Source organism: Fictibacillus sp. BK138 (assembly GCF_004216955.1).
GTDB lineage: Bacteria > Bacillota > Bacilli > Bacillales > Fictibacillaceae > Fictibacillus.
The window spans coordinates 1-57,671 of record NZ_SGXL01000003.1 but is presented as its reverse complement, the minus strand read 5'-3'; the positions used below and the strand labels follow the sequence as shown (position 1 = coordinate 57,671).

Below are 57,671 nucleotides of genomic sequence, written 5' to 3'. Positions count from 1 at the left end.
GATAATTCGTTCGAGCAGCTGGAAGAAAAGGTTACATCTTACTGGGGGATCACATACTCTCGTTTTGAATGGCTGCTACAAATTCTCTCACATTTTTGTCATCACAGAGGACAGGTACACATATTGACGAGGGAACACATCAAATCAATCGATATCAAACTCTTTGAGTAGTTAACTATAAACAAAATTAAATACACAATTAGAGGAGAAAGAGTGACATGAATGGAGTAGATCTGCTAATCCTAAACTTTGAGGAAGTAAGAAGAAGGAGCATAAAGATATGGAACGCGATTCCTACCGAAAGGTTACGGTGGAAACCAGACTCGAACGCTCTTTCATTCATAGAGATGATCGAACACGTTCTAGCGGCCGAATATTTCTACCTTCAGATCATCCAGAACAGAGGTAGCATTCCCGACCCGATCCGACCTTACAAGGATATGGATTTTTCCAACGTCAAAGAGTTGCTTGCTTTTTCTGAACCTTATCGAGAACAATTTATTGTTTACATCCGTTCTTTAACTGCTGAAGAACTATTTGAGATCAAAATTGATCGTACGGATCTATACCAGTTAGGTCATACCGGTTATGTCCGTAGTCTTGGAGACATGCTCTTAAGGTATGGTTACCACGAAGCCGTACATGCAGGACAGATACTGGATTACATGAGAACGATCAATATCCCTAGACCAGATATATGGGATTAAAGGATTATGCTCTTGTCTGAAAAGTATGTAAAAAGGAACGGCAAGATCTGGAGTGATTGATAGGAACGGTCCTACAAATGAAAAAAAGGGGGGATAATCACTTGGGTGTTTTTAGAAACAGATGGTTCACATTATTCTTTGCTTCCTCTTCGTTATCTAAGATAGGCAGTCAGATTTATATGCTGGCAATACCTTGGTTAGTCTTAGAACTTACAGATTCCGTTGGTATGATGAGCATCATGTGGGTAGCTGAGATATTACCTTTTGTAGTCCTCGGTCCCTTTCTAGGAGTCTTTATCGATCGTTGGGAGAAACGAAAGGTTCTTCTATGGTCAGATCTTTGCAGGACGTTACTGGTCTTGTTCATCCCCTGTCTATCCTTTCTGCATGTGTTAGAAATTTGGATGTTACTCCTTATAGGGTTTAGTCTTTCCATCTGTACCTTATGTTTTGACCTGGTCTCTGACTTTGGTCTAATACCACGTCTTGTGAAGAAGGATCAGCTGGCGACCGCAAATTCGATGTATGTGGGTCTTGATAACCTAGCTAGAGTATTAGGTCCTGCGATCGCAGGGGTTCTAATCTCCTTGGTGGGTGCAATAAACGCACTGTTCATCGATGCCGTGTCCTACCTTTTCACCCTGATTATCATCTATTATATGCCCGTTAGGTTCAAGACCGGTGAAAAATCACAGGTCACCGTTTCTAAAGTTTTAAAGGAAGCTAAACAGGGCTTTCGCTTCATAAAAAACAGTAATATTCTTTTGAACCTGGGTATATGCGGTGGTTTATACAATCTGGGGCAAGGTGCACTATATACGGTACTCACTTTTCATTTAGTAAAGGAAATGAAACTAAGTTCATTCTTAGTCGGAAACTTTTATTCTCTCTCTGGTCTGTTAGCGTTGCTAGGGGCAATAGTTGCACCCTTCCTGATCAAGAAGATAATCATCGGACGGGCGATCACCTTAGGGTATATGGTTTCTCTGATCGGGATCTTGTTGATGATACTGAGTACCGGTGTAGGTCTTTTGGTAGCCGGCTATGGTCTCATCAGTGTCTCGAACGCATGGATAAACACTTATACATTCACCATCCGACAACTTGAAATCCCTGAAGAGTTCTTGGGAAGGATCAACGCTTCCTTCAGGATGATCCTGACCGCCTCTTTCCCATTATCAGCCGCTCTGTTAGGGTGGACGGCGGATTCGTACGGTTCTAAACCTGCTTTTTTGATCACCGGAATTTTCTTACTCCTGACCTTGGTCCTAACCATGGTCTCGATCACTGCAAACTATGATATAAGAAGAAGTATGATTAAGGAAGATGCATCTTAAGCAGTTTTTGATACAATCTTGAACAAGAAGTGTAATAAAAGTTCCTTTCTAGAAGCTTAACTATTACACTTCTTGAGCATTACTACCCGAATGGACTTTGGAGGCTACCTTTAAGGGAAAGAATCGGTCAATACAACTTATCAGAAAGTATAATTTTTCATTAATTTTTTCATCCAGCTCGGTATCTGAACATCCTCTCTTCTATCGAAGCTCGGGATATAAGGTTTAATATCTAGAACTGACGTTCCACTGTTTGCGTCTAACCCCTTCACATAAAGGGCATCTTCTGTTACTGAGATGATCTCAACCGCTGTTATTCCGATGGGGTTTGGCCGATGTTTAGTCCTCTGGGCAAAATATCCTTTATCCCGCAATGGGGTATCTCCATGCGGCGTTGAAACCTTCTTTCTTGTCGGATTTTCTCTACCACTCTCCACCATATAAAAGATCACAATTGCATGCGAATACTCATCAAGTCCTGCTAGCCCATCCAAATAAGCGGGATGGATTAGTATCTTTGAAACGAGATCTCTCCACTTGTTTTTCGTTCTTTCTTCAGTATTTGAGCAGACAGTACCTAACTCTTTCAATTCAATCGAGTCCAATCGTGCTACCTTCTTTCTATTTTGTTTAAAGTTGTTGAATCCGTTCCAAATATTTAATAAAATATAAAATGACTAGTTAGTTTTTATAATAACCTTTTTTCATCATAATTCAACAAATTAATGGAGAAGCGGGGAATAGAATTGGGTAAAACTAAAAAGCTCTTCATTGGAATTTCACTCTTTATTGGGTTTATCCTTTATACGAAATATGAGGAAACAATGGGATCAACAATGAGAATCGATCCAGAAATGTTTGAAGTCGTGGAGAGCTGGGATGACCTCGCTGAAGCAGAATCGTCGCTTTTTCCTGACTTAAAATTTCCGCTATCCTTTGATTTATTCGAAGACAGTAATATCACAATTCCTTTAGAAGGAAAACAACGGGTCTTAAAGATCGAAAAAAGATGGGGGGACGGCACACGGTTCTGTTTGATCTATAGCGTGGACATTAAAAGGCGTGACAAAGATGAACAAAGCGTGCCATCTCTTAGTGCAGATACGGTTAGACTGACACTAGACGATGGTCAAGAGATAGACATTCCTGCCGTTGTAGAGAACAGTCCTTCTGAGGGTTTCGTTTTAAAGAATCGCTTGTACCGTTCAATGATAATCACTCCTGAAATTGAAATCGAAAAGTTTGATGCCCAACCTCTTCTGGATAAGATCAAGGCAAGTTCTCGAATAGAGTTGAAGGGTGTCACTATGGCGTATGGGTCTGAGAACAAACATATACAGCAGCTCGCTTTCAAACTACATCCCAACAAACCGGGTTCTTTGCCAGACACGATAGGCAAATACAGTATGGATAAAGAGTTATCACTGCAGACAGGGAATCAAGTCAGGTTACAGCAGCTTGAGGTATTTGAGACAGGAGCAAGGATCAAAACAGACCAAAAACTCGATTCCGACATAATAGGATTCATCGGTGAGATCAACGAGAAGAATGTATCTACCCCTACGTACTATAGGGTCTTTGAAGATGAAAAGGGAACGACTTATCTAGAGAATAATTCCATCTTACATCATCTGTTGAACATCGAAGGTACGGAAGATAGAGTCAGCTTTACCTTTACACATGTAGTAAAAAAATCGAAAAACGCTTATTCTTTTTCTGTTTTGGGGGACGACATCGAGACGATGTACCAACAGAACAAAGATGTTCTTAAAGAAGAGTTGGTGACAAACGAACATGGAAATAGGTTGTTCTATAAGGGATTGGTCTCAGCTGATGGTGTAAAACAGGGGACTATAAAACTTCAACTTGAGAAAGAGGACGATCTATTGGGTTCATACTCGATGCTACAACCATCTTCGAATGAAGAAGGAACCAATCACATGAACGATAAAATTACAATCCAAGACCGCTCTGGAAAGTATATAGAGGATTTTATCATCGTGCATGACGTTGAGGAGGGGAAAGAAATGAAGACTATTCATTTTGCGAATGGTATCCCAGAAGGTGATCTCAAGATCACAGTATCAAATCTGACGTACATCGAGCCGTTGAAGATACCGGTCGAAAATCCTCTTGAGTGGAATATAACTCATCATTAATAACAGAGCTGTTAAAAGGTTCTCGCTCTTCGCTGTTAGATGAATCTATTATTAGCGAGCACATAATGGACTGAAATGGTACTCATTTTTTATGTTGAGAAGGGAACAGGAAAATGAAAAAAGTAGCGCTATTATATACAAAGGCATTTTCAGAGATGGGAACCATTATGGAGATGGTGGTAATGAACACCATTATCTATATGGAAACGGGAAGCGCTACATGGCTTGCGGCCTTATTTATTTTGAGGGTAGCGGGAGGGCTTATTTCAAGTTTATTTTCTGGAGTACTTGCTGACCGATTTGATAGAAGACTTTTAATGATCATTAGTGATCTTGCAAGGGTGATCTTTCTTCTCTTACTCATTGTATTACCGAATCCTCTCATGTTCTTAATTAGTGCGTTTGTATTAGGTTTCTTCAGCGGTTTCTTCAATGTAAGTTTCAATGCAGAAGTACCACAGATCTTCGGAGAAGATAAGGTTTTAATAACTAACGCCATGATCTCCCGCCTTAGTGCCATCAGTATGGTCGTAGGGTTTTTAGCATCTGCTATGTTATCAAGCTTTGTTGATTATCGTTTGATAATCGCTATTGATGCATTTACCTTCTTACTATCTGCACTCGTACTTTTTCTATATAAATGGAAAAGACATAGTGATAGAAAAATCAAATCAAATATGAGTTGGTCTTCTGATATCAAAGAAGTAACGGGATTTATCCGAGAGAATCCCGTATTAGGTATTCTGTTCGCTCTTTTTCTTGTTCAAACATTTGCAGCGAGCTCCCATAATCTAGGTATTCCACTATTAGCCGAGAAGATTAATCCAAATAATATCACTTATTATCAAGGGATTATCTGGGGAGTGTGGGGAGGAGGATGCATCCTTTCTACAATGATCATAAACAAAATCAGTTTCATTAAAAGAAACTATTTTCTAAGCTATATTGGGATCTCCATCATGATCTCGCTTTGCTTCATACTCGTTCTGTCGACAAATAATTTGTGGCTGATTTTACCTTCTGCTTTTGTGACAGGTGTATTTGATGCAGGAGCGAGTACAATCTTCACTACAATGGTCCAAAAGTCAGATAACGTTATCCGTGGAAGAGTATTTGGAGTAGTAAATCTTGTGAACAGGTTAGGATTCATGATGGGATTCATCATCGCTTCAATCATGATTAAGCTTATAACGATGCCTCAGTTGGTCTGGCTTTTCCATGGCATGGTTCTCGTTACATGTGTACTAATTATCATGTTGTGCAAGAAAAAGAAAACTTTAATGGTCGCGAGGGCAGGTTAATCTAGATGATATAAATTATTAATTGCACGACTAACAAAAGGAGAAACACATATGAAAAATCCAGTAAAAAAAATGATACTTTTCAAAGGTGAGAAGTATTTAGTCTGCACAGGTCTTCTAGGTGTACTCATGGGAATACTCTGTCTGGCACTCATAATGTTTCAGGGATCGATTGTTCGACCGCAGGGGGATTTGTTCAATGCAGTTTCATTCAATATAGCTTTAGGACTATTCATCCTTACAACAGCAGCATTCATACCTCTAGCTAATTTTGGGGTCCGTTCGGCATCCTGGTTCCGATGGATATTAATCATAGCTACTATCTATTGCTATGGGTTGGAGACGGTTCAAAACATAAGGGGGATAAATCCCCGTTTCGCACAAGAAGGTAATGCTCATGATCATATCTTTGGTGCTATCTTTGGTTTGTTTTCTATCTTAATCATTGTTTGTTATATTATTTTGGCAATTAAATTCTATCTTAACCGGAACGTCCACAAATACAACCTTCTCATGAAAGGAATCTGCTATGGTATGGTTTCCATTATGATAGGATTCGCTAGTGGAATCTGGATGATAATGGAACAGGGGAGATATTCAGGAGCGACTGGAGATATATTGTGGTTACATGGTCTAAGTTTTCATGGGCTGCAGGCAATACCTTTATTAGCATTGTTTATCATGAAGTCAAAGATTATTGTGAAAAACAAGATCCGTCTCATTCATATCGGAGGAATCTCATGGTGCCTAGCTCTCGTGATCTTAGGGAATCAGACATTTCTCGGCAAGTCTATATTCGAACCTTCAGTTCATTCTGTTGCTTTGACATTTATCTTATTCCTATGGGTAACAATTTTTTTGGGGATTATGTCCAATGTAATCAATCAAGAGTACAGAAAGATAAACTCTGAAATACAAGAATATAAAAAAGAAGGCTCGATTATCTTCCTAAATAATTATAAAAACAAAGATTAACTTATACTGTAACTTATTTTCCGATTAAATTCATTCTAAAGTAGCGAATTGAACCACGGTTAAATATTATAATTTCATTTACCGTAAGTTTAAAAATCGTTGTGAACGTGATTTAATTAGATATCATTTTGACTTACTTCAGTCTATATAATAAAATTAAACTATCTAGTCAGTTTATTGAAAATGAGGAGAATATAGAATGGAACATGCTAACAAATTATTAGAAGGAAACAAAATCTACTTAAGACCCCTCGAACAGTCCGATAAGGAGTCTATATATCTAGCACTTACGAATGAAGAAGTAAGAAAGATGACAGGAAGTAAAAAGGTATTTACTAGAGAACAAATCAATGGATATTATGACAGGATCTCTTCTGACGATAGCCGTGTTGATCTCACGATCTGTACCCAAGAAGATGATGAGGTGGTAGGAGACATCTCAATCTTAGAGATCAATCCATTGAATCGTAATGCATACATACGTGTGGCGTTAAATGAACCAAAGTATTTTGGTAGAGGGTATGGCAGCGAGGCAATGAAGTTAATGGTCAAATTTGGGTTTCAAACTCTCAATCTTCACCGGATCGAACTGAACGTTTACAGTTTTAATGAACGCGGGATCAAAACATATGAAAAGCTAGGCTTTAAAAAAGAAGGGGTCCAGCGTGAGGCGTTATTCTATGAAGGGCAGTACCATGACTCAATCATAATGGGCATCTTAGAAAGTGAGTTTATTGAATAGAAATATGATTCCAACAACCATCTAAAAATAGAAATGTGAGGCATATGATTATGAAACTTTTAAATGTGAACGACACGAACATTGCGGTGTATGAACAACCAGGTGAAGGGGAGCCATTACTTCTTCTTCATCCAGGTGGGTTCTTCGCTTCATTTGTATGGGATGAGTTTATTCAGCTCATCAACAAGAGTCATAGGGTAATAGCTATCGACATCCGAGGACATGGAAATTCTGCACACCCTGAATCTGGTTATGACGTATCCGTCCTGGCAAAGGATATCGCTCGTGTACTTCAGGAATTAAAGATAGACCATGTTCATTTGATCGGAAGTTCATTAGGTGCTGAACTCGGCGTTTACTTTGCGGCTACCTACCCAGAATTGATACAATCTTTAACTCTTATCGATGGTGGAATACTTAACATCGTGGGTCCTTATGGGGAGAGAGATGGGACAAAAGAAGATTTTATCAACGAGATATTGAACAGTCCGGTCCCTGAGTTTGAAAATAGAGAAGAGTTCGTCGACTTCATGAATGAGAACGCGAAAGATTTCGCAAGTGTTGCCGACAGGATTAAACTATACAAAACGTTAAACGGGAAGTATACATTCAAGAAGAGAGCGGATATCACAGCAGAAATTTTGAGTTCTCTCTGTGATTTAGATATGATTACACTCTATCAGAACATTACGTGCCCCGTCCTATTTTTACCAGCTGAACTCGAACCAAAACTTGAACTTAAGCTTCAAATGATTGAAAAGATAAAAGAGAAGATTACAGTTACAGATACAAAGGTCATACCTGAAAGCAAACACATCATGATGCTCAATCATAGTAACGAAATATATGAACATTTCCTGAAGTTCTTAGCACGATTAAAAGTGAGCAGTTAATCAAAAAGCACCTAAGGTGGTGCTTTTTTTATTGACTTCAAATGATGAAATGATTGAGACTCATCATAAAATAAAAAAAACTGCCTGATGATTCAGGCAGCTTGTAAAATAAAATTTAGTTGATCGTTTCTCCATCTTTGCTTCGAACGATAATTTCATCAAACGGTTTACTAATATATGGACCGATCTCCTTTGAGGAAAGTATCTCTTTAACTGTTCTTTTAATATTTTTTGCGACCTCAGGAGCACTTGGATCAGTACTGTTTATTGAAGTCTTTACGAACAATACGAGTTTTCCGGACTTCTCTGAATACCCTAATCCTGAATATTTAATCTCTTTGTTAACTGATAGAATCTCATCGATCCTTGAGTCAAAGGAGTCAGCATTAAATGTTGTTTGATCAACAATTATTTTGAAATCACTCTCGTCTTTATTCCTTAAGTACGAATGGACTGCGCTATTTATCTCATTTTCCCGATGTTCTGTTGTGGGTATAACAATCCTTAATAAATTGGAATCTTCCTCAGTCGTAATAAATGTACTCCATACTAGGTATCCCTTGTCCTTTAGCATGTCTTTTACATCATTTGCTAAATTTCGCTTTTCCTTTTGTTCCTTAGTATCAACATGTGCGGGATTTCTTGTATCATGAACTACTTTTAAGGAGTAGGAATCGTACCCCTTCATAGATAGGATTCTATTTCCTGTACGTATTACATCATCTTTTGTTTTTGAAAAAAAGTCTTCTGTTCCACCTATATAAACATCTATGGTTCTTTCAGATGTCCTTTTACCAATACTGTTCACCTGGAAATCGTTATCTAGAAATTCATCCCATAAGATATCTCCAATTCCTCTTGAATCAAATACCACCCCAAAGTAGGGAATATACGTTGCCATCTTGGCAACTGTAGGAAAGTAAAATGCAGATCCAACAAACATTGAGAAAGCAACCATCGCTGCAGAACTGTAAAGTAAAGCTGATTTCTTGATACTTCTCTTTTTACTGATTTCTCTGTTCGCTGTAAATCCACGTGCCCTTTCTTTTAAAAATTCAGATGTGCCATTCACAAACTCTGGTCTAGGATCCAAATTGTAAGATTCTTTTATCATAGCGATCATTTCCTTTTCAGTGTGCATTAGTAACCACTCCTTTAATATCATAGTTTAATTTTTTTTTCAGCTCTTTCAGAGCACGATGGTAGTCTACTTTAACTTTTGCCTCTGTGCAGTTAAGTATCTGTGCTGTTTCCCTTACAGAGAACTCATTGATCCCCCGTAATATGACGACCGTTCTATGGATTGGCTTCAATCTACTTACGGCCTTGTAAACTATCGTTTTCATCTCATCATCTTCCACTAAATCTGTGGGACCTTTCTCTACTGAAGGCAAGCTGTTAAGACCACGCTCGTTGAAAAAAATAGAAGTAATCTTCTTCTTTCGATGTTGATCGATCGCTACGTGTTTGGCGATTGAGAAAATCCATGTCTTTAACTTGCTGTCTTCACCTTTGAAGGTTTGCAAACTATTCAACACACGGATGAAAACCTCCTGAGTTAAGTCCTCTGCTTCGTGTCTATTACCAGTAAAGGTGATGAGGAAGCGATATACATCAAGGTGATGTCGATGAAAAATATTATCTATCCTCGTTGTTAAATCGTCGTTTTGCATTATGTTGTATCACTCCTTTTAAGTGTTCATGTATAAATCGTAAAGTTAAGCCGTGTGGTTACAAAAAATTATAAGAATTGATCTTATTTAAATGACTCCGTCAATTAATACTAATTAGTCATTAAAAAAACTTTTATAAAAAACGATAGGATAAGAACATCTTGTGTGGGGTGAGAGTAGATAATATCCAGGAAGATATTTGAGGAACTATTGGTTACATGAAGAACGTGTTAAATTGTCTACAAAATCTTTGCTTCTTGAAGTTTTAGAAGAGTAGACGATCAATCGAATAGACATAAGGAAAAACCCCAGATATTTTCCGGGGTTTCTGAGTTCGTACAAATAAACTATTGTAAATCGATCGAAAAAATCCCGAAGTCTTTCGCGTCTTTCTTACCCGTAAATTTAATGTTACTTTCTGGTGTCAAGTAAGCTTCGGCATTAGGAGAAGAAGTGAATGTTACGTTTACACTGTCACCGGTGATCGGGGCAATAGACCAGTTGGCGTCAGCTGTAGGATTGATCTCCTTTACTTCAGAGATGTAATCCATTAAGATCTGACGGTTCTCATCCGCAGAATCTACCACATACTCACTGCCTTTGACGCCAGGGAAGTTACCTCCTCCTGAAGCACGGTAATTATTCGTCACTACGATGAAATCTTGGTTAGGGTCTACAAGTTTTCCGTTATAAGATAGGTCTATGATGCGGCTTGCATCTGAAACCTTTAATCCTTTATCGTTATAACGCGCCGGTTTTGTCACATCTACTTTGTATGTTACCCCATCGATCACATCAAAGTTATAAACAGGAAACAAGTCGTTGAACAAAGGCTGTTCTCCTGATTTTGCAGGATCGATCTGATTGAACTTGCCTGCTGACATCTCGAGCCATTCTTTGACCACTGAACCTTTTACTTTGATTGCTTTCAACGTGTTGTCATAAAGGTAGAGGTCACCTGCACTACGGATCGTTAAGTCACCCTTGGAGATCTCCGTGTATTCTGTCACGCCGTTACGTCCTGCTTTAAAAGGTGCCCCGACAGACAAGATCGGCAGATCTTTGTACTGAGGTTTGTTGTTCTGGATGTATTTTTCAACGTACCATTTCTGAGCGTTCGTTACTACTTGGATGGATGGATCATCCTGAACGAGCGCAAAATAGCTATGAATCGGTGCAGTAGTCTTTCCTATCGGTGTGTTTACGTATTTGATCGTTGCCTCATGTTCATTTTTTACAGCGTTCACGATCGCTTGATCTTCAGCTGCTTTATATCCTGTTACTTTATCAAAAATCGCGCGGGTAGAAGATTGTGTGTTATATACTTCCCATTTCCCTTTGACAAACTGGATGTCTAGGTCGATCAAGCCTAAGTTGCTTCCTCCGTAACCTGCCTGGACAGCTGCTACTCCATTGATGGTTCCTTTCGCGTTGTTTACACCAGGAAGTACGTTACCTTGAGCATCCTTAAACAAAATATCCAATGATTTCTCATCAGCAGCAGGGAACACCTTATGGGTATGAGAGAATGTGATCGCATCAATACCAGCTACTTTACTGAGTGAGTAGATCACGTCTTCGGTGTTATCAGCCTTAGCACTGAATCCAGAATGGGTGAGAGCAATAACGATATCTGCACCCTTCTTCTTCATCTCAGGTACATACTTCTTAGCCGTCTCGACGATACCTCGTGCTGTTACTTTACCTTCTAGGTGCTGCTTGTCCCAGTCAGTGATCTGAGGGGTCACCAATCCAATGTAACCGATTTTTACCGTCTTTTGTTTTCCGCTGATATCGGTCACCTTCTTCTCAACAATTCTGTAAGGAGAGATGAGGTGTTTATCGTTGTTCGGGTTCTTATCATTATCCTTTTTATACACGTTTGCGCTTACGTATGAAAAATTCGCATCGTTGATGGCTTCACTTAAATAGTTAAGACCGTAGTTGAATTCATGGTTTCCAAGAGTCGCCATGTCATAACCTAAAAGGTTCATAGCTTTATAAGCAGGGTGTACTTCTCCCTTTTTCAAAGGATTAATTTTAGCTTTATAAGTACCAAGAGGTGTTCCTTGAAGCAGGTCACCATTGTCCACTAGGACATTGTTTTTTACTTCTTTCCTCGCTTGTTTTATCAATGTTGCTGTCTTAGACAATCCAACAACATCAGAAGGTGCTGCTTTATAATAATCATAGGCTGCAAAGTTAGTGTGCAGGTCAGTCGTCTCCATCACACGTAACTTAAAAGGAGCACTAGTAACCGGTATTGCTGCATTCTTTCCGTTCGCTAGGACAGATACCTGAACCCAATTATCTTTTGAAAGTGAATCGAAGCTAACCGTAAACTTTTCAGCTGTCTTAATATCATTTTCAATGGAAGATTCTGAAACTACTTTATTCCCGTTCATCAGCTTAAAGACTACTGTCTCTAAACCAGGACTGCTTTTTTTAGGAGTGACCGTTACGGTTGCTTTCGTGCCTTTACTCATATCCACATAGGGTGTCGAAATAGTAAAAGGCTCAATATTAATTTTTTTTGTTGCAGCTTTGATGCTTGCTGGAAAAACCACTTGGGAAGTACCGACACCAAGTGCAAGACTCATCGCTAAGGTTTTAAGCAACCCTTTTTGAATGTTCATACTTTCACTTTCCTCTCATAATTTAACTTCAAAATTATTATACATTTTATAATAAAAAATAACCAGTCAGTTTTTTAAAATATCAAACCCTTAAACTTCTGTTTAACAAAATTTACAATAAACTGACTGGATAGTTTTGTAAAAATATAGTATTCTTTATAAGAGGAATTTAATGAGAGAAAGCTCTTTATCTACTTTTGGTGGTTATAGATTTAATTAGATCAATAAGTATATGGAGATGATTTAATATTAAGTTACCAGATTTTAAAGCAGATAAACTTTGAATAATGTGCACTTTAAAAAGGAGGGTATCAATTTGTTTTGTGTTAGTGAGAATTTATATTTAAGAGACGTAAAATTATCAGATAGCTCTATAGTAGCAAAGTGGAAAAATGATCCCTTAATTAGAGAACTATCAATCGGTCTAGATACGAAGATAACTAATGAAAATCAGGAATCCGATATTAAGAAGAGTATTGAATCAAAACAACCATATTATATTATTTCTCTAAAAGATTCAGATAGACCAATTGGATATATAAGATTAAATTGGATGGATAATTCAGAAAGATTTGGATGGTTGCGTTTTGGTTTAGGAGAAGAAAGAGGAAAAGGTTATTCAAAAGAAGCACTAAGTTCTTTTTTACAGAAAGTATTTTCTAATGATACACATAGGATAGATGCAGAAGTTTATGCGTTTAATAAGATAAGTCTTAATCTGCTAAAATCACTTGGATTCATTCATGAAGGCACTCGAAGGAATGCTTATTATACAAAAGGAAGTTTCTTTGATGTATATACACTTGGATTGTTAAAAGGTGAATTTAATTATATTAAAAGGGATGATAAATAATCAAAGTGGGTTCTGTTAAAGCGTATGTTTCTTTAAGGAGTATAAATGTCGCTTTTTATTAATTTTATAAAAGTCTATTTATGATTTACAGAAAGTAATAGTTTACATGAAAAATGCATTACTTGAACAAAATGGAACTTTACTTAGTAGAGATAGATCAATAAAGAGATTCGTTATTGGTATGACAGACTATTAATGTATGTCTTGTCTATGGATATAAAATCAATCGATGGAAGGAAATTTTCCGAATGATAAGGCTCAGAGATGTAAATTTACCAGAAGACTATGAAGGGATATCAAGACTGTTAAATCTAATTGAACCAGGATCTACTAACATTGATTCTCTAAAACAAGAAGATCAAAATATCCCTCAAACAAATAAATTGGTTATAGATGAAAATAATAGATTAGTTGGTTTTGGACGAACAAGAATAGTTGCCGAATCAAATGCTGGAATCGTAGGTTATGGTGTGGTATGGCGGACACCTTGGACAGAACCTGGGCAGCTATCAAGCCTTTTTTGTGTACACCCTAGTAAATGGGGAAGAGGAATTGGAAGTATGATTGTAAAGGAATTGGAGAAATGGGGATTGGAGCAGGGTGCATCGGTATTCGTATCTGAATTGAAAGATTGGATCCCAAACTCCTTACCGTTTGCCGCAAAACATGGATACAAAAAGGATGCACATGTGTTCGATCTGGTTTTAGATCTGATGAGTTTTGAACCACCGGAAGAAAATACTATTAATGAAATCAAACTTATTCCTTTAACTGAAGCCATGAGCGATGCGAATAAAATAAATCTGTATAACCTTTATATCGAAACTATGAGGGATAACCCAGGTGCACTGGAGTTCAATCCTCCTTTTGACGAATGGTTAGATGAACAGCTCCCTGAGGACAGGCTGGTTTTAAATTGCTCGTTCGTCGCTATAGCAGGTGGGAAGTATGTGGGGATTACCACTATATTCAATACCGATGAACCAGGAGTGTATTACACAGATTATACCGGTGTTCTCAAGGACTATCGGGGTAAGGGAATCGCAAGAAGCTTAAAACTAAAATCTATTCACTCTGTCATTAGCTTAGGTGGACGATGGATGAAAACCGAGACAGAAGAGAACAATTTCTCCATGCAACATCTAAACAGGGATTTAGGGTATATCCCCGGTAAGGGAGCATTCAGAATTATGAAACCACTTCATAAAGTTGAATAAAAGATGGAAGAGACAATTTGATTATATTCCGAGAACGGGTGGGTTCTTTGAAGTACAAAATAGGAATAGTTATGGTAATTCTTGTTTTTTTAGCAACTTTCTACTTTTTTACAAATAGAAACAAAACAGGAGTAGACCAAACATATTTACTGCCGATGAATTTTAAAGGTTGTGTAGTGATAAATTATGATGTGATAAAAGCACCACCATTGCAGATCAAGAATAATGAGATTACCTATACGGTACCTGATGACGGTATCATTGATACTTCTTCACCGATGGAATATGGATGGGTTAATAAAAATCATTCAGGAGCACTCCGAATAAATGCATTCTATGTGGACGAAAACAGAAAAAAAGTTAAAAGGGTTCCACAGAAGGAAATTCGTTTTGGTGCTACAGGTTCTATGCAGGAAGCAGGGCAACCTGAGAAAAAATATCGATATCAAATTTTTGGTTCTAAAGAGATCGAAAATCAAGGGTGTCCGGCAGTAATGTTGAATTGAATTTATATCATGAAATATTCCTCTAGCATATTAAACTATATAAGTTAAAAAGCGCCTAGATAAAAATTAGCGGGTTCTCTTTTGGAGTACAAAACAGAAAAAGTAATGCAAATAGCAAGCTAATTCGCATATGAATTAGCTTACTTATTTTTGTTGTTATCAACGTTTATTAGATTTTTAGTTCCGTTTTAGCACCCCAATTCGCACAGGTTTTAGCAAGATGACAAAAAGATTAAAAGGCGGTTAGAATAATTTTGTTCTAGATTATTAAGCAGATTATTGGAAGAAGGATTTCCATAATTTGTAGAGAATAATAAGGGTTTTATACAAATTATGATTTTAAAGGAGTAATATAATGGTGCATTTAGATAAATTGGTTACTTGGGTGGAGAATATAAGGGAAAAAAATAAGAGTAGTAGCTCATCATTATATATTATGAAAGATAACGAGGTAATACTTGAACATTATAATGGCTATCATTCTAATTCTGCTGAAGCAACTCCAATCACTTCTAGCTCTCAATTTAATGTAGCTTCTGCTAGAAAGAGCTACCTCGGTTTAGTAATCGCTTATGCTCTTTATGAAGGGAAAATTAAGAGTCTCGATGACTATGCGATTGATTACTTTGGAGACATGGATGGTCAGCTGCTCGGTAAAACAACTTTACGTCATTTAGTCACCCACTCACACGGGTTGCACGAAAAAGAGGATGGTACTATTTTTCGAGAGTTTGAACCTGGACAAGGATGGGCTTATAGAGGGATTAATGTGTTAATGATGACAGGACTAGTAAACCGTCTATTTAACATGAGTTTTCCAGACCTTTTGAAGGAAAGAGTCTTTTCACCTTTAGGTTTTAAGGAAACAGCTTGGCAAACAAAAGAGAGTGAATTATTAGTAAAACAAATCGTTAATCCAGAAGATGAGGGTTCATTCAAGTTGGGAAACTCAACAGATGGAACAGAATCAAACTTACATACCTCTGCACGAGAGTTTGCACAGTGGGGAAACCTTCATCTAAACAAAGGTTTTGCAATGGGGAAGCAGATTGTACCAAAAGAAGTTATTGAAATTGCTACAAAAGTCCAAAGCCCCATTTACAGAGATAATAGACTTCCTAAAAATGGTTTGTTTTGGTATGTACAAGGAACTCCAGCAGTATACAGTGAGCTTGGAGATAGAGTTCCAGAAGAATCTTATCAAATATTAGGAATTACAGGCCCAACTCTTCTTGTCATTCCCAAATACAATGTAGTAGTGGCAAAAATGTATAACAAAAGATATAACTACGGGGGAGATAATTACCTTTACTACTTGAGAGAATTTAGTAATTTAGTTGCTGATATTTTTCGCAAGTAGTTTGTATGCTTAAGTAAGCCATATTGCTACTTATGTTGAATAAGAAGGCCCAAAAACAGATCCATTGCTGCACAGTTCGTTGAAGGATGAATTTTTCTTTGATTTACTATTTTAATAATTTCACGTTCCATAATTGAAAATGAAATTTAAAATACCAATTCTATAATAAGTAAAAAATGAAAACATGACGAACACGAATAATACCTGGAAAACGGGTGTATTCGTGTTTTTTGTGATATGAGGGATAATACGAATTCTGCTTTATTAGAAAGCGGAAAATGATTAAAGCATGTGAATACAATCAAGGAAAAGATGGTAGTAGGATATACTGTATCGACAAAGCTTGTAAAGTGCCGGTGATTTTTGTTCCTTTACAGAAACGGTAAACAGCCATTTTATAACATCAGGTGCAAAAGATTCATGTCCTCCAGTAGTTTACGTTGAAATTCATTGAATTTAATATTACTCATTGTTTAATCTCTGTTTCCTCATTTGATTTGATTATAAAAGGTTTATCGCAAAAGAACAAAAAAACCCGAATAAGGGATTTTTATAAGTGTCCATTATATGGGAGGACAGTTCATTTTAACAATGGTCTTTTACCTTTTTAGTTATATTTGACGGAACGTAAGTTCGATAATATACTTATTTATAATAATCAAGATAAGGATGTATTATCTTGATTGGGAAAATAAACTTACTATAATATATAGATAATAGTCTATTAAATTAGTGATAGTGTTAAAATAAGTTAAAGACTTTTTAAAAAGTACTAAATAAAGATAAGTTGATTCTATTTTCAATATGAGAGGAGAGTCACATGAATAATCTGGAAGTTATAAATGGAAGTAAGAGAAGTGAAGAACTAAACCAGTTGATACATAATTTGGAAAACAAGAATTTCTTAGATGAAGATCGAAACCTAAACTTGAAAGAAGCGAGCGAACGGGATTTTATCGAGATGTTCTTTTTTGCGCGTGTTTTTATTAAAGGAAAAGAGTTCTCGGACCATACGAAGCGAGCGTACCGAGCAGATGCAAAAACGCTGCTCGATTATTTGGCACAAAACGAACTCTCTTTTTCAGATATCGGATATCCTGAAGTAAAAGCGTATAACGAACACATCTCTGAGAAGTACGCAGCCAAGACGGCCATCCGTAAACTAGAGTTCTTTCGTAGACTGCTTGATTTCGGATACGACACGAAGTATTACTCATCACCGCTCTCTCGTTGGATCCATAAACCTGCAGTAAAACGGGGCCACTATTTAAATGAAGAGAATAAGAACCGTGTTCAGCTACGTGAATTGAACCAGGAAGATGCGGAAAGGTTAATTGAATACTTTCCCAAAGTGGTTCGAACGAACAACAAACGGGAACACCTTCAGCAACGAAACTTACTCCTTGGTTATCTCCTTTACACAACCGGACTTCGTGCGAGTGAGATCGTAAACTTAAATAAAGGAAGTTTCTATTATCGTCGGGGTGAACTTTGGGTCAATGTAATTGGTAAGGGTGGGAAACATCGAGAAGTCCCAATACGAGAAGAAACAGAAAACGAACTTCTACGTTATCTTGAAATCTGGGAAGGAAACACGCATATAAATTCGAGTGATGAAACACCTCTATTTTATTCGCTTTATAATAAGGAAGAAACTCGTCAGAGAATTACCTATAATCACCTTTATAAGATCGTAAAAGAGGCGGTCCGAGTTGCAGGAGTGAACGATAAAATCAGTCCTCACTGGTTCCGTCATACTTTTGTCACTACGATGCTTGAAAATGAAGTACCTCTAGTGGATGTTAAAGAATGGGTGGGTCATTCTGACATATCAACAACAAACATTTACTTAGAACGAGTAAATAAAGGGAAGAGCTACCAGCGCTTACAACGGGTTCAGCTGTTCGAAAAAAAAGAAATTGAGGATCTTTAGAAAGAAAACTGATTAAAAAAAAGGCGTATAATACGCCTTTTTTACATTTTTCATCAAAACTTAGAGACCTCATCATTTAGTATCATATGGATTCAATATAATCTCTTTTTAAAAGTCCCATTAAGATATTGTCATGATAGTTACCATTAAAGTAAAGGTCTTCTCTTAATGTACCTTCTATCATAAAACCAAGCTTTTGATACGCTTTGATGGCTCTTTCGTTATAAGAGAATACATTTATAGCGATCCACACATATACAAAAATCCCGTTTGTTTTTTCGCCATTTTGATGTTCTTTTTTTCACTAAACGGTAACTGTGTCTTTTTCATCAACCAGATGCTCTGGATTCAGGGGTAGTAACGAATCGATGACAAACAGGCCATCTTTTCGTATTAGTACACCATCAAACCAGATTTCTCCTCCACCATATTCAGGTCTTTGGATGTTCACGATATCCCAGTGGATCTTGGAATCGTTGCCGTTATATGATTCATCTTTATAGGCTTGACCAGGTGTGAAGTGAAAACTTCCTGCGATCTTCTCATCAAAAAGTGTGTCATTTATAGGATTGAGAATATATGGATTTACACCAATCGCAAATTCTCCTATAAATCTTGCACCTTCATCAGTATCAAGTATTTCTTTTAACTTTTTCTCATCATTTGAACGAGCTTCAATAATCTTTCCGTTCTTAAACTCAAATACTATGTTAGAAAATGAAGTGCCTTGATAAGTGGATGATGTATTAAAAGAGATAGTGCCGTTTACCGATTCTCTTACAGGAGCAGTATAGATCTCGCCGTCTGGAATGTTGACCTCGCCTGCACATTTGATCGAACCTTGGCCTTTTATTGAGAATTCCAAATCAGTGCCCGGGCCTTTTATATGAACATGATCCGTCTTATCTAAAAGTTCTTTAAGGTTATCCATAGCACGGTCCATCTTAGAATAATCAAGTGTACAGACTTTAAAAAACATATCTTCAAACTCTTCAAGTGACATCCCTGCTTTTTGAGCCATTTTAGCATTAGGATAGTTCAATAAAGACCACTTAACATTATTGATCAAATGATCCATGTATGGCTTTCGTGCTTTTTGGTTGAGGAGTCTCTTTTGCGGATCTATTTTGGAAAGCTCTAGGTCGTTTCGCGAGCCGTATATTCTTATACTCGCTTTCATCTCATGGATAGTTGCTAAATCTAATTTTTGTTTAAGTGCTTCTCTCTCTTCAGAAGAACCTTCGATCAGAAGTCTTTGCAGTTCTTCATCGATTAGATTTACAAACGGAAACGCATCCCTTTTATAAGCCTCTTTTACTAGCTCTTTTGCAAGTTCACTACCGTCCCCATAGACATCAATCATTAAAGTCTCGTGCGGTTGGATTTTTACAGAATGATCTAGCAATATTTCGGCAAGTTTGGTTAAGCGCTGATCTCTCATTCTCTTACCCCCATCTTTAAATGACTACTTAGTCTATATTAAATTTAAACTTCTGAATTGTCAATCAATTGACACGGGGCTGTCATTGTTAATTACTCATGATTCTAAACATCCATTCAAAAGACGAAGAGTGTTACTCGGTAAAACAGCAGTAAAGCCATCGTTTTTTAGTTCAATCTATTAAAAATTTCATTCTTTACGTCCATGATGATAGAAGGGAGACACCCTTTCTCAAAAGGGGACACCAGATTTGTTTTCTCGATAAGATCCAAAAATGAAAGTGTTCCTCCATATTTACATAATTTTACGAAATCCCCCCATGTTTTAACTGGGTCATTCTTGTAACTCTTCCAGAATTGCATGGCACAAACATGTGCTAGTGCATAGTCGATGTAATAGAAAGGAGAGAAGAAGATATGACTCTGCTGTTGCCAAAAGTTCCCCTTCAAAAGGTATTCATTTGAATCATAGTCCCTGTTTGGAAGATATTTTTTTTCGAGATCTTTCCAAACTTGTTTTCGTTCTTCTTTACTAAGTTCAGGTTGGTCATATATGACATGTTGAAATTCATCTACCGCACAAACATAAGGCGCCATCTGAAAGTGCTGAAGGATTAACTTTTCTTTGTATTTCTCACTATCTTCTGGAGTGAAAAAGAGATGATACCAAGGCTCTGTCAATATTTCCATAGACATTGACGCAATCTCTGTAACTTCATAAGTACCAGCCAAGTACTCTGGAACCGGTTTGTCTCTACAAAGATAGAACTGGAACCCATGACCAGCCTCGTGCAACAAAGTTCTCAAATCGCTTCCAGTACCATGGATACTTCCAAACATAAAAGGCGCTTTGTAATCTCTGATAAAATTAATAAAAGCACCACTTACTTTATTCGGCCTATTCACCAGGTCCATCAATTCGTTATCAACCATATATGTAAAAAACTCTTTTGTCTCCTCAGACATCTCGGTAAACAGTTTTGTTCCTGCTTTTAAAACATCTTCTAGTGACTTCTGCAACAAAATGGGGTCTTCTTTAAAGAAAATCATCTCATCATAAAATTTTATGGAATCAAGACCTAGTCTAGATCGCTTTCTATCTTCGATCTCTTTAATAAAGGGAACAACTGATTCAGCGACTTGATCTCTGAACTTGGAAACTAGTCCTTGGTCATAATCCGATCTCTTTAACCGATTGTATCCAAGCATGATAAAGTTCTCAAAACCTAGTTTCTTAGAGATTTTAGTACGAACATGGACTAACTTTTCAAATAAATCATCGATTTCTTCTTCGAGCTCAGAGAATATTTTGAACTTTATCGTAAAGCCCTTTATTCGTGTCTGCCTGTCCTTATCATTAAGCAAGGGTATAAGTTCATTCAGTTTCCAAGTTCTGTCCTCAAATTTAGTAGTAGCTGTTCCTAATAATTTCCTATATTCAGTAACTAGACGGTTCTCTTCAGTAAGGTATGGGACGATATCTTGTGAAAACGTACTTTTGTAGGACTCTGCAATAACAAAGAGTTGGGTTCCTAATATCTGTTCCAACCTCTCTCTTAGGGGAGCTTTTAACAAACTAATGTAATATGTAGAAACAAGTTTAGAGAAAAACGGTCCATGACTATCGAAGTAAGTCCTTTCTTCTTCGTAAAACGAATTTTTTAGATCAGCATAATATCTCAAGCTTGCTATAGCCTGCATTGTTTCAAACCCAGACCTTAAGCGATTAATAACCCTAATGGCTTCAAGCACTTCATCTAAGTCATTCGATTTTTCTAATGTTACACAACAGGAGTGAAACTGTTCTTCCAACTCACTTATTTCTGGTCTTGTATACTGCATATCAGTAAATTTAATCATTTTCTCTTCATTCCTTTATTTATTTTAATCAACCAATTACTGTTAATAGTAATTTTATTTACTTTAAAAAGCAATAGATATTCTGATCACTATGAATAGATAAGGGGTAAAACATGGTAATACTTACATATATTGAAATGAATAAATATCAAAGGGAAAAAACAAAATGTATTGACTAGGTAAAAACAACATGTAATAATAACATTAAATAAACTGTTTAGTCAGTTTTTAATCGTGATTATATCTCTTCTCTTGTTTTTTGAGGAGTATAGAATACGTCTAATTTTATCGAGTCTTCCCTTTTTTAAACTTCACGCCACATTGAGTTAGACCATCTCAAGGTGGCGTGAAGTTTATTCTTTAGAGTAACTATTGAAGAAAGTAGGCTAATATGAATTCTGCGTATGATAAGCTCCTAAAATCAACTTAAAATATTAGGATTAGATCGGGTGAAAACATGAGAAAATTTTGTATTGTAATAGGACTGTGTCTTTTAATTAGCTGTTCAGATAAAAATAACTTAGTGAACGAAGAAAAAAACAAGAAAAAGGTTCACAATGAAATGAGTTATAAAAAGTCAGAACCCAGGCTAATCGTGCAGAATAGTATGGTTGAAAACACAGAAACATTTTCAAACACATTAAAACTTAATGAGAATGCAGCTTCTTACAATCTAGATATAAAAATGCATCCTTCCGGTAAATTTGATGTCATGGCGATTATTCAGGTAACTAACAAATCTTCTGAGAGTTGGAAGGAGATTTTATTTTATCTTATTCCGAATATGTATACTGAAAAAAATAAACCGGAATCTATACCTGGAGCATCCGAACTTAAGATCGGCAAGATAACTGTAAATGGGGCAGAGACATCGTATGATCTATATAAAGATACTCTTAAGATAAATCTTAAGAGTAAGCTTGCGCCGAGAAACCATGCCGAGGTCAGGGTCAGATATTCTTTCACCTTGCCCGAGGAAGGGAAAAGATTTGCGATTAGGAATGGGAATTTCTACCTTGCTGAATGGTATCCTATGCTCGTCACGTACCGGTCTGGCTGGGAAAAGGAAGAATACAATTTCTTTGGTGAGTCCTATCACACCGATTATAGTGATTTTAAAGTTCAGCTGGAACTGCCGAGTGAAGACTATTTAGTCGCGAGTACTGCTGATACAGAAACATATGAACAAGTTAAGAAAAAATTATTTAAGACAAGTAGAGTAAAAGAATTTTATATAGCAATCATGAAAGAGACCTTCGTCAAGAAAAAAAACATCAACGGCACAGAAATAAGGTTAATCGGAAACAAAGTTGATGAAAGTTTTGGAGACCAATATCTAGAGACGGCGATAAAAGGATTCTCTTTTTTCGAGAAGCATCTAGGAGACTATCCTTATAAACAACTCGATATCATCATGAACGGGGATGGTATGGAGTATCCCGGTATCGTTACAGTTGGTACTGGCGCCATTAACGAGCATGTGGTCATTCATGAAGTTGCGCACCAATGGTTTTATGGGTTGGTAAGCAACAATCCCTATCATACCGCTTTTGTGGACGAGGGGTTAACGAACTTCGCTACTTATCTCTACTTTATTCTAGAGGGGAATAATAAACCTGAAGAGGTATTTAGCGATGCAAATGCTTCCGTACAGAAGGCCAAAGAGACAAACACTATGCAACACAGCAACTTAAGATTATCAGAATTTGATCCAAACGGTTACATGGCTGCTGTTTATGAGACTCCCGCTTTAAGACTTTGGGAACTTTCAAAAAGACCGGATAAAGCTCTAGAGTACTTGAGAACCTACTTTCAAACGTATAAATACAGTGAAGTAGATACCCAGGAGTGGGTACGGTTCACCAAGTCGTATTTTAATATAGATGATGACGATCCATTAAAACCTTGGATCGAGTTTGGGGAATGAAATTTTCATATGAATCATGGAGGATCAAATGGAGAAAGATCTTATTCTGCAACAGAAAATTGAATTTATTCATTGGGTGACCACTTTAGAAGAGATGTCTGATGAACAATGGTTTCAACCTTTAAAACCAGGGACATTATGGGGGACCGCTGATATCATATCACATCTATTATTTTGGGATAGATTTGTTATTGAAAACAGACTCAGCTTTCTACTAGAGAATAAAAAGTTTCCTAGACTATCAGTCGATGCTGAAGAAAGAAATCTAGCTGCATCAAATTATGCAAGAGCAGGCATTTCAAAAGTAGAGCTCATAGAAGAATATGTAACAACAGCTCGAGAGCTAGTATCTCTTATCGGGAAAATCGATCCTAAAAGCTTTAAAGAACCTTGTCTTGAACAAGAGCAATTGCTCCTTGGTGAATATTTTGAGGGGTTGATTCAACATGAAATGCAACATAAAAAACAAATAGAATCTTTGATGGAACAAAACGAAATCAACTATTAATAGATAAAAAAGATTATATTCTTTCTTTTGTAGAAGGAAACAGCATTAACATAATAAGGACACTTATATTATCGCAGCGGAAACTGTTCTTTTTTGATTAAGAACTACATTGATTATAAGTCTTAAAAAGTGAAATCTCTTTTCCTTGGTCTGTAATAGAATGATAAATATTAACTTTATAATAGTATTGTAATAACACATGATTAATGTATTTCAAATATTGGTAGGAGGGGTTATTATGAAGAGTTTTGAAGAAAAGTTAAATCAATATGCTGAAATCGTGGTCAAGGTAGGTCTGAATATTCAAAAGGGGCAAAGACTACTTATCAGTTCCCCAATAGAATCTGCTGATTTTACAAGAAGGGTCGCAGAATACGCATATAATAATGGATGTAAACAAGTTTTCGTTGACTGGGACGATCAAGAATTAAATCGAATCCATTACTTAGGTGCCACCGATGATGTTCTAAAGAACTTTACTCAGCAATGGGACGTTGACAAATTCAACAGCCTCGCTGATCACAACGACTGTATGCTGATGATCACAGGCAATGATCCAAACGGTTATGTCAGCATACCGCCTGAACGCATCATGTTTGTACAAAAAGATCGTAGTGAAAAGCTGCAATCAGTTTTCAGTAAAAGGTTAAGAGGTGATATGCATTGGGCGATAGTCGGAGTCCCTACTAAAGCTTGGGCAAAGAGTATCTATCCAAAGATGGAGACAGATGAGGCGGTAGCTGAACTCTGGGAGGCTATCTTTAAAACTGTAAGAATCGATCAACCAGAGCCTATAGCCTCATGGCATGAACATTCTACCACACTGACGAAAAAGGTTGATTATCTAAACGAACAAAGATTTAAGACCCTTCACTATAAATCAAAAGGAACCAATCTCACAATCGACTTGCATCCAGACCACACTTGGGTTGGAGGTGGTCATCATTCAACTTTCGGAACGTATTACATACCAAACCTTCCGACTGAAGAAGTATTTACATCACCTCATAAATATGGAGTAAACGGAACAGTATCCAGTTCAAAGCCATTATCTGCTTTTGGGAACTTAATAGAGAACTTTACTTTAACATTTAAAGAGGGAAGAGTTGTTGATTTCACTGCAGAAAAAGGATATGAAACGTTACAGCAGCTTTTGAATATGGATGATGGTATGCTATATCTAGGAGAAGTGGCTCTCGTACCACATGATTCACCAATTTCTAACTCAGGTATCATCTTTAATAATACTTTGTTTGATGAAAATGCATCTTGCCATCTAGCTCTTGGAAGGGTGATCACGATGGCACTCAAAGATGCTAAGAATTTAAATCCTGAGGATTTTGAGGAGAAAGGCATCAACTTTAGCAGTGGGCATACAGATTTCATGATCGGCTCCGAAGATCTGGAGATAGAAGCAGAGTATCATGATGGTAAAAGAGTACATCTGTTTAAAAATGGGAACTGGGCAACTTTACAAACAGTATAATAGATCACCATGGAAAGGGAACCTCAAGAAGGTTCCTTTATTTTTTTGAAAAAAACAATAGGATTGAATGAAATACGATTGGACTTTTTAGTCACTTGAATCATCGTGAATACTAAAGTATAAATGAAAAAAATGTAGAATTTTGCAGGCAATTGACGATTTGTGGAAAAATATGTTTTAATTATTAAAACTGACTAAACAGTTTTTATTCGTTTCTTACAAGGGGGAAGTTTTTTTGTTAAAGTCGCTTTTTGGTCGTAACTTTTTGTTCACCATCACTAGTTCTCTATTAATCGGAGCGGTCCTTATATTTGCTAGTTTCTTTATTCAAAAGGCAGTTATCACGAAAAGTATTTCAAATCAATCAGCAGGAGTAGCTTCTCTTTGGAAAAGTACCTTTGATATAAGTTATATCAAAAATGCTCTTACCGATCATGATAAACTATCACCAAATAATCAGGTATTAATCAATAATTTAACAAAGTTATCAGATTCAAATAAAAATGTAGCGCAAGGGTATTTCTTTGGAGCTGAAATTGTTGATGGTAATAAAACAATGATTCTTCCAGGTCCGAAGCATCTGATGGACATTGAAGAAGTTAAACTTGGAGATATGTTGGAACAACCTGATTATTGGATAACTGCAGCTGAGGAACTGCTAGAAGAAAAGAAGGCAGTGTCCACAAAAGCATACACTGACTCAATAGGGACTTGGATAACTACGCTTGAACCAATCATCGATGAAAACGGAGAAGTAATAGCAATCTTTGGGATAGATACGGACGCTAGTTTAGTGACGCAAAGTCAATACGATTTAGTTATTAGTTTATCTATCGTTTTATTTTTATTGTTAGCCGTAATATCCATTATTCAATTTTTCACTTTAAAAAAGATCTTTGCGCCAGTAAAAGATCTGTTTAATGCTATCACCCAAGTAGGACAAGGGGATTTAAATATTGAACTCCAAGAAAATGAGAATGATGAACTTGGCAAACTTAATCAACAATTCAACCAAATGGTTAAAAACATAAATCAAATGATTAGAACTGTTGGTAATACTGCTGAACAAGTCTCTTCATCATCCCGTGCATTATTGATAGGAGCCGAAGAAACGGTTTATGCAACTAATGAGATCACTGGTTCTATTCAACAAATCGCAAACTCAATTGAGGTCCAAGAAAAAACAACTGAGGAAAGTTCTTATTCTATTGGTAGTATGGCAAAGGGGGTTCGTAAAATTGCTGATATCTCGGGTGATGTTGCCAACGCATCATCTATATTAATTAAGCAAGCAGAACTTGGTTCAGAACAAATTGAAAATATAACAAAACAAATGAATACTCTTGATACGACGGTAAGCAAGTCAGCAGCTATCGTAGAGGTATTAGGTGAAAGGTCTGCTGAAATTGGAGAATTTGTTAAGGTAATTACTGAAATATCATCACAGACAAACTTACTTGCTTTGAATGCGGCGATCGAGGCAGCAAGAGCAGGGGAGAGTGGCAGAGGATTTGCAGTTGTTGCGGATGAAGTAAGAAAACTGGCTGAGCAATCAGAAAGATCTGCTCATCAAATTACAGATGTAGTACAAGTAATTCAGCAAGAAACGCAAAAGGCTGTTGAATCAATGCAGATTGGAACGGCTGAAGCAAAAAGAGGAAGAATAGTCGTTGGAAACGCAGGAGAAGCATTTATGAAGATCTTAAATACGGCTAATGAAGTAGATTCAAAAATATCTATTGTCTCTAAAGAAACAGATAACCTTGCAACAGATTCCGAAGGAGTAGCTGCATTAGTACGAAACCTAGAGGTATTAGCTCAACAATCATCTGGAAATGCAGCGAACATTGCTGCATCGTCCGAACAACAAAATGCAACAATGCAAGAGATAAAAAAATCTGCTGAAATACTGAGTGGAATTTCGGATGAATTACAACAACAAATTAATCGTTTTAATATCTCTTAAATTTAATAAGCTGTAGGTATAGATGACATATGAAAATAAGTAGAGTACTAGGAGAACACTTCTCTCTAAGTACTCTATCTTTTGCATTCTGGCTACATTTCGCACCTCAAAAAGCATATGCTGGTTTTAGAGGTTCTCTTAACTAAATCTTGTCTATAAAAAGATAGCTAATAAATGGATTTCATTATACAATTAAAAAAACTGAATATATAGTTTAGTTTTAAAAAGAAAAGCAGGAGGCATATCGTTGAACACAATAAAAGTTTTACCTCGAATATACGTAGATAATTTGATGTCGCATATCCCATTTTACAAGAGGTTGTTAGGTTCAGACCCTCTTACGATAACTGACAATCCTTATAAAACAGCTAGGTTTGACGGTCTGTTATTGGTTGAAGAGACTGAGAAACTTAGCGAGAAACCAGTTGCAACGATTCTAGTAAGATCTATCGTACAGGCAAAAAACAGAAGTATACGAAACAATGGCGTGATCGTTCAAGAACCTACACCGATCACAAAAGGAATAAGCATAATAGTTAAACACCCAGATGGCCAATATTTCGAATATTTAGAGCCAGCCTAAAGATCATAACGGGGCAGTATAAATAGACAGTAATCACTCTACTCATTATAATAAACTTAACGGTCGGTTTTTATTCATTGTTAGGAGGTATACTATGAAAATTCAGATTATTGGCGGAACACGGTTTATCGGCCCTTATGTAGTCGAGAGGCTTGTAAGACAAGGACATGAAGTATGTGTGTTTCACAGAGGAGAGACAAATGCTTTACTCCCTAAAGAAGTTAAAGAAATACACGGAGATCGAGATTACTTGGAAGATTACGTCTCACAATTTAAGGAATTTCAGCCAGATATCGTACTGGATATGTTCCCTTATCTAAAAAAAGATGCAGAAAGTTTGATGAATGTATTTAAAGGCATTGCCGGTCGTGTAGTAGGGTTAAGCAGCTTAGATATTTATAGAGCTTATGAGAGGTTGCTTAACATTAAAGCTGGCCCACTTGAACCGATGCCATTAAAGGAAGACTCACCGTTAAGGGAAGGGCTTTATCCTTTACAGTTCCTTTACGATACAGAGCATAGACTTCATTTTTATGACAAGAAGCTAATCGAAGAAACGATATTGGGCGATTCTGACCTTCCAGGCACTATTCTCAGACTTCCCCAAGTTTATGGACCGGGCGATAGACAACATCGCTTATTCCCATATCTCAAAAGGATGATGGATGGGAGAGAAAAGATTTTGTTAGGAGATAAGCTAGCAAAGTGGAGGGTGTCACGCGGATATGTTGATAACATCGCCCATGGTATAGTTCTAGCTTTAAACGAAGATAAAGCTAAACATCAAATCTACAATTTAGCAGAACATGATGCACTAACTGAACTTGAATGGGTAAATATGATAAAGCAAAGCCAAGGATGGGACGGGGAAATAATTATTGTACCGGAAGAGGAGTTTTCGGATTCCGGCAATGCTGATCAGCACTGGTACATGGATACTCAAAAAATACGTAACGAGCTTGGTTACCAAGAAATTATTTCAAGAGAAGAAGCGATACCGTTAACGATCGCATGGGAAAAGTTCAACTATCCTGAAAAAATCGATGAAAAAGATTTTGATTATGAAAAAGAAGATAACTTAATCAAAAAATATAAATTAAAGTATTCATAACAGGAGGGTTCATATGGTTCTAACAGAACATCAAATTAAGATAAACGGAACTAATATTTTCTTGAAAATTATAGGGAACGGTGACCCAATCATATTCTTGCACGGTGGACCAGGGGGAGAACATGGTTTCTTTTTACCTCACATAGAGCCGCTATCTAATGACTATCAATTAATTTTCTATGATCAAAAAGGGTGCGGCAAATCTGATCCAGCGATCGACGGTGTATATTCAATGGAGGATGAGGTTGAGACACTTGAAAAACTGAGAGTTGAACTATCACTGGAGAGAGTGAATCTCTTCGGAGAATCGTGGGGCTCTATGCTCGCTCTCTTGTATGCGATAAAATACCCAGAGAACGTGAACAAGATATTATTAACGGCAGCGGTTGGATCAACGGCTGAAGGATTTAAAGTATTTGGCGAAGAGATGAACAACAGGATGACGGTTGAAGATAAGGTGAAATTGTCCGCGTTAGAAACGGAATTTAAAAAGGGTAAAGCTACACTTGATGATATCTTTAAGGTGTTGAACCCTTATTATGTTTATTCAAAAGAGACATTGATGAGGAAGACAAAAACCAAATCAAACCTTGAAGTCAATCAAATCTTAGGAAAAGACATCCAAGAAAACTATGACCTGAGAAATCAGCTGGAGAGTGTTTCTCACATTCCAATCCTTGTCGCTCAAGGAAGTCATGATATCATCACACCAGAGCTTATCCAGCAACTTTTAATCAGAGACATCCCACACGCAGAATTAGTGGTAATCCAGGAATGTGGACATTGGACAGTCGTTGAAAAACCTCAAGAAATGATTCAGTTGGCAAAAGAATTCTTTTAATAAATTCAATACATCAATTATATTGTAAGAGAAGGTGGGGCATTTTTAGTCCGACCTTCTTTAATTTTACCGTTCATTAAATCCTAAAACTGAAAAATGGCCACCTAATTGCTTTGAAGAATAATAAGTGATACTCTTTAAAGTAATTGGAGTGATAAGAATGGAAAAGATTAAATTAAACGTTGCTCTTCTTAAAGAAAGAGTTCCCAAACTTACAAAGGCTGCTCAAGAAGTGGGTTTACGTCCAGCTACCGTCTCAAACTTATGCACGGGAAAGATTCCTATCGAAAGGGCAGAGGTAAAAACTCTAGTTGCATTGTCTATTATAGCCAACTGCACTCTTGATGAACTGATCATACTTCAAAGCGAGGGAGAGATGATTGAAACCGGAATTAAGGTAGTTGATCTTTTTTCTCCGGTTTCACGTGGAGGGACCATTGGCTTGATCGCATTACCTGGGATGGGGCAACTCGTATTCCTCTCTGAAATATTCTATCGGATGAAAGATAAGCAAGACTATAAAACGATAATGCTCCTGCCTGTAGAGCATGGTCCCGGAATCGATGATCTGCAGGATGTATCGAATAAGGTTGTTCAGGACATGGACGAAGCATATGAAGTCATCATTTCTAGCGGCGAGAATGATATCTTGTTTGCAGCTGATCGATCGATCGTTATATCTGGAGAGTTCTACAAACTCAATGACCGATTACAGTCGGAGAATATAACGAACGTCACCACTTTTCTTTACGACCCGAGGGGGGATGCAGTAGAAGAAGAAGAACCTTACGGACCGCTAGACACTGTATTAAAGTTTGATGGAGGTCTTATTTCTCGAAAAATATATCCAGCTATCAACCCAGTCCTTTCGATCTCCACTGTTTTAGAAGGTGCTCATCTTGATTCGAAACACATGAAAGTTCAACAAGCAGCAAGAAAGGTGTTGCGCCGGTACCGCGAATTGCAACTCTTGATTCATGCTAAAGGGGTTGAATCCATACCTCAAAGTGAAAAGGATATGTTTTTGAAGGCGCAACGGATTGAGGCATATCTAACACAACCTTTCTTTGTGGCAGAACCATTTACAAAGAAAACAGGTGTTTATGTATCCTTACATGATGCCATAGAAGACTTATCTAGAATCTTAAAAGGGGAGTTCGACCACTTAGAAGTAGACCAACTATTGGATATCGGTTCCCTAAAATCTGTAAGCATATAAGTTTTGTTTTTTTAGTAATAGAGTAAGGGGACAAATTAGGTCTATTGTTCGAGAAAGGAGGTGTTAGTAACGAGATGACTACTAAACTAATATTAGTGGAGGGTTTGCCGGGTTCAGGTAAAACCACGACCGCCTTAAAGATATCCAAGATCCTTACAAAACAAGGAGTCCCAAATATCCTATTTGTTGAGGGAGATCTCGATCATCCAGCTGATTTTGAAGGTGTAGCTTGTCTGTCCAAGAAGGAATATGAGGACCTCTTGGAATCTCACAAACATGAAAAAAATATTATTGAATCAATGACGGTCAATAGAGATGATGATTTTTACCTATATTATGCAAAACAGCTCTCTGAAGATGTAAACATCTCTGACAATCTTCTGGATGATATCGAGAAACATGATGTATATAAGCTGCCTATCGATAGGTTTTCCGACATCCTTCTAGGACAATGGGAAAGGTTTGGGAGAAAAGCAGAGGCAGACGATCAGGTATATATATTCGAGTGTTCGTTTCTTCAAAATCCTTTATGTACCTACCTAGCCCGTGATGATCGCTCGTACTTAGAAATAAAAAAGTTCATCCTCAGTCTTTACGAACGTATTGAGCACCTAGAGCCACTTCTTATTTACTGTGACCAGCAGGATGTCAGTGGTTCATTCTTAAAAGTAAAAGAAGAACGATCTCAAGGTTGGTATGATTTTTCTGTATGGTACTATACTCAGCAACAATTTGGAAAGAACAGGATGCTTCAGGGAATTGATGGAGTATTGAGGTTCCTTCACGAAAGAAAAGAAATAGAACACCATCTTCTCGCTGAATTAGGGATTTATAAGCTTTTCCTGAATAATCATTCAAGAGAATCTTCGAAGGAAGAGATTGAGCAGTATTTCAAACATGTCTTTAAGTGACAACAAGAGATATTTCTGTTGATATAATGAATTCTTAAGAAGAAGTGATTTTAGAGGTGTATAGAACACATTCGTCCAACCAGTAAGAGAAAACTCACATGGTTTTTTTCGAGGGATTATGAACCTATAATAAGGATAGATTCTGTTGATACGGTCCGTTTCAAAACGCTTGATTGGCCCAAAAGTCGATTCCTACAACGCTATGAAACCGGCTTTTGGACGTGTTCAACATAAGCAGTTCAAATGAAGGATGATTGCAGATCTTCTAATGTGTCATACAGATTATTTAATTCTAAATTTTTATGAACTAATATTTACTTTCATAGTTAAAGAAGAGCAGGAGGCAGCAAGTTTAAAAAACTCTAAAATCTGAAACGTTGTAACCCTACTCATATCGTGCGTAAAAAACTACCCATATTAAGGATTATTAACCTGTTTTGTCTCGAGAGGTATTTTAACCGTAAAAACTGTCCCTATACCCATGGTACTTTTTACTTTAATCTCACCCTGGTACTTTCTAATTATATGATATACAGTCATCAAACCCAGGCCAGTGCCCTTTGATTTTGTAGAGTAAAATGGGGTGCCTAATCTACTTAACTCTTCTTTGCTCATACCACTTCCTGTATCGCTTACTTCTATAGTGACATAATCATCGGTTCTGTAACCCTTTATTGTAAGTGTTCCTCCCGATGGCATCGCTTCAACAGCGTTCTGTAATACATTAAGAAAAACTTGCGTCATCTCTATCTCGTTAGCTTTAATATGCAAAGGTTCTTCAAAAATAGTATTATATACTACCTTATGATGAGCAACGGGTGCGACTAGCTCTATGAGCTTATTAATCTTCTCCGAGATGTCTATGTTCTGACTGTTCAATTGATGTGGGTTAGAAAACTGAATGTATTCGCTGATAATCTTCTCTATATAATCTACTTCCTGTTTCATCACCTCTATCAGTCCCCTTTTAGAATCAGGTAACCAATCCTCTTCTAAGAAAAATTGTAAAAAACCATTGATGGTAGTACATGGATTTCTAACCTCATGTGCAACTGCAGCAGCAAGTTGACTGATAGCGTTCATCTTATCAGCATGCTGTATCCGTTCTAATACAGAGGTGTAATAATTAATATTTTCTAGTTGTTTAAACGCTAGTTCTAAAGAATTGTTCAATGATGTTTCAGTTGTGTCTGGAGATTCTGCGGATTGAACTTGAATCGAACTGGCAGTTTCTAAAAGGCTATCAAAGAGTAATCTGATTTCACATACCATGGTATTGAAGCTTTCTGTAAGCAGACCAATCTCATCTTTTCGTGTAACTGGTATGTTGGATTTAAAGTCCCCTTTACTGACTTGGTTAATCCCGTTCAATAGTTGGTTAAGAGGTTTAAACAACTTGTATTGGCCAAGGTATTGAAACCACATAGTTATCCCTATAAACAAAAGAAGTAGAGGAGCCAATAAATAGATCAAACTTTTTTTTCCGTCTTCTACTATACTTGCGTCTATGTCGATTCCTAAAATAGCGATTACTTCACCCTTATTATTCATTACAGGATGTAAAGTAGTGACCCAAGTTCCTAATGCGTCCGAATAAGTAAGGGTGTGTGTAGGCTGCTTTGTTCTTAACAACTTTTTAGCTGCGTTTACCCATTCGATAGGCTGTTTTTGCAGTTCACCAATCTTATAACCAAGATCAAGAATTTTTTTTGGTTGAGGCAATATGATAGTCTCGTTGTTTTTATTGATGTTTGCTCCAAAAAGATATGCCTGTGAAACATTCTCATTGTTCTCTGTTAAAAGTGTAAGCTGATCTATAAGTTGGATGTTATGTGGAGAATTAGCTTTGAGGTCAGATAAGCTTCGTTCAATATTCTCAGTACCCATTAAAGGAATCCAAGTATCCCCCAGTTCTGTGGCCTGTTGGATTATATTTTTTGTTAGATGATTAGTCAAAACATAAATGCTCGAACAAAACAATACGACTCCAAATAAAGAAGTGATGACCATTGTCAATAAAAGGTTCTTTTGAAAAATAGAAAGTCTTTTAATTCCCATCAGTATCACCTTTTAATAAGTATTTTTTCCTATTAAGTGTTAAACTAACCAGTCAGTCTTAGTAAATTATACCTTATATAGTTATAATAAGGGGATATTTTATACGACATAAAAATACAAAATATAACAAAAGTTGTACCTTGACCAGTTCTTTATAGTCTAGTAAATTTTAATAAACTGAATAACCAGTTTATTTTAATCCTCTTAGAATCTTCATCAACTGTGTAGCTTCTTGGTATTACTCACGTATTCCTTAAGAGAGGAGGAGTTTTAGTAATCTAAGTTAGGTATCTATCATTAAGTAGGAGGAAGAGGATGAAACTGATAGAATCAAAACCGCTATTACTATTCTTTATTTTCGTGCTGTTCATTACTAGTTTAGGGTTCGAAGATTTACAGATCGGACAAGCGAGTACGGATAAAACTATTCGAGTAATAATCCAGTTGGAAGAAGAACCTATCTATAAAAAGTTAAACGTGAATACAAACAATAAAAATTCGATCTCTCAGTTGCGCGATGAAAAAAAGAATTATCAAAAACAGCATGACAAAATCATTGATGTTGCAAAAAATAATGGTATCAATGTAAAAGTAAAGTCAGAATATTTTTTATCCTATAACGGGTTTGCTGCAGAAGTTACAGCAGATAAACTCAAGAGCCTAAGCTCTATAGAAGGTGTTAAAGCTGTTCATACCGATGCGAGAATGCACGCGGAGGTATCTAGTAGCATCCCACTCATCAAAGCTTCAGAAGTATGGAAGAAAAAAGACTCTAATGGAAGTCACCTTACGGGTAAAGGTATAACGGTCGCTGTACTTGATACAGGTATCGACTATAAGCATCCAGATTTAGGCGGAGGTTTTGGTAAGGGTATGAAAGTTGTCAACGGCTATGACCTAGTCAATAATGATAACGATCCGATGGATGATAACGGTCACGGCACCCATGTAGCAGGTATCGTAGCGGCTAATGGAAACATCAAAGGTGTTGCACCAGATGCTACACTGACCGCTTATAAAGTATTAGATAAAGATGGCGGAGGTTTTGCATCAGATATTATCAAAGCAATCGACCTCGCAATTAATCGGGAAAACAATCCTTATCCTGCTGATGTGATTAACTTGAGTCTCGGTGGAAGTGGTGATGGCACCGATGTCGTCTCTCAGGCGGCTCAGAATGCAGTAGATTCGGGAGTGGTAGTCGTAGCTGCTGCAGGTAACAGCGGGCCAAGTGATCAGACAATTAATGCTCCAGCAGCTGCCGAAGGGGTCATTGCTGTCGGCGCGAGTACGAGTGGAGTACATCTACCGACACTTCAGATGACAAGTCCTGTCATAAAAGATTTTGAATCGTATTATATTCCTTTTTCAGCGAATCCACCGAGTACTCCTCAAAGTTTTAAGTTAGTTAATGGTGGTCGTTGGTATGAGGAAGAGTATGACAATATAGACGTAGCCAATAATGCTTTGCTTATACCTACCCTAAACGAAACTGAGGATTTAAAGAGATTCAACATTGCCAAGTCTCGCGGTGCGAAAGCTGTTATATTCTTTGTTCCTACTGACGGTGTAGAAATTTCAACAGAAAAATATCCATTAAAAGCTGGAATTACTCAAAACGGGGACGAAAACGTTTATGCTATCGGTATTGATGAATTTTCAGGTAATGAACTTTTAGCAAGACTAAAAGAGGGGCAAGTGACCGTAAGTATTTCTGGGAACGACATAACTGACGAGATAGCAGATTTTAGTTCGCGTGGTCCTTCCCAATACCCTGGCATGAAACCTGATATCGTTGCTCCAGGCGTTTGGATCAATTCAACGATACCAGAAAATGCATTGTTTAGTGACCCTTCTGGATATATGAAGATGAGCGGTACAAGTATGGCATCTCCTCATGTAGCTGGTGCAGCTGCTCTATTGATTCAATCACATCCAGACTGGACTGTTTCAGAGGTGAGTTCTGCATTGGTCGGGTCAGCTAAACCATTAAAGGATTATAAATCTACTGAACAGGGTGCAGGAAGACTAGATGTAGAGTCGGCCGAAAAAGCCACGTTGTTTGCAGACCCTAAGTCGCTCTCGTTCGGTATAGCGGATTTAAGTTCAAAAAAAATAAGGAGCAAAAAAAAGATCACCTTAACCAACGATAAAGATACCCCAGCCTTGATTACACTCAACGCGATTCAACGAGAAAAAGGTGTTGATGTAAACATAAATCCTAGCGTCATATTGATACCTGCAAAGGGGAGACAGGAGGTTGAAATCTCTATTGACTTAAAAAGACCAGATCGAAAGATGGATGTTACTGGTTGGATTGAAGCTCTTGATAACACAAAAGAAACGTTCTTAAGGATACCCTTTCATTTTGGTGTTCACTACTTTGATGTAACGGCATCTCCAGATCCTACAACAGGTTTCTCAGAAATCTATATTAATAGTCCTGTAAACATAAAAGAAGCTCCATTGGTATCCGTTGAATCCCCCAGGGGGAATAAAAGTACGGTAAAAGCGACTTTTCAGGAGGGTAAGTTATGGAAGGCACAAGTTCAAGGTATCGAAGGAGGTATCCACAGAGTATCTGTGAATGGTACTGCAACAAAAGAGTTTGAACAAGTACACATAACTGGTACTACATCCTTTGAAGTTATTCCGGAGGATTCACGGATAGGAAACGGTTGGGAAACGGTTGGGCCAAATTCGAACGGTGGAAAAATGGTGATGGACAAAAAGGATCCCGGTACAATGTATGTAATTAATCCAGGTGGTTTCCTGTCGGCCCCACAGGGACTATTCATAACCCGTGACCATGGTGATACTTGGAAACAATCAAGAGGTTTACCATTCGGTTCTGAACCAACCCTGCTAAAGATTAACCCTAAGGATAATAAGATATTATTTATGGGTACAACAGAGTTTGGCAATCCTTTAACACAAGGTAAAATACTCGTTAGTAAAGATAAAGGAATATCTTGGGCGCCCACCAATTTTCCCGACAAAAAGGTAATCGGACTTGAGTTAAGTGATAATGGTCAACTACTAGTTGGGATAGGGACCAACCAGGTTTATGTGAGCAGTGACGATGGGAAGAGTTGGAGTGAAATAGCATCTCTTCCAAACATAACGTCTAGCGCCTACTATAATGGAAACTTATACCTCGGGACGGAACTAGGAGATGTTTATGTAATAAGAAATATAGATACCCAACCATCGAATGTTGAAAAAATCTATGAGAATCCTAATCCAAGAGACCTCTTTAATGGTATTGAAAAGATAATTGTAAATGAAACAGGTATTTTTGTAAAAATTCTATTTGGTACTTCATATGTATCGTTTAATGAGGGGGAAGATTTCAGTGTGTTATATGAACAAACACCAGATGCGTTCACCCTCATCGATGTAGAGAATGGGTCTATTTACGGGAGGATCTTTGGTTCCTTACTAGTTAGTAAGGATAAAGGTAAGACTTGGAAAGAATTAAAAGATCCATTGAAGAAAAGTAGCGTAGTGGATGTTGCGATGTGGCCAGATAACGATTCACTTCTACTTTCTGCTATGGGCAGCGGAATCTATGAATCAGAAGATAGTGGAAATACGTACAACAGGCTCGGAATTCCTTCTGTATTCGTCAACGATATAAGTGTTGTGGAAGATAGTAGAAAACAATATGAGTTATTTGCAGCTACGCAACGTGAAATTTATAAGACTAAGTTTTCAAGTGACAAACATACTTTAGAATGGGGGCTATCTGGTGGAGAAGGGCGTGTTGGGGAAGATGTTTATTTGATTGCACATTCTCCTAAAGATAGCAGTACAATAATAAAAGTCAGAAACGACTTTGGTTTAGCGGTTTATATCAGCAGGGATGAAGGTGCCACCTGGGAAAAAAGATTCAGTAATTATGAACATCCTACTGCCATCTTGTTTCACCCTGCAGATCCCTCAAAAGTATATATTACCTATGTAGCATCCAACTCTAAATATAGCGGGATCTTGATCAGTGATGACGGTGGAATGACATGGACTGTAAAACGACTAGGTACAGATTTTCTAGCAATTGAGGGAGATCCTAATGACCCGAAAAAGATTTGGTTGGCTGGACCTTCAGGTGTCGCTGTGACAGAAGATGGTGTAAGTACGATAAAGTACCTTAACAACACACCGATCACCAGTATAAGAGCTCTAGATTCGAAAAATATCATTCTTGGCGGTAAAGAACTTTATACGAGTCATGACGGTGGAAAAACGATAAAAGCAAGTGATTATCCACTAGAAATAAATGTATCAGACCTTGTTTTCGCTAGGAAAAATAAAAAAACTATCTATGCTTCGACAAATGTCTATCGAACAAAAGATGGTTTTTTAAAAGGAGGAAGAGGAGTACTTATGAGTAGAGATGGCGGGAAAACATGGAGTAGCTTCTCGCATGGTTTAGAGAACCTTAACATAAACACGCTGGCTATTAGTCCTGATGGTGAGTATCTGTTTGCAGGTGCAATGGCTGGAGGCGTTTATCGATACAAGTTGAAATAATGTTAAAGAACTGAAGGGATGTCTCCTTCAGTTCTTTTTATGGTCTGTTGAATTTTGGATGGTAGTTGTTTATATAATAAGGGTGAACCTAAAGTAATTGAGTTTCCACATTCTATTTCAAAGAAAATTCCTAATAGTTACAAACTTTAAACTAAATGTTTAATAAACAGTATTCTATCTTCACCCGGTCCATCATAATTCTCCATTACAGAAACTCCTTGCATCTTTTTACCTCCACCTTGTATCTCAAAACCCATTTTAGTGTGATACTCAACAGAAACTTTATTAACAGGAGACGTAACGCAACGAATAATAGTACGACCACTTTCCTCTACAACATTAAAAAATTTGTTATATAATTTTCTTCCAATATTATGTTTTCTAAATTTGGGATGGACACCAACGAAGTGTATATATGCTTCATTTGAAGTGGATTGGGACAGAAATCCAATTAAAAACCCTACAATAACTCCGTCCTGTTCTGCAATGAAACTTGTATTTTTGAAGTGGTCAAAAAATAGTCTTGGCAACATATCAGACATTTGTCTTCCGCCCCACCATTCATTAATATGTGGTGATATTACATAGTAGTCTGATTCAATGACTTGACGAATCTCCATATAAATCCTCCTTTAAAGTAAAAAAATAAGAAATTTGGTAAAAAGATCTGTTTGACTCTCTAAAAATGACTGTGTATTCATTTTTAATAAATAAACCATATTTTTCCCAAGCTATGCAAGTTTTTATAATCCTATGGCTTCTAGGCATATTATTAGATATAATCAAAATAGTAAAACTGAAAGTCCAGTTTATAATGGAAAACCGTATCATAGACCTGTTAGGAAGATTTACTTTGTAGTGAGATTGTAGCTTATCGACTCGACGGATTTAGATGTATGACTGCTCACTTCATTCAGATTTTGTTAGAATGACAATGTCGCCTAAGTGCAGCTATCAAGATCGTGGGTTTTGCTCATAGGCGATGAGACCTGATAGGGTGCATGAATTCACCCGAAAATCTTGCTCTTACCTATACTTTTAATGCCCAACTATCATTTTTATATAAGGAGCTGTTTTGATGCCCAAGGTTTCAAAAGATTACAAAAACAAGAAAAAGGAATTACTGCTACAAAGTGCGTTAAAATGCTTTGGAGAAAAGGGATTTCAAGCCGCAACAATGGATGATATCGTAAGCTACTCTAAAACGAGTAAAGGTTTAATCTATAACTACTTTAAGAGTAAAGATGATTTATATATTACTCTAATGGAAGAGAGAACACGAAATTCAATAAACCATTTCGAAGAAAAATTCAAGACGTTAGAAACCGCAAAAGGTAAGATACACGCATTGTTTGAAGTGTTCCTCAATGTGTCTTTGACCAAAGAAAGACAGGAACAGATCAATGTTCAAATCGAGTTCTGGCTCAACTCAGGACGGCAAGAGAACTTACGTAAGATAATGTTGGATAGATATAAAAATCAATATATTAAGCTTTTGGTTGAGATAATTAAAGAAGGTTTAGAAAGCGGAGAATTCCATAAAAGTATTAAACCGGAAATCGCAGCTGCTATGTTTTGGGCATATATTGATGGAATCGGTCTTCATTATGGTGTTATAGGTGATGAATACGAATATAAAAAAGTATTTGAAGAAACAGAACAAGCCTATCTTAATTATTTATGTAAGTAACACTGGTTGTAAACTTCGAAAAAAGAACGACTCTATTTAACAGAGTTTCTTCTGTAAATGAAATTCGATTCGAAAGCTTAATAGCAGAAGAAAAAACAAACTAAATCGCATAGTAATTAGCACTATAAATCGCAACGGAATTCGTTGCGTTTTTTTTTTGATTTATAAGTGTTTTGGTGAAAAAATACTACTTTTATAATCTTAATTAGCATCCCAATTCACACACGTTTTAGCAAGATGACAATAAATATTGTCACGCTGCGAATTGGTATGTGAATTCACTTGTCAATTGACCTGCCATTTTTAGCGGAAATGGATTAAAAGGTGACTAAATCAAATATATAATAACGTTAAAAACGTGATATCCTTATTCCACTAACGTGCAGGATTGTTGAATAAGGGTATTAAGGAACACACCTAAGTAGGGGGAATTTACTTTGACAAATAAACCTAACCTTATCAAGTTCCGAAAAAAAAGAAGTTACTCGGTTGAATAAAAATCAGAGAAGAAACTTGTTAATATTGCTGACCGTATTAGCTTTCTTTTGCCTGGTGTTATTTGAATGGTTAAGATAACTAATATTAAACTAAAGTAGCAGGATTGTAGAATAAGCATAGATATTTAAAAACGTGTTAATATTTATATAAAGGAGGTCTGGTAATGAAATTTAATACTAAAGTAATTGTCGGGTTAGCACTAAGTGTAACATCAATAATCGGCTTAATATCTTACTTGCCCAATAGTAATTATGGCTTAAAAAGGGAAATTACCAAAGCAAATATTCCTCAACGTGAAGTCATAATTAGAGATTCTGTTGACGAACCATTGCCACCGACTGCAAAGAATGTCCAAACTATGCCAGATAAACGTGAGCCACAACCTTTGCCGAATGCAGATTTTGATAAGATAATAGTAATAACGAAAATGCCAATAAAAAAACCTGATCAGCAAGATTAAAGCACTGCAAATCGTATTGCTTTTTATATATCTAGAGCAGGATTATTGAATAAGCAGTAATAAAATAAAGGACAGTCAGTAATGGAATAGGAAAAAGAATTAAATTACATTACAGCGAAATAATTTATAACTACGATTCTCTTAGGGAGGGTGTCATATATTATGGGGAGTATAGCCTTCATATTGATTCTACAATTGATACCAATTTGTATGATTGTATTTGTGATTAGCGGTATAATTCAATTTTTCTTCCCAAATATTAAACTTCCTATAATAACGTTATTTCTTTTTATTATTGGTTCAATGTACTTCTGGACCAATCGTTGGTTAGAAGAATGGATACTATTCACTATTGTTGTAGCATTCTCTTTTTTAGCAATCGCACTAGTTAAGTTTTACACTAAGATTTATATGATGGCTGAATAGAGGGCTAATGAAATTAGTGAATAATAACTGGGGTTTTATTCTGCAATCGAGTGCGTTGATCTCAGAAGGGTTAACGCCTTTTTTAATGGAACTTATTAAACAAACGTAGCAGGATAGTTGAAGAAGGAAAGTCGAAAAGAAGCTTCGAACTTATTATCAATATTTTCTAAGAATGTGGTGATTTTAATGTCAGGAAAGAAACGTATACGAATTAAAATTGGGGATGTATATGCTATACCTCTTCCTAATGGCAAATATGCTTTCGGTAGAATTTTAAAAGATGCTGGCATTGGAATTTATAAATATATTGGAGAAAGTATTGAAGACATTTCAAAGGATGAGGAGTACCAATTTATAGTTGGTGTATATGAATATGTTCTAAAATCAGGGGATTGGACAGTTGTAGAAAATCGCCCTTTTAAAAATGATGATGAAGCATATCCACCTCCTTCTTATATCATTGATAGTATTTCAGGCGAATATTCCATTTACCATAAAGGGGAAATTCGAAGTGCTACTAAATCGGAATGTGAAGGATTAGAAGTAACGGCAGTTTGGGCAGACAATCACATCATTGATAGGATTATGGGCGATGATAAGTGGCACAGAGATAATAAAATTTAATTTCTCCTTATTCCGCAATCGGGTGCTTTAAAATAATAAGTCTATAAGAAAACGACCAGACAAAAATCTGGTCGTTATATATAGTGCTATTTCACCTGCTAAAAGGCTTGCGAATTAAGATATTCTCCTCCAAAAGAGTACCCGTTAGATTTTCCCTGGTCTTTTTATAACCCATTCGTTTAATTCACCCGTTCATAATAGATGTTTTTCCATACAGAACAATGAATATAATAACAAATAATAATAAAACTGTATTATTGAATTCAAATCGGCTATTATTAAACTGACCGGTTAGTTTTTAAGGGGCGCAAAAAACATTATATGATTGTTATATGTAAAGCTTTTAAATCATCCACTTTATAAAAGGAGAATTTTATGGAAAAATTAACAGAAATCCAAATAAATCTTATCCAAACTGCTAAAAGAGGGTATCCAATTCTACTCGCAGGAGCAATTTTCTTTTTTTTAATTTCTTTTGCTCCATTATTCTTTTCATTAAAAGCCCTTGGTTTGATATGGATCGTTGGTCTGGGTGTGATTTTCCCAGCTGGAATCTTGATTGCTAGGATGTTGGGAATTAATTTAATGACTGATAATCCTTTAGGAAAACTTGGAGGATTAGTTGCAGGTACTCAGATGTTCTATCTTCCAGTATTTATTCTGATCTACCAACAAGCACCGGCTTTTGTGCCATTTACTATAGGACTGCTTGGGGGCTCGCATTTTTTACCGTACACTTGGATCTATAAAAGTAAAGCATACTTTTTTATCACAGTAGGGACGTGTGCTTCTTCACTCTTACTTGGTTTGTTACTATTGGATCAGGCGTACGTACTAGTTCCACTGGCTATATCAACCATTTACAGTATAGGTATCATGTTATTATTCAAGGAAAACAAGAAAAGTGACAACACAGATGAGATTGATTTTCATTAATTGACCCTTTATAATAAACTGTATAGTCAGTTTTTATTTGAGGGGGATTATGATGAGAGATGAACGAGTAAAAAAATTAGCTCAAGTACTACTTGATCATTCTGTGAAAATTAAAAAGGAAGAAGTCATACTGATTACTGTTTTAGACGATGGTTTAGAACTCGCCAAAGAGCTAGTTCGAGTAGCCTACAAGAGGGGGGCGTACCCATTTGTCGATTTAATCAATACAGAGTTATCCCGTTTGCTCTTGGATGGGGCAACAGAGGAGAGATATCTCATCGGCCAAAAGTGGGACATGGATAAAGTAAAAGATTTGGATGCTACTATCCGAATATACGGCAAGAAAAACGACCGTGAGAACTCAAACGTAGCTCCAGAAAAACTATTGCTGCATAATAAAGCCTCAAAGCCTTATTTAGACCATCTGATCAATCATACTAAATGGGTATTGATGAATTTTCCAAATGCTTCACAAGCCCAGAAAGCTGGTATGTCTCTAGACGATTTTGAAGATTTTTATTTTGAAGTCTGTACAATGGACTATGGCAGGATGAAAGAAGCTATGTTTCCGCTAAAAGAACTAATGGATCGTACCAATAATGTCCATATAAAGGGGCCAGGTACAGATCTTACGTTCTCAATTAAAAATATGGGCTCTATCGTATGTGCAGGAGAGAATAATATTCCCGATGGAGAAGTCTACACAGCACCAGTACGTGACTCAGTGAACGGATACATTACTTTTAATGCACCCACCATTTATAACGGTACTTCCTTTGAAGGTCTAAAATTTGAATTCGAGAACGGCAAGATAATCCATGCAACATCTAACCATAACTCGAAATTAAACAAGATATTAGATACAGACGACGGTTCAAGGTATATTGGAGAATTTGCAATAGGGGTTAATCCCTATATTCTTCAGCCTATGAACGATACGCTGTTTGATGAAAAAATTGCAGGAAGCTTTCATTTTACTCCTGGACAATCTTATAATGACGAATCATACAACGGTAACGATTCTAAAATTCATTGGGATATCGTGAACATCCAAAGACCTGATTATGGTGGAGGAGAAATATGGTTTGATGATCTTCTAGTAAGGAAGGATGGACTGTTCGTTCCTCACTATCTTTTGCCTTTAAATCCTGAGAATCTCATCAAGTAATAAAAAATATTAAAAATACATTAAAATTTGTTGACGGATTTTTACATCTGTGATTAAATATAAAATAAATTGACCGTTCAGTTTTTTATTTAAAAAAACTAAATAGTCATTTTATAAAATTAGTGTATTGTTATGGCACCTAGACCTTATTCAGCTGGTGCCATAACAACTAATGCAAATTATCAGAATAATTTTTATTTTTTCTAAATCATTTAGAAAATACTAAATGGTTTATAAAGAATAAAAGAATGGGGGAAAAATGAATGAAAAAGTCTTTACTGATCATGATGCTAATACTTAGCATGATGCTCGCAGCTTGTTCAGGGAACGAAAGTTCAGGGTCTAAAGGGAAAGAAAAAGGGAAAGATACCGGAACACCTGATTCTAGTAATCTTGCAGAGGAACAAGTTCTAAATCTTTATGCTAGCGGTGAAATTCCATCGATGGATTCTAGTCAGGCAACAGATACGGTTTCTTTTACCATCATGAATAATACATTCGAAGGGCTTTATCGTCTTGATGTTGAAAATAAGCCTGTCCCAGGTGTCGCAAAAAGTTATTCTGTAAGTGATGATAACCTTGTGTACACATTTGAACTGAACGAAAACGCAAAATGGAGTAATGGAGATCCGGTAACAGCACATGATTTTGTTTACAGTTGGAAAAAAGCGTTGCATCCAGACACTCTTTCTCAATACGCTTACATCATGGGAGTGGTTAAAAACGCTAACGGTATTCAAACTGAAGGAGACCCGTTATACGGCAAGGTAGATGAGTTAGGTATTAAAGCGATCGATGATCATAAGCTTGAAGTAACACTTGAATACCCAGCTCCATATTTCTTAAGTTTGACTGGTTTTGCTACATTCTATCCTCAAAACCAAAAGTATGTGGAATCTCAAGGTAAAAATTATGCACTTGAAGCAGACACGATGATCTATAATGGTCCTTTTGTAATGAGTGAATGGAAACATAACGAAGGTTGGGTAATGGAAAAGAACGATCAATATTGGGATAAAGAGAACGTCATCCTAGATAAGATCAATCAAAAAGTAGTTAAAGATACAGCTACTATGATCAACCTGTTCGAGACGGGTGACATCGATTATGCAAAACTTACAGCAGAGTATGTAGACCAATACAAAGATCATGAAGACTTCTACACTTCACCTGATCCTGTAATGTACTTCTTGCGTTTAAATCAAAAGAACAAAGCACTTGCGAACTTAAACATCCGTAAAGCAATCGACAGCGGATGGGATAAAGAGTCTCATGCTAAAGTTATCTTAAATGATGGATCTAAAGCTGCGTATTATTTCATTCCTTCGGATTTCACGAAGAATCCTGATGGTGAAGATTTCCGTAAGATCAATGGTGACTTCGGTTCTTACGATATTAAGAAAGCACAAGAGTACTGGAAAAAAGGTCTTGAAGAGATCGGTGAAGAATCTCTAACATTAGAATTACTTAACTATGATGATGATACGAGTAAGAAGACCGGTGAATATATCAAGAACCAGCTAGAGAAGAACCTTCCTGGTCTAACTGTTAACATCAAAGCTCAACCATTCAAACAAAAGCTAGCGTTAGAAACAAAGATGGATTATGACTTCTCTTATGCAGGTTGGGGACCAGACTATGATGATCCTATGACATACCTTGACATGTTCCTAACAAATGGTGGCCATAACGAAATGGCATATTCAAATCCAAAATACGACGAACTTGTAAAGAGTGCATTAAAAGAAGCAGATGCAAAAAAACGTTTTGAGATGTTATTAGAAGCAGAAAAAGTCTTTATGGAAGATCAAGCGATCTCTCCAATGTTCCAGGACGGAACAGCAGCTCTATTAAGAGGATATGTTAAGAATAGAGCAGAACATGTATTTGGTGGAGATTTCACGTACAAGTGGACGTATATCGAGAAACACTAAGGTTACAAGGATTAAAAAAGAAACAACTCCTGCCCTGCGGCAGGGGTTGTTTTAATAAAAACAAGGAGTCGGAGTATGTCAATCAAACTAATACCAACTGAAGATTTTGATGCTCTTATCAACGTAGTATCCGGAGCTTATACCGCTTTTGATTACCATATACCAAGTAATCAATCAGTATTAAAGGAAAGATTGCTGCACATCCAGAATGAAGATCCGACGATAAGTCTGTATGGATATTATAAGAACGAAAAATTAGTTGGTTCTATGAGGTTTCATGATTATGAAATACATCTGCATAATCAGAAGCTAAAAGCTGGTGGAATCGGACTTGTAGCGGTAGACCTTCTTAACAAGAAGGAGAAAATCGCAAAAGAGATGCTGATTTATTTTCTAAAGCACTATCAGGAAAAAGGTGCGACCGTTGCTATGCTGTATCCATTCAGACCGGATTTTTATAAGAAGATGGGATTTGGTTTTGGTACGAAGATGAATCTATATAAAATCAAGCCAGAAAACTTTCCGAGTAGGGGTTCAAAGCATAACATAAAATACTTGACCGAAAAGGATAAAGAGAAACTGTTAGAATGTTATAACGAATACTGTCTTTTGACCAATGGGCTACTCAATAAAACGCAAAGTGAACTCGAGGCCATTTTTAAGAACCCTGCGAATAGAATCATAGGGTGTGAAATCGATGGGAAGATTTTAGGTTATTGTATATTTAATTTTCAAAAAGGAGAAGGAACTAGTTTCTTGATAAATGATATCCAAGTTAAAGAACTGGTTTATTTAGACACTAAATCATTAAATGAGATTTTTACTTTCTTCAATAGTCAATCTGACCAAGTGAGATATATTGTAATTAATACGCAAGACGAAGATTTTTATCATCTGTTTTCAGATCCTAGAAACGATACTAACCATCTCATTCCATTTGTATACCATGAGTCTAATACCTCAGGTGTTGGTATCATGTATAGAGTTCTTGATGTAATGAGGGCTTTTCAATCTCTAGGTAAAAAGATCGATCATAACGTCAATAAGATTATAAGATGGAACATCTTTGATAGTTTATTAGAAGAGAATAATAAAAGCATCATTACGGAAATCAAAGATGGAAGACTTGAACTTATTGAAAAAGGATCTTTTGAATTAGAGATTAATATTGATATTACAAATCTATCATCCCTATATGTAGGTTCTATATCATTCTCAAAATTAATCAACCTTGGGTTAGCTGAGATTTCCGATAAAACAGTTATACCTTTGGTTGAAACGATATTCAAAGCCACAAAACCTTTATGCATGTCAGGCTTTTGAGAAATGAGGAAAAGAATGAAGATCAAATATAATTTTAAGGAACTGGTAGACAGGAATAAAGAAATGATATTAAAAGATAAAGAATATCTAGAACAAATTGAAAAAAAACTAGAAGATAAGCATTTAATAGAAAATAAAAAGTAAAAGATCCTCGTTGGTATAAAAACAGGCCAACGACATAAAATATAAAACTGTATAGTCAGTTTTTTATCAGGTGATACGAATGAAGATAAAAATATTATTATTACCTTCCATTCTTCTATTTATTTTTTTTACTTCGCAAAATGCAGAGGAAAACGTAAAAAAAACAATCAGCATTTCATATGAACAAATTCAAGAGAATGGGATTAAAGATATTTATCTTGAAAAAGAAATTAAAGAGAACGCAGTGCTTCTAGAGAGTGACATAGTTTTTATGGTCAAAAAACAACCTTTTCATAGGAGTGATATATCTTTAACAAATAAAAACCTTAATGTAAATAAACTTATGACCCTTGTCGCAAACGAATTGATTTATCTTGAAGCTCATGAAAAGGGGTGGTTACCTGATGAAAAGAAATTAAAATCAGAAATTGAACGATTGTCAAAAGGATTAAAAGCAGATGATAGATTGGATCGAAGGCAATTAGAACAAATAGTCTTGAATAAAATGTATTTAGAAGACTATCTGATAAAGTCCAAGAAAGTGAAAAAAGATCAACTAGATCAAGCGATAAATGAATATTACAAAGATATTATTATAAATTCTTTTGACGATGTTAAAATTAGCAGGAATTATCTTTAAGAGCTATCTTGATGCGCTAAACTAGTGGCCCAACAAATATGAGTAGTTTGAGATCGTAAAGTATAAATCTCTTTGTAAGAAGTGTGAAAAAATTTAAAAGGTGTGTTCTTATGACAAATTTTGAGACGCTTTCTCAATACATTGATGCAACGAATAGCCATCTCTTTACTAATGTACAATCCTTTATACACGATAACGCAGTATTTCTTTTTCAGGAGAAGTGTTATAAAGGAATACAGGAGATCAGGGACTATTTTGACAACACTTGGTCACTCATAAAGGATGAAGACTACCGAATCGACAACATCCAATGGTTAAGTATATTAGATGAATCTGCTCTTTGTATATACAATTATCATTGGAGTGGATTTTATAAAGGAGAGAAGGTAAGCGGATCTGGAAAAGCCACCAATGCATTTTTGAAGACGGATGGTTGCTGGAAAATCATACACGAACATCTAACCCCTTTAAACTAGAATATTCTATTAAAATGATAAAATTCTTGAGGTATGACTGATTTTTTGGGTTGAGGATTTCCATTTTTATCTAAATGGAACTCAAAACCGTTATTTGAAGTTAAAAATATTAAGGTGTGATCTGTAGATGATTAATATCAAGAAAGTAAATGAATGTACTTTTGACGAACTTTCTTACGTCTGGAATGATGTGTTTAGTGGATACTCCCAGAACATGGAACTTACAGTAGATCAGATTGCGATGATGATCGGAAAAAAGGAACTATTTCCTTCCTCATCCTTAGTTGCGTTCTTTGACGGAAAACCGGCAGGTTTCGTCTTGAACTCCATCAAGTCATTAAATGGTGTCAAGATTGCATGGAATGGGGGGACGGGGGTCGTAGGCAGCCTGCGCGGAAAAGGTATAGGCAGAATTCTTCTTGAGGAGACGTTTGAACTGTATAAAAAAGAAGCTGTTGAACGAGCTACTCTAGAAGTCTTAACAGGAAACAAATCCGCTATCGCACTCTATGAATCTTTCGGATATGTTAAAGAATGCACCCTGGACGTTTTTGATAACATCAGTCCGGGACACTTTTCTTCAGGACGAGAAAAGAGTATTTACAGGCTTGAGAAAGGATCTCCTGCGGATGTGAGAGAGATTAATTTTTATAACCCATCTGTCGCGTGGGAATCGATGTGCGAAAACATATTCAACGGAGAATCTTATATGGCATTAAACGAAAATGGTAAGCCGTTAGGCTATACGTTGTCTAGACCCGTAAGAAATAATGAAGGCATTACCAGCACCATTTTATACCAATGTGAGTTGGATCCTGCTTTAGATGAGGATGAACAAAAATTACTTGCGATCGAACTTCTTTCAAATGCCTTTTCCGTAACAAGGGGTTTTAGTTATGGAAGAACGGGTGATTTTGTGACTAAGAGCAAAAAGGTCTATGAAACCATTCATAATAGTATCAGACCTGATTTGCAACGCTTCTTGATGAATAAGATCTTCGTTTGATTTGATGGTTTATAGCTTTAAGTAGAACTTTAAAACACTTGATAATTAGAATAATGCAAGTAATATTTAAAAAAGTGAATCATATGGAAAATCAAAGTTTAGGAGGCAGAATCATATGCCAGTGACAAACACCAGTCCTAGAATACAACGATTAATAAAGGAACTAAAATACGATAAAAAAAACAATATAGATGACTTTATCATGGAGATTAAGGAAAAGGGAACACCTATCGTAGAAACATGTGAAGAAAGTGAAGAAAAATTGGTAACGTTTATATATATAGGAGATGGCAATACAGAAAAAGTATTAGTTTTAGGTAGTTTTCCTGGATGGGATTTACAGGAAAATATGCTAAGCCAGATCACAGACACGAAGATTTTTTATAGAACCTTCAAGACAAGTAAAAAATTCGTCTCTACATATAGGTTTTCAATCAATGATAATCATGGAAATAACTGGTTAGAAAGAAGTAAAAGGTATCAATCGGATCCATATAGTAAAAGTAATATGAGATTTTTAACGGATTCTGAAAAGAAAGAATATACAACCTTGTCAGTAGTTGAGCTTGGTCTTTCATTAAATAAGAAACAATCCACAGCACATAAAGTTCCTCAAGGAAACATAAGAACTCATGAGTTCTATAGTGATATCTTAAAAAACACAAGAAAAATTAGAATATATACACCTTCGGGTTACTCAAACAAGGGTAGACCTTATAAGGTGATAATGAGTTTTGATGGTTTATCGACCCTTACTTCGTTATCTGTAAATGATGCTTTGGATAAACTCATCTTTAATAAAAGTATAGAACCTTGTGTGTTCATAGGTATTGATAATGTTGATAGAATGGAAGAGTTGGTGTTTAATGAAAATTTTAACGATTTTATTATAAAAGAGCTTATGCCCTGGATAAAAAACAACTTCAATGTGTCATTAGAGAGTAGAGACGCCACGATCGGAGGGTATAGCTTAGGTGGATTAGCTTCCCTATTCATCGCGTTAAAGAATCCAAACCTCTTTGGTAATGTTATCTCAATGTCAGGTGCTGTACATTCAAAAGATCCATTTAATAGTGGTGTCCATCCTTGGTTTAAAGAGAAATTAAATGAACCTAAAACAATTTCACTTAATATATATATGAGTACAGGATATCTAGAAGTTGAACAGTTATTAGAAGCGAATAGAATCTTTAAAGGTATGCTTGAGCTTAAAGGGCACAATGTTCATTTTCACGAGTTTCAAGGGGGACATGATGTGGTCTGGTGGCGTGAAGAATGGATAAACGGACTGATAAGACTCAACCCGAAACTAGATAATGCCAAACTACGATAACCCTGGCTTCCTATCAGGTCAATGCTATGAGAGTGTGTATCAATAGAACACATCTCTCATAGAAAAATTTTTTATGTGAAGTATTTGATAGTGGTATTTATTAGCGATTTTCAAAGCACAGTAACCAGCTTTTTTTAACAATATTCTTTAGTATTCTGACTGTAAATAAGTATAGTTTTGTAATAAATAGGATTAGATTAACTGTTCGTATAATATAAATTTTAAGAATAGTTTATTTTTTAAAAGAATTGATATATTCTAAGAATAATAGATTAATGAAAGGTTGGTTTAATGGAACAAAGAACATTTTATTATAATAAAGCAAATTATATATTAAATTTAAAGTCTCATATCGAGAGATATTTTAAAGGTAAATCAATGCTGCAATTTGGAATAGCTTTACCTTATTTTGTCCCTTTTAAAGACTCTACTAATGTAACGTATAAAGTTACAAATGATGTTTTAAATCATTTTCATTTTTCAAAATTTAATCATACAGAACCCATTTATACAGGTACATATAAAGAGGTATCAAACCAACAACAAAGTATAAATCGAACCCGAGTTGAAATGTCATATATTTATAAGAAAGAACTTAAAAAAGATACGTGTAATGAAGATTATCTGACTGAAACCTTTAATCTACTACTTAAAAATCTAAATAATATTATAACTTCCTATATTTTAGTTACAAAAGACATTAGTGTAAATAAAGTTAAAATGGAAAATCTGGATCCAATTATACTTTTTAGATTAGTAAGTCTTAAACCTTATCAGGAAGAATATCAAGGTTTATTTCATTTAAATTTTAATAAATTGGATCAAAACCACGAAAATTATTTGGACACTAAAAAAACTGATGCTGTCATGAGATTTATCGATACTGTTGGATATGAATTAAATCCATTTACATATACTCAAGAATTAAATCTTAATGCCAGAAGGTATTTTAAAAATGGTGATTTTAGGCAATCTGTTATTGAATCTCAAACAGCCGTTGAAACCTTTTTTACTGCTTTATATAGACAACTTTTATTTAATGAAGAAAACAATTTAAAAGTAATAAATGAAAAAGTTGAATCTATAGCTTTTAAAAATATGGTTACTCATCAGTTTCACAGAAGATTAGGCGGCGATTTTGATATAACTAATAAAGAAAGTATTGTAGGTAGTTGGTGGAAAAACACTTATTTATTAAGAAATAAGGTTGTTCATGAAGGCTTTACTCCAACTTCTATTCAGAGTAATTTATGTATAGAAGCTGTAAATAACTTATTCAAGTTCATCACTGATTTGTTACATGAAAATACAAATAAAGATAAATATCCAGCGTTAAGTGAGTTTTTATTAAAAACACCTACAATATAAAGATTTGTTTTTTTGTTCATATAAATTGCATTATACGAACATATGTTTTTGAAGAGAATATATATAAAGGAGGTTTTTTATTGGCTATCTCAAGGCAGCGAGAAAAATTCCAACAAAGGGTTGATAGAATCCAAGAAGAACTTCCCTTCTATTGTATCGAATACATCGATTCTAGAGACTATCTCTCTCCTGTTACGCTGTATAACTACGCTAGGGATTTCCAGGAGTTTTTTGATTGGCTTATAGCTGAAAGAATCGTAACTGGACCATTAAAAGAGGTTAAGTTATCAGAGTTAGAGAACCTTCCTTTAAAGGAAGTGGAAAGCTACTTCCGCACAATCGGGAAAAAAGAATATTCATCTTCGAATAAAAAGAACGCTGAAAAAAGACGAATTTCTCAAGCGACTGTCAACCGGAAAAAATCAGCACTTCGCTCCCTTTTCAACTTCCTAACAAATGAAACTGAAAATGATCAGGGAGAATCTTATATGATTAGGAACGTTCTATCAAAGGTTCGTATTCATAAGGTAACAGAAACTCTTAACGAACGGGCGAAGAATATAGTAAACAAGATTTTTGTCGAAACCAATGATATCAATTTTCTAAATTACGTAAGAGATGAGCATATTCTTTCCCTCTCGCCGAAACAGAAGACTTATTTTGAACGTGATAAAGAAAGGGATTTTGCTATCCTCTCCTTATTTTTAGGGGCGGGAATCCGTTTAGATGAACTTGCAAATTTACGTATGAAGGATCTGGATTTTTCAGACGGAGAAATACATGTAATCCGGAAAGGAAATAAAAAGGATTCTGTCTTTGTAGTTCCTGAAAGTATGCAGGATATAAAAAGATATCTAGGAGTTAGAAATCAAAAGTACGGTGGATCCACAGATGAAGACGAGTTTGTTTTTTTAAGTGTATATAAAAAGCAATCGTCTCCCCTCTCCCATCGGGCTATACAAAATATCGTCTATAAGTACACGAAGGCATTCGATAAAAAACTGTCTCCGCATAAACTGAGGCATACGTATGCAACGAATCTGGCAGAAGCAACGGGAGACCTATCTCTTGTCATGAATCAACTCGGGCATACCTCTACACAAACTTCATTACTTTATATAACCAAGACACGGGATAAAGCTAAAAAAGCTTCAGAACTTCTGGGGAAGAGAAGAACCAACTCTGATGAAAAATAATTTCTTTATATTAATAAAATCATAAAAAATTTCGCTGGATTTTTTTACTATAGGCTGCAGTGCTTCCGAAACCTGAAAGGGCTAAGTCCGTTATACAGAAAAAATGAGTTTTGGAGATTGCATCATGCAATTGGTTCAGAATATATATACTGGCTTTTTTAGTTAAAAAAAACATAAAAAAACGTTTAGCATATCCAAGTAGATTATATCTAAACGTTTTTGTTTTTGTTTATGCATGTTTTTTAACTTCATGGTCTATCGGCTGGATATCAATCAAATGTCCTTTAATCAACAAGTTCATCCACCCCCTTGTTTCTCAGTATTTTCATAATGTTACATTTTTAGGATACTACAAAATAGAAATAAATAACAAAGGAATTTTTCTATTTTTTATTTCAATTTTATGATGAATCTCCCTTTATTCTCTTAAAAGGTTATATAAAACTATCATTCATTAACCAAGGATCGAGATTTAAAGCATCTCCTTTTCAATTGTCGCTATTCTGAACAGTGATGTCATCCCCCAATCGTTATGTCTATAACACCTTTTATTTTGAACTTGGAATACTTCTCATAGTTCATTTTGCTTCTAGGACTTTAATCTTATACATAAAACCCTTTTCTCCTTGATAGTAAATCCTTATTGCTAAAACTTTTCGAATGTTATACGATTGTAATAAAAAATGACTATACAGTTTTTTAGTCCTTTTTAAATTGATTAATAGGAGTGATTAAGATGTATCAAATTACAACAGATAGTTTACATTCAGGGGATTATAGATTATAAACATTCGGAGGATTTAAATTTGAACTATAAACAAATCGAAGAACTTATAGCAGAAAAAATGCAGATTGCGACCGTACCGGGTCTTGCAATCGTCCTATTCAATAAACATGATGTCCTTTTCGAAAAGGGATTCGGGTATACGAGTACGGAAGAAACTGCTCTTAATGTTACGCCACATACCCTTTTTAGTATCGGCTCGATTAGTAAAGTGATAACGGGTACTCTAATTATGAAACTAGTGGAAAAAGGTATCCTTGATCTAGATAGACCCATTAGGGCTTATGTTCCTTGGTTCACACTTCATAACGAACAGGAGACAGAAAAGGTTACGCTGCGAAGACTTCTTAGTCATACTGTGGGTCTTCCTCATGTTTTTGAGGCATTTGGAAGCCAAGATTCTGATGGATTGAATAAATTAGTGATGAGTGTTCCCAATCATCCTCTATTGTTCCCCCCTGGAGAATCATGGAGTTATAGCGATCTTGGGGTTGACACCGCAGGATATGTAGCAGAAGCAGTAACGGGTATATCTTTCAACGAACTTGTACAAGAATTCGTGTTTGACCCTATATCGCTTGAAAGATCTACCTATGATCTTTCGAAAGCTGTCACTTATCCGTTGGCATTACCCCATTCAAAAAAAGAAGACGGCAGTCTTGGAGTAGCGCACCGTTTTCCTGCAAATTCGGCACATAACCCATCGAGCTTTGCTATGGCCAGTATGTCTGAGCTGGCAAAAATCGGTCAGATGTTCTTGAAATCAGGTGGAGATTTTTTAAACGAAAACAGTGTACGTGAGATGATGACCCTACACGGTGACTATTTTATGCCGAACCAGAGCGGTTACGGCCTTACACTTGAACTGGATTTTTATAAGGGAATAAGACGTGCCTGGCATGACGGTGCACTCCAATCACTCGGAGCATGGATGTTCATTGCACCTGATGAAGACTTTGGAGTTGTGATGGCATGTAATAAAAGAGAAGGATTCTGGGGTCATGCTGAGGAGATTATAGAGATGATCTTTAACCTCCGTTTTCCAAATGAGACAGAAAAAGTGTATCCTCAGAATTACAAAGGCAAAACAATACCGTTAAACCGTTGCACAGGGACATACGTGGGGGCTTGGACCGGTTATGTGAGTATAAGCCAACCAGCGGGGGGCTTAGTCTTAAATATGAACGATCATGAATCGGTCCTCACTCCATATGGTAAAGACAGATTTCAAGGTACTTCATCTGAAGGAGAAGTACTCTCGGTAGGGTTTCAAAATAAGGAAGACTCAGAAATCAAGTTCATCATGGTCAATGGTATTCCTTGTGAAAAAATAGCGGAAGTTCCTGAGTATACACATCCTGTTGATACATATAGTTCGTATATTGGATCATTTATAAAAAACAACGATAGACTAGAGTTCCGAGTAGAGGATGATAAGCTATACTGTTACGACCAATACGACGATACCACTCTTCCCTGTAAGGTAACCGGCGACAATACGGTAGTTGCAGGCAGCATCCTCGTTGAATTCTTGCAAGATTCCATACGAATCAACAAAGGGTCCATTCTTACTAGAGTCTAACTGATACACAGACTATATTGGTATAACCTGCTGGGTTTTTAACATTTGTCCTGGAAGGTCGAACAGTGTACTAGAATCGACATCTTTTGTTGTTTCAACATTCTTTTAAGTGACATCCTTTTAAAGAAGGATGTCACTTTTTGAAGGTGAAGATAGATGACTGACTAAAAGAACTAGATTTTTAAGGAAGCAAAGATAATGAAATCCTTCGAAGGGTTGGATTGAATGGAGACACCTGAAAAACAGTTAGTAATTTACTTTATATTCAGAAGACCTTTTAGGGAGTGAAGGAAGAGTTGAAATACAACATTACTTTAATCGCGGCGAATTCGAAATGGCTTTTTGAAGGGTTGAGTTGAGGAATAAGTTTGGAGAAAAATAAAAGAAGTAACTATTTCAGGAAAGGGGTGGAAATTAGGCATTCGTATTCGCCATATGATTATCATCAGATGGCGTAGTACCATCTAACTAACCAGTCTTTTGGCATGGTCACTCTATTAAGGTCAATCCTTTGAAGCTCTGATAAAGAAAATGTATTTGTGAGATGCAGCTCCCACTGAGCATCAATATCTTTCGCTATCTCGATAAACTCATCAAGATATAAATCATCATTTTCAGAATATACTTCTGCTAATTTTCGAGAGCACCAATCAACAAGTTCTTTATGTAGAACTTGATTATTCATAGTTAAGTATAATGCTTTCTTTAAATTTTCTTTGGTTAAATCCATCTCATTTAGCACGTAACCTCATCCATTCTATTTATCTTGTAACTATTATCTCTATTCTTGTAACTGCTGCCCAAAACATAGATTTTAAGTTTTTATGTTCTAGGACGAGTTTTCAATGCAATTTAACTTATCGTTGTATTAAATAAAATTTCAGGAGACAGATAATGAAAATTAGGAAAACCAACCCCGATACTGTGTCACCACCAATAGCTCAATACCATCATGTTACCATCATACCGAGAGAGGCTGAATTAGTCGTTCTATCTGGTCAGATTGGTAATGATAAAGATGGAATTTTACCGAAAGATATAGAAAGCCAATTTGCCAATGCATTAGATAACATAAAAGCGATTCTTAATAGTGAAAGAGTAAGTACAAACAATATTTTCAAAATTAATTTTTGGCTGACAGAAGAAATAGATAGGAAAGTATTTTTAGATAAATGGGAGGATTTCCATAAGGGAAATCCACCAGTGACTACATTTGCTTATATAACCGCTTTAGCAAAACCAGAATTAAAAGTCGAGATCGAAGCGTGGGCGGCAAAATAAAGGCGTATAACTTCTCTGTTGTTGTAAAAATATCAGTGGCCGCCCTCACTCAATTTTCTGTAATTCT

Annotated in this window: 49 protein-coding genes (1 of these 49 running past the window's edge); 39 read left to right on the top strand and 10 right to left on the bottom strand. The window is 36.2% G+C overall.

Translation table 11 applies throughout. From position 1 onward, the window contains the following. From EV282_RS18255 to EV282_RS18245, 3 genes are all read left to right on the top strand, one after another. A protein-coding gene (locus EV282_RS18255; RefSeq protein ID WP_130297329.1) for a DinB family protein crosses the window boundary here: on the top strand, positions 1 to 171 show its 3' end. Its footprint begins 291 nt before the window's first position; 171 of the gene's 462 nt are visible here — the last part of the coding sequence; its start codon lies beyond the left edge, outside the window; its stop codon occupies positions 169 to 171. A 47-nt stretch (positions 172 to 218) separates the two neighbouring features. Next, positions 219 to 707: a DinB family protein gene (locus EV282_RS18250; protein WP_130297328.1), complete on the top strand. Its 489-nt coding sequence runs from the start codon at positions 219 to 221 to the stop codon at positions 705 to 707. A gap of 101 nt (positions 708 to 808) precedes the next feature. After that, positions 809 to 2,044: an MFS transporter gene (locus EV282_RS18245; protein ID WP_165389535.1), complete on the top strand. Its 1,236-nt coding sequence runs from the start codon at positions 809 to 811 to the stop codon at positions 2,042 to 2,044. A 140-nt stretch (positions 2,045 to 2,184) separates the two neighbouring features. On the opposite strand, the gene tsaA is transcribed toward EV282_RS18245, so the two are convergent. Then, positions 2,185 to 2,649, bottom strand: coding sequence for a tRNA (N6-threonylcarbamoyladenosine(37)-N6)-methyltransferase TrmO (gene tsaA / locus EV282_RS18240; RefSeq protein ID WP_130297326.1), 465 nt, complete (start codon positions 2,647 to 2,649; stop codon positions 2,185 to 2,187). 219 nt (positions 2,650 to 2,868) lie between these two features. Here tsaA and EV282_RS18235 point away from each other — a divergent pair, with 219 nt between their 5' ends. The 5 genes from EV282_RS18235 to EV282_RS18215 all read left to right on the top strand — a co-directional run bounded on the left by EV282_RS18235 (position 2,869) and on the right by EV282_RS18215 (position 8,114). Next, entirely contained in the window at positions 2,869 to 4,203 is a 1,335-nt protein-coding gene (locus EV282_RS18235; RefSeq protein WP_130297325.1) for a hypothetical protein, read from the top strand. A 113-nt stretch (positions 4,204 to 4,316) separates the two neighbouring features. Beyond that, on the top strand, positions 4,317 to 5,504 hold the full coding sequence (locus EV282_RS18230; protein WP_130297324.1) for an MFS transporter: 1,188 nt from the start codon (positions 4,317 to 4,319) through the stop codon (positions 5,502 to 5,504). 51 nt (positions 5,505 to 5,555) lie between these two features. Continuing rightward, the gene (locus tag EV282_RS18225) at positions 5,556 to 6,479 is read left to right on the top strand and encodes a hypothetical protein (protein ID WP_130297323.1); all 924 of its coding nucleotides are present in this window, start codon (positions 5,556 to 5,558) and stop codon (positions 6,477 to 6,479) included. Positions 6,480 to 6,678: 199 nt separating this feature from the next. Further along, a complete protein-coding gene (locus tag EV282_RS18220; RefSeq protein ID WP_130297322.1) occupies positions 6,679 to 7,221 on the top strand; it encodes a GNAT family N-acetyltransferase in 543 nt (180 codons plus the stop codon). Between the two features lie 50 nt (positions 7,222 to 7,271). After that, the gene (locus tag EV282_RS18215) at positions 7,272 to 8,114 is read left to right on the top strand and encodes an alpha/beta fold hydrolase (protein WP_165389534.1); all 843 of its coding nucleotides are present in this window, start codon (positions 7,272 to 7,274) and stop codon (positions 8,112 to 8,114) included. Between the two features lie 115 nt (positions 8,115 to 8,229). On the opposite strand, the gene EV282_RS18210 is transcribed toward EV282_RS18215, so the two are convergent. From EV282_RS18210 to EV282_RS18200, 3 genes are all read right to left on the bottom strand, one after another. Continuing rightward, positions 8,230 to 9,255: a hypothetical protein gene (locus EV282_RS18210; RefSeq protein ID WP_165389533.1), complete on the bottom strand. Its 1,026-nt coding sequence runs from the start codon at positions 9,253 to 9,255 to the stop codon at positions 8,230 to 8,232. After that, on the bottom strand, positions 9,245 to 9,787 hold the full coding sequence (locus EV282_RS18205) for an RNA polymerase sigma factor (RefSeq protein WP_130297319.1): 543 nt from the start codon (positions 9,785 to 9,787) through the stop codon (positions 9,245 to 9,247). Before EV282_RS18205 ends, EV282_RS18210 begins: the two co-directional genes overlap by 11 nt. Before the next feature lie 347 nt (positions 9,788 to 10,134). Continuing rightward, positions 10,135 to 12,015 (bottom strand): bifunctional 2',3'-cyclic-nucleotide 2'-phosphodiesterase/3'-nucleotidase, encoded by a 1,881-nt coding sequence (locus tag EV282_RS18200; RefSeq protein ID WP_242611954.1) that lies wholly within the window; start codon positions 12,013 to 12,015, stop codon positions 10,135 to 10,137. Between the two features lie 724 nt (positions 12,016 to 12,739). Between EV282_RS18200 and EV282_RS18195 the strand changes: the two genes are divergently transcribed. The 5 genes from EV282_RS18195 to EV282_RS18175 all read left to right on the top strand — a co-directional run bounded on the left by EV282_RS18195 (position 12,740) and on the right by EV282_RS18175 (position 18,292). Continuing rightward, positions 12,740 to 13,276, top strand: a complete 537-nt coding sequence (locus EV282_RS18195) for a GNAT family N-acetyltransferase (protein ID WP_165389532.1) — start codon at positions 12,740 to 12,742, stop codon at positions 13,274 to 13,276. A 248-nt stretch (positions 13,277 to 13,524) separates the two neighbouring features. Further along, positions 13,525 to 14,493 carry a GNAT family N-acetyltransferase gene (locus EV282_RS18190; RefSeq protein ID WP_130297317.1) on the top strand — a complete coding sequence of 323 codons (969 nt, stop codon included), beginning with the start codon at positions 13,525 to 13,527 and terminating at the stop codon, positions 14,491 to 14,493. Positions 14,494 to 14,540: 47 nt separating this feature from the next. Next, positions 14,541 to 14,999, top strand: a complete 459-nt coding sequence (locus tag EV282_RS18185; RefSeq protein WP_130297316.1) for a DUF6843 domain-containing protein — start codon at positions 14,541 to 14,543, stop codon at positions 14,997 to 14,999. Positions 15,000 to 15,354: 355 nt separating this feature from the next. Next, complete coding sequence (locus tag EV282_RS18180; protein ID WP_130297315.1) at positions 15,355 to 16,359, top strand: serine hydrolase domain-containing protein; 1,005 nt, start codon at positions 15,355 to 15,357, stop codon at positions 16,357 to 16,359. Between the two features lie 820 nt (positions 16,360 to 17,179). Further along, positions 17,180 to 18,292: a tyrosine-type recombinase/integrase gene (locus tag EV282_RS18175; RefSeq protein ID WP_130297314.1), complete on the top strand. Its 1,113-nt coding sequence runs from the start codon at positions 17,180 to 17,182 to the stop codon at positions 18,290 to 18,292. A gap of 82 nt (positions 18,293 to 18,374) precedes the next feature. Here the strand turns inward: EV282_RS18175 and EV282_RS18170 are convergent, their stop codons facing one another. The 3 genes from EV282_RS18170 to EV282_RS18160 form a co-directional block, all read right to left on the bottom strand. Continuing rightward, entirely contained in the window at positions 18,375 to 18,545 is a 171-nt protein-coding gene (locus EV282_RS18170; protein WP_130297313.1) for a GNAT family N-acetyltransferase, read from the bottom strand. Positions 18,546 to 18,596: 51 nt separating this feature from the next. Next, positions 18,597 to 19,733, bottom strand: coding sequence for an aminopeptidase (locus tag EV282_RS18165; RefSeq protein WP_130297312.1), 1,137 nt, complete (start codon positions 19,731 to 19,733; stop codon positions 18,597 to 18,599). A gap of 167 nt (positions 19,734 to 19,900) precedes the next feature. Beyond that, entirely contained in the window at positions 19,901 to 21,592 is a 1,692-nt protein-coding gene (locus EV282_RS18160; RefSeq protein ID WP_130297311.1) for a M3 family oligoendopeptidase, read from the bottom strand. Positions 21,593 to 22,154: 562 nt separating this feature from the next. On the opposite strand from EV282_RS18160, the gene EV282_RS18155 reads away from it, so the two are divergent. From EV282_RS18155 to EV282_RS18115, 9 genes are all read left to right on the top strand, one after another. Continuing rightward, entirely contained in the window at positions 22,155 to 23,519 is a 1,365-nt protein-coding gene (locus EV282_RS18155; RefSeq protein WP_165389531.1) for a M1 family metallopeptidase, read from the top strand. A 28-nt stretch (positions 23,520 to 23,547) separates the two neighbouring features. Then, positions 23,548 to 24,027, top strand: coding sequence for a DinB family protein (locus EV282_RS18150; protein WP_165389530.1), 480 nt, complete (start codon positions 23,548 to 23,550; stop codon positions 24,025 to 24,027). Positions 24,028 to 24,265: 238 nt separating this feature from the next. Further along, positions 24,266 to 25,513: an aminopeptidase gene (locus tag EV282_RS18145; RefSeq protein WP_165389529.1), complete on the top strand. Its 1,248-nt coding sequence runs from the start codon at positions 24,266 to 24,268 to the stop codon at positions 25,511 to 25,513. Positions 25,514 to 25,748: 235 nt separating this feature from the next. Continuing rightward, positions 25,749 to 27,479 (top strand): methyl-accepting chemotaxis protein, encoded by a 1,731-nt coding sequence (locus EV282_RS18140; protein ID WP_130297307.1) that lies wholly within the window; start codon positions 25,749 to 25,751, stop codon positions 27,477 to 27,479. 247 nt (positions 27,480 to 27,726) lie between these two features. After that, positions 27,727 to 28,062, top strand: a complete 336-nt coding sequence (locus EV282_RS18135; protein WP_130297306.1) for a hypothetical protein — start codon at positions 27,727 to 27,729, stop codon at positions 28,060 to 28,062. Positions 28,063 to 28,156: 94 nt separating this feature from the next. Beyond that, complete coding sequence (locus EV282_RS18130; RefSeq protein ID WP_130297305.1) at positions 28,157 to 29,173, top strand: NAD-dependent epimerase/dehydratase family protein; 1,017 nt, start codon at positions 28,157 to 28,159, stop codon at positions 29,171 to 29,173. A gap of 13 nt (positions 29,174 to 29,186) precedes the next feature. Beyond that, entirely contained in the window at positions 29,187 to 30,014 is an 828-nt protein-coding gene (locus EV282_RS18125; protein ID WP_130297304.1) for an alpha/beta fold hydrolase, read from the top strand. A 160-nt stretch (positions 30,015 to 30,174) separates the two neighbouring features. Continuing rightward, positions 30,175 to 31,233, top strand: a complete 1,059-nt coding sequence (locus tag EV282_RS18120) for a helix-turn-helix domain-containing protein (RefSeq protein WP_130297303.1) — start codon at positions 30,175 to 30,177, stop codon at positions 31,231 to 31,233. A gap of 74 nt (positions 31,234 to 31,307) precedes the next feature. After that, the gene (locus EV282_RS18115; RefSeq protein WP_130297302.1) at positions 31,308 to 32,144 is read left to right on the top strand and encodes a hypothetical protein; all 837 of its coding nucleotides are present in this window, start codon (positions 31,308 to 31,310) and stop codon (positions 32,142 to 32,144) included. A gap of 417 nt (positions 32,145 to 32,561) precedes the next feature. Here the strand turns inward: EV282_RS18115 and EV282_RS18110 are convergent, their stop codons facing one another. Beyond that, a complete protein-coding gene (locus EV282_RS18110; protein WP_130297301.1) occupies positions 32,562 to 34,202 on the bottom strand; it encodes a HAMP domain-containing sensor histidine kinase in 1,641 nt (546 codons plus the stop codon). A 315-nt stretch (positions 34,203 to 34,517) separates the two neighbouring features. Between EV282_RS18110 and EV282_RS18105 the strand changes: the two genes are divergently transcribed. After that, a complete protein-coding gene (locus tag EV282_RS18105; protein WP_130297300.1) occupies positions 34,518 to 38,735 on the top strand; it encodes a S8 family serine peptidase in 4,218 nt (1,405 codons plus the stop codon). A 146-nt stretch (positions 38,736 to 38,881) separates the two neighbouring features. Here the strand turns inward: EV282_RS18105 and EV282_RS18100 are convergent, their stop codons facing one another. Further along, positions 38,882 to 39,355, bottom strand: coding sequence for a GNAT family N-acetyltransferase (locus EV282_RS18100; RefSeq protein WP_130297299.1), 474 nt, complete (start codon positions 39,353 to 39,355; stop codon positions 38,882 to 38,884). A 458-nt stretch (positions 39,356 to 39,813) separates the two neighbouring features. Here EV282_RS18100 and EV282_RS18095 point away from each other — a divergent pair, with 458 nt between their 5' ends. The 15 genes from EV282_RS18095 (at position 39,814) to EV282_RS18025 (ending at position 56,323) form a co-directional block, all read left to right on the top strand. After that, positions 39,814 to 40,425, top strand: coding sequence for a TetR/AcrR family transcriptional regulator (locus tag EV282_RS18095; protein WP_130297298.1), 612 nt, complete (start codon positions 39,814 to 39,816; stop codon positions 40,423 to 40,425). A gap of 661 nt (positions 40,426 to 41,086) precedes the next feature. Further along, the gene (locus tag EV282_RS18090; RefSeq protein ID WP_130297297.1) at positions 41,087 to 41,383 is read left to right on the top strand and encodes a hypothetical protein; all 297 of its coding nucleotides are present in this window, start codon (positions 41,087 to 41,089) and stop codon (positions 41,381 to 41,383) included. A 543-nt stretch (positions 41,384 to 41,926) separates the two neighbouring features. Next, positions 41,927 to 42,433, top strand: a complete 507-nt coding sequence (locus EV282_RS18085) for an Imm26 family immunity protein (protein WP_242611949.1) — start codon at positions 41,927 to 41,929, stop codon at positions 42,431 to 42,433. A gap of 375 nt (positions 42,434 to 42,808) precedes the next feature. After that, a complete protein-coding gene (locus EV282_RS18080; protein WP_130297296.1) occupies positions 42,809 to 43,369 on the top strand; it encodes a DUF7010 family protein in 561 nt (186 codons plus the stop codon). A gap of 52 nt (positions 43,370 to 43,421) precedes the next feature. Next, complete coding sequence (locus EV282_RS18075) at positions 43,422 to 44,537, top strand: aminopeptidase (protein WP_130297295.1); 1,116 nt, start codon at positions 43,422 to 43,424, stop codon at positions 44,535 to 44,537. A 263-nt stretch (positions 44,538 to 44,800) separates the two neighbouring features. Further along, on the top strand, positions 44,801 to 46,471 hold the full coding sequence (locus tag EV282_RS18070) for a peptide ABC transporter substrate-binding protein (RefSeq protein ID WP_165389528.1): 1,671 nt from the start codon (positions 44,801 to 44,803) through the stop codon (positions 46,469 to 46,471). A 75-nt stretch (positions 46,472 to 46,546) separates the two neighbouring features. Further along, the gene (locus tag EV282_RS18065) at positions 46,547 to 47,794 is read left to right on the top strand and encodes a GNAT family N-acetyltransferase (protein ID WP_130297294.1); all 1,248 of its coding nucleotides are present in this window, start codon (positions 46,547 to 46,549) and stop codon (positions 47,792 to 47,794) included. Between the two features lie 15 nt (positions 47,795 to 47,809). Beyond that, positions 47,810 to 47,938, top strand: a complete 129-nt coding sequence (locus EV282_RS18060) for an FbpB family small basic protein (RefSeq protein ID WP_242611948.1) — start codon at positions 47,810 to 47,812, stop codon at positions 47,936 to 47,938. 79 nt (positions 47,939 to 48,017) lie between these two features. Next, on the top strand, positions 48,018 to 48,578 hold the full coding sequence (locus tag EV282_RS18055; protein WP_130297292.1) for a hypothetical protein: 561 nt from the start codon (positions 48,018 to 48,020) through the stop codon (positions 48,576 to 48,578). Positions 48,579 to 48,688: 110 nt separating this feature from the next. Continuing rightward, positions 48,689 to 49,054, top strand: a complete 366-nt coding sequence (locus tag EV282_RS18050) for a YybH family protein (RefSeq protein ID WP_130297291.1) — start codon at positions 48,689 to 48,691, stop codon at positions 49,052 to 49,054. Positions 49,055 to 49,181: 127 nt separating this feature from the next. Further along, the gene (locus tag EV282_RS18045; RefSeq protein WP_130297290.1) at positions 49,182 to 50,060 is read left to right on the top strand and encodes a GNAT family N-acetyltransferase; all 879 of its coding nucleotides are present in this window, start codon (positions 49,182 to 49,184) and stop codon (positions 50,058 to 50,060) included. 115 nt (positions 50,061 to 50,175) lie between these two features. After that, complete coding sequence (locus EV282_RS18040; protein ID WP_130297289.1) at positions 50,176 to 51,393, top strand: alpha/beta hydrolase; 1,218 nt, start codon at positions 50,176 to 50,178, stop codon at positions 51,391 to 51,393. A gap of 291 nt (positions 51,394 to 51,684) precedes the next feature. Further along, on the top strand, positions 51,685 to 52,761 hold the full coding sequence (locus EV282_RS18035) for a hypothetical protein (protein ID WP_130297288.1): 1,077 nt from the start codon (positions 51,685 to 51,687) through the stop codon (positions 52,759 to 52,761). Between the two features lie 80 nt (positions 52,762 to 52,841). Next, entirely contained in the window at positions 52,842 to 53,957 is a 1,116-nt protein-coding gene (gene xerS / locus EV282_RS18030) for a tyrosine recombinase XerS (protein WP_130297287.1), read from the top strand. Between the two features lie 806 nt (positions 53,958 to 54,763). After that, the gene (locus EV282_RS18025; protein WP_130297286.1) at positions 54,764 to 56,323 is read left to right on the top strand and encodes a serine hydrolase domain-containing protein; all 1,560 of its coding nucleotides are present in this window, start codon (positions 54,764 to 54,766) and stop codon (positions 56,321 to 56,323) included. A 445-nt stretch (positions 56,324 to 56,768) separates the two neighbouring features. Here the strand turns inward: EV282_RS18025 and EV282_RS18020 are convergent, their stop codons facing one another. Next, on the bottom strand, positions 56,769 to 57,065 hold the full coding sequence (locus EV282_RS18020; protein ID WP_130297285.1) for a hypothetical protein: 297 nt from the start codon (positions 57,063 to 57,065) through the stop codon (positions 56,769 to 56,771). A 152-nt stretch (positions 57,066 to 57,217) separates the two neighbouring features. On the opposite strand from EV282_RS18020, the gene EV282_RS18015 reads away from it, so the two are divergent. After that, on the top strand, positions 57,218 to 57,604 hold the full coding sequence (locus EV282_RS18015) for a RidA family protein (protein ID WP_130297284.1): 387 nt from the start codon (positions 57,218 to 57,220) through the stop codon (positions 57,602 to 57,604). The last annotated feature ends 67 nt before the right edge of the window (positions 57,605 to 57,671 follow it).

Bases quoted from the DNA above. Each gene is read 5' to 3' on its own strand.
- EV282_RS18250 (WP_130297328.1), top strand. From the start codon at position 219: ATGAATGGAGTAGATCTGCTAATCCTAAACTTTGAGGAAGTAAGAAGA.
- EV282_RS18235 (WP_130297325.1), top strand. From the start codon at position 2,869: ATGGGATCAACAATGAGAATCGATCCAGAAATGTTTGAAGTCGTGGAG.
- EV282_RS18230 (WP_130297324.1), top strand. From the start codon at position 4,317: ATGAAAAAAGTAGCGCTATTATATACAAAGGCATTTTCAGAGATGGGA.
- EV282_RS18225 (WP_130297323.1), top strand. From the start codon at position 5,556: ATGAAAAATCCAGTAAAAAAAATGATACTTTTCAAAGGTGAGAAGTAT.
- EV282_RS18220 (WP_130297322.1), top strand. From the start codon at position 6,679: ATGGAACATGCTAACAAATTATTAGAAGGAAACAAAATCTACTTAAGA.
- EV282_RS18215 (WP_165389534.1), top strand. From the start codon at position 7,272: ATGAAACTTTTAAATGTGAACGACACGAACATTGCGGTGTATGAACAA.
- EV282_RS18210 (WP_165389533.1), bottom strand. From the start codon at position 9,255: ATGCACACTGAAAAGGAAATGATCGCTATGATAAAAGAATCTTACAAT.
- EV282_RS18205 (WP_130297319.1), bottom strand. From the start codon at position 9,787: ATGCAAAACGACGATTTAACAACGAGGATAGATAATATTTTTCATCGA.
- EV282_RS18200 (WP_242611954.1), bottom strand. From the start codon at position 12,015: ATGGAGACGACTGACCTGCACACTAACTTTGCAGCCTATGATTATTAT.
- EV282_RS18190 (WP_130297317.1), top strand. From the start codon at position 13,525: ATGATAAGGCTCAGAGATGTAAATTTACCAGAAGACTATGAAGGGATA.
- EV282_RS18180 (WP_130297315.1), top strand. From the start codon at position 15,355: ATGGTGCATTTAGATAAATTGGTTACTTGGGTGGAGAATATAAGGGAA.
- EV282_RS18175 (WP_130297314.1), top strand. From the start codon at position 17,180: ATGAATAATCTGGAAGTTATAAATGGAAGTAAGAGAAGTGAAGAACTA.
- EV282_RS18165 (WP_130297312.1), bottom strand. From the start codon at position 19,733: ATGAGAGATCAGCGCTTAACCAAACTTGCCGAAATATTGCTAGATCAT.
- EV282_RS18160 (WP_130297311.1), bottom strand. From the start codon at position 21,592: ATGATTAAATTTACTGATATGCAGTATACAAGACCAGAAATAAGTGAG.
- EV282_RS18155 (WP_165389531.1), top strand. From the start codon at position 22,155: ATGAGTTATAAAAAGTCAGAACCCAGGCTAATCGTGCAGAATAGTATG.
- EV282_RS18150 (WP_165389530.1), top strand. From the start codon at position 23,548: ATGGAGAAAGATCTTATTCTGCAACAGAAAATTGAATTTATTCATTGG.
- EV282_RS18145 (WP_165389529.1), top strand. From the start codon at position 24,266: ATGAAGAGTTTTGAAGAAAAGTTAAATCAATATGCTGAAATCGTGGTC.
- EV282_RS18130 (WP_130297305.1), top strand. From the start codon at position 28,157: ATGAAAATTCAGATTATTGGCGGAACACGGTTTATCGGCCCTTATGTA.
- EV282_RS18125 (WP_130297304.1), top strand. From the start codon at position 29,187: ATGGTTCTAACAGAACATCAAATTAAGATAAACGGAACTAATATTTTC.
- EV282_RS18120 (WP_130297303.1), top strand. From the start codon at position 30,175: ATGGAAAAGATTAAATTAAACGTTGCTCTTCTTAAAGAAAGAGTTCCC.
- EV282_RS18115 (WP_130297302.1), top strand. From the start codon at position 31,308: ATGACTACTAAACTAATATTAGTGGAGGGTTTGCCGGGTTCAGGTAAA.
- EV282_RS18110 (WP_130297301.1), bottom strand. From the start codon at position 34,202: ATGGGAATTAAAAGACTTTCTATTTTTCAAAAGAACCTTTTATTGACA.
- EV282_RS18105 (WP_130297300.1), top strand. From the start codon at position 34,518: ATGAAACTGATAGAATCAAAACCGCTATTACTATTCTTTATTTTCGTG.
- EV282_RS18100 (WP_130297299.1), bottom strand. From the start codon at position 39,355: ATGGAGATTCGTCAAGTCATTGAATCAGACTACTATGTAATATCACCA.
- EV282_RS18095 (WP_130297298.1), top strand. From the start codon at position 39,814: ATGCCCAAGGTTTCAAAAGATTACAAAAACAAGAAAAAGGAATTACTG.
- EV282_RS18090 (WP_130297297.1), top strand. From the start codon at position 41,087: ATGAAATTTAATACTAAAGTAATTGTCGGGTTAGCACTAAGTGTAACA.
- EV282_RS18080 (WP_130297296.1), top strand. From the start codon at position 42,809: ATGGAAAAATTAACAGAAATCCAAATAAATCTTATCCAAACTGCTAAA.
- EV282_RS18075 (WP_130297295.1), top strand. From the start codon at position 43,422: ATGAGAGATGAACGAGTAAAAAAATTAGCTCAAGTACTACTTGATCAT.
- EV282_RS18070 (WP_165389528.1), top strand. From the start codon at position 44,801: ATGAAAAAGTCTTTACTGATCATGATGCTAATACTTAGCATGATGCTC.
- EV282_RS18065 (WP_130297294.1), top strand. From the start codon at position 46,547: ATGTCAATCAAACTAATACCAACTGAAGATTTTGATGCTCTTATCAAC.
- EV282_RS18060 (WP_242611948.1), top strand. From the start codon at position 47,810: ATGAAGATCAAATATAATTTTAAGGAACTGGTAGACAGGAATAAAGAA.
- EV282_RS18055 (WP_130297292.1), top strand. From the start codon at position 48,018: ATGAAGATAAAAATATTATTATTACCTTCCATTCTTCTATTTATTTTT.
- EV282_RS18050 (WP_130297291.1), top strand. From the start codon at position 48,689: ATGACAAATTTTGAGACGCTTTCTCAATACATTGATGCAACGAATAGC.
- EV282_RS18045 (WP_130297290.1), top strand. From the start codon at position 49,182: ATGATTAATATCAAGAAAGTAAATGAATGTACTTTTGACGAACTTTCT.
- EV282_RS18040 (WP_130297289.1), top strand. From the start codon at position 50,176: ATGCCAGTGACAAACACCAGTCCTAGAATACAACGATTAATAAAGGAA.
- EV282_RS18035 (WP_130297288.1), top strand. From the start codon at position 51,685: ATGGAACAAAGAACATTTTATTATAATAAAGCAAATTATATATTAAAT.
- EV282_RS18015 (WP_130297284.1), top strand. From the start codon at position 57,218: ATGAAAATTAGGAAAACCAACCCCGATACTGTGTCACCACCAATAGCT.